The sequence below is a fragment of the Umezawaea sp. genome (assembly GCF_036375055.1).
GTDB lineage: Bacteria > Actinomycetota > Actinomycetes > Mycobacteriales > Pseudonocardiaceae > Umezawaea.
In genome coordinates this window covers 1-57,241 of record NZ_DASUSQ010000102.1, presented here as the reverse complement: position 1 = coordinate 57,241, position 57,241 = coordinate 1, and the positions used below count along the sequence as shown (strand labels likewise).

The following is a 57,241-nucleotide window of genomic DNA, read 5'->3' as shown; positions in this document are numbered from 1 at the left end:
GGCGGCGGGACGGAAGCGTTAGGCGATTTCCGCGTCCCGGCACGGCGGTGGAGCACCGTGCCGGGACGCGGCCTCACGCGTCGGCGCCCCGCAGCGCCGCGAGGGTCAGCACCCGGCCCCCGATGCCCCAGCCACCGTCGACGACGTCCTCGACGAGCACCATCGTGGTGGCGCGGGCCTGCTCCCCGAACATCTCGGCGTACAGGTCGGACACCTTCGTGACGAGCACTTCCCTCTGCTCCGCCGTGAGCGTTCCGGCGGGCACCTTCAGGTTGGCGAACGGCATGGTCTCTCCCTTTTCGACGTGACCCCACGACTGTGCCGCCCCCGCGGCCGACCAACCAGGCGCCGTCCACCCAGGGGTCGCCACCCCCTGGCTACCGGTGGCGGCCACCAGCACACTGGAGCCGTGAAACCGTCCGAACTCGCCGCCTTCCTGAGGTCCCGACGCGCGCGGATCACGCCCGCCGAGGTCGGCCTGCCGACCGGGCCGCGCCGCCGCGTCCCCGGCCTGCGCCGCGACGAGGTCGCCCAGCTCGCGGGCGCGTCGGTGGACTACTACACCGAGCTGGAACGCGGGCGCGGCACGCAGCCGTCGGCGCAGATGCTCGGCGCGCTGGCCAGGGCTCTGCGCCTGGACCACGACGAGCGCGACCACCTCTACCGCCTGGCGGACCGGCCGCCGCCCGCGGTGAGCGGCGCGTCCACCCACGTCCAGCCCGCGATGCTCGCGCTGCTGGACCGCCTGGACACGACACCGGCGCAGATCATCACCGACCTGCACGAGACGCTGGCGCAGAACCACCTCGCGCGGGCCCTGCTCGGCGAGCCACCGAGGCGGACCGGGCACGCGGCGAGCTTCGTGTACCGCTGGTTCACCGAGCCCGACACCCGCGCCGTCTACCCGCGGGCCGACCACCCGCACCACTCGAAGGTCCTGGTCCACGACCTGCGCGCGGCCGTGGCCCGGCGCGGTGGGGACCCGGCCACCGCCGACATGGTCGCCAGGCTGCTCCGCTCCGGCCCCGAGTTCGCCGACCTGTGGGCCACCGGTGACGTCGCGGTGCGGCGCGGCGACCGCAAGCGCGTCAACCACCCGACGCTGGGCACGCTCGACGTGCACTGCCAGAACCTCTTCAGCGAGGACGGCAGGCAGCGCCTCCAGTTCTTCACCGCGCCCGCGGGCAGCCCCGCCGTGGACCAGCTCCGGCTGCTGGGTGTGATCGGCGTCCAGGACCTGGCCGACAGGGCCCCTACGGCGTCCGACCGCTGAACGCGATCAGCCTGGTCCGCGCGTCGGCGTCGGCGGCCACCCCGACCTTCGGCCCGTAGTGCCCGCTGGACCGCAGCGCCCCGTCCGCCGCCTCCATGCCGCTCAGCAGCCGCTCGCACCGCTCCGGGTCGAGCCGCTCGTCCTGCCCGGTGGCGCGCGCCAGGTCCCACGTGTGCAGGAAGACGTCGCTCGTGTAGAACACGTCGACGGCGCGGTCGAGCGGGACCTCGCCGATGTGCGGGTTCCTCAGCACCCGGCCCGCCGTGGCCGGGTCGTCCAGCAGCGCCTGCACGCCGTCGCTGTGCACGGTCCACGCCGCCACCGGGTCGTCGTCGACGGAGGGTCCTCGGGGCAGGTCGACGTCCGCGCCGGACTTCAGGAACGCGGGGAACCACTCGACCAGGTGACGCACCACGTCCCGCGCGACCCAGCCCTCGCACGGGGCCGGGTCGTCCCACCGCCCCGGCGCGACGCCGCGCACCCGGTCGGTGAACACCCCGGCGACGGTCCGGTGCTCCTCAGCCGCGCCGCTCATGACAGCCTCCTCGGTCCCGGTGTCGGCCCTGGTCGACACCTGATCAGTCCACTTCGGACACGACGTGGTCGAGGAAGTCGAGCACCAGCGGGCTCGCGGTGGCGCGGAACTCCTCGAAGTACGCGTGCCGGGCCCCCGGCACCAGCACCAGCCGGGCGCCGGGGATCCGGTCCGCCAGCAGCGGCGCGTTCGCGGTGGGGTTGAAGACGTCGGCGTCCCCGTGCACCACGAGCGTCGGGGCGGTGATGTCGGGCAGCACGTCCCACGCGTCGTGCAGGTTGCTGGCCGACAGGTGGCCGCGACGGGCGCGCGGGGACATCCGGCGGTCGCCCAGCGTGCGGTACGGGCCGGGGTGGGTGGCCAGCCACCCCGGTGTGTACATCAGGTCGAGCAGGGCGAGCCGCACCTTCGCGGGGTCCGGCACGGCCAGCGACCGGCGCACCTCGTCGGTCCGCTCGAACCCGTGCCTCCCGCCGGGCGAGGTGCAGCCCAGCACGAGCCCCCGGACGCGGGCGGGGTGCAGCGCGGCCACCCACTGCGCCACCCGCCCGCCCATGGACGTGCCGTACACGTCGGCCCGCTCGACGCCGAGGTGGTCGAGCACGGTGACCACGTCCGCCGCGAACCGCCGGGTGCTGTAGGTCGACGACGACTCGCCGCTGTCGCCGGTCCCCCGGTAGTCGAGCGTGATCGTGGTCCGCGAGCCGTGGAAGTCCTCGCGGACGTCGTCCCACCACTCGTGGCTGTTGGCCTGGCCGGACAGCAGGACGAGCGGGTCGCCGCCCCCGCGGACCTGGTAGGCGATGGCGACCCCGTCCGGGGCGGTGGCGTGCGGCACGTCGGGTGTCCCTCCTGACCTCGTCGCCCCCATCCAACCCCACGCCCGCGACCGCAACCTCCCCTGCAACCGTTCCGCGTGCCCCGAAGAACCGGAAGGGTCTGCCGTGCGGGCCGGTTGCCCGACGACGGGGTCAGGTGAGCATGGGCGGGAGCACGACGACCGTGGTGCCGGCGGCGCCGCGGCGCGACACTCGACCTGTGACCCGTGACACAGCGTTCCCCGGACCGTTCGAGGCGGCCGTGCCCGCGGGCGAGGACCCCGGCCGCCACGCCCACCTGCTGCGGCGGATCCGCGACGCCGCGCCGGCCGGTGACCGCCCCGCCCGCTGCCCCGCGCGACCTGGTGGGCGACTCGTGGCGGCGCGCGGTCGGCTTCGGCGTCGACCCCGACCACGGCCGCGACCCCGCCCCGGCGCTGGGCCCGGTCGACGGCGGCCTGCTCGGCGTGGTGGACGTGAGCGGCGCGGCGGCGACCGTGCGCCCGAGCACGCAGGCCCTGGTGGACGCGGCGGCGAGGATGGCCGGGTCGTTACCGCGCGACGAGCACCGCGGGATGCGCGACGCGCTGCGCGCCACCGCGTCGCCGCTGCCGGCGGGCACCCGCGACCCGGTGCCGGCGACAGACCCGCACGGCTGGGTGGCCACCCGTACCGCTTCGCCGACCGGGTGGACGTCGAGGTCGTCCACCCGGCCTCACCCGACCAGCTCCTGCCCGCGTCCACGGCCCCGGCCGTGCGGCGCCTTCGGACCGCCCCCAGTCCCCCGAGCAGAACCGGAGTCGCCTCATGACAGAAACCCTGACCCCCGTCGACGCGACGGCGAAGGTCACCGCGTGGCTCGCCGACTTCGAGTCGGCGCTCGCCTCCGGTGAACCCGACGCGGTGGCCGCCCTGTTCGGCGAGGAGTCCTACTGGCGCGACCTGGTCGCGTTCACCTGGAACATCGTCACGGTGGAGGGGCGCGACGGCGTGCGGGACATGCTCGCCGCGACCCTGGAGCGGGTGCGGCCGCACGCGTTCCGGATCGCCGACGACCTGGGCGGGGCGTCCGAGGGCGACGGCGTGGTGGAGTCGTGGATCGCGTTCGAGACGTCCGTCGGCCGCTGCACCGGCCACGTCCGGCTCCGCGACGGTCTGGTGTGGACGCTGCTCACGACGATGAACGAGCTGATCGGCCACGAGGAACCGGTCGACGGCAGGCGTCCCAGGGGCGCCGAGCACGGCGCCGACCGGAACCGGAGGACGTGGCTGGAGAAGCGGGTCCAGGAGGCCGAGGAGCTCGGTCGCACCACGCAGCCGCACACCCTGGTGATCGGCGGCGGGCAGGGCGGCATCGCGCTGGGCGCCCGGCTGCGGCAGCTCGGCGTGCCCACGATCGTCGTGGAGCGCGGTGCCCGTGCCGGTGACGCGTGGCGGAGCCGCTACAAGTCCCTCTGCCTGCACGACCCGGTCTGGTACGACCACCTGCCGTACCTGGACTTCCCGAAGAACTGGCCGGTGTTCGCGCCGAAGGACAAGATCGGGGACTGGCTGGAGATGTACGCGCGGGTCATGGAGCTGAACTACTGGACCTCCACCGAGGCCCTGAACGCGTCCTACGACGCGGACGCTCGCGTGTGGACGGTCCTCGTGCGCCGCGACGGCGAGGAGATCACGTTGCGGCCCAGGGAACTCGTGCTCGCCACGGGCATGTCGGGCAAGGCGAACGTGCCGGAGTTCGAGGGAGCGGACACCTTCCGCGGCGACCAGCACCACTCGTCGAAGCACCCCGGTCCGGACGCCTACCGCGGCGAGCGGGCCGTCGTGATCGGGTCCAACAACTCCGCGCACGACATCTGCGCGGCCCTGTGGGAGAACGACGTCGACGTCACGATGGTGCAGCGGACGTCGACGCACGTCGTGCGGTCCGACTCGCTGATGAGGATCGCCCTGGGCGGCCTGTACTCCGAGGAGGCCGTCGCCGCGGGCATGACCACGCAGAAGGCCGACCTCACGTTCGCGTCGCTGCCGTACCGGATCATGCACGAGTTCCAGATCCCGGTGTACGACGAGATCCGCGAGGTCGACGCGGACTTCTACGCCCGGCTGGAGCAGGCCGGGTTCCTGCTGGACTACGGCGACGACGACTCCGGGCTGTTCATGAAGTACCTGCGGCGGGGCTCCGGCTACTACATCGACGTGGGCGCCTCGGACCTGGTGGCCAACGGCGACATCAAGCTCCGCTCCGGGGTGGACGTCGTCCGGCTCACCGAGGACGCCGTCGTCCTGTCGACCGGCGAGGAGCTGCCCGCCGACCTGGTCGTCTACGCCACCGGCTACGGCTCGATGAACGGCTGGGCGGCCGACCTGATCTCCCAGGAGGTCGCGGACGAGGTGGGCAAGGTGTGGGGACTCGGCTCGGCGACGACCAAGGACCCCGGCCCCTGGGAGGGTGAGCAGCGCAACATGTGGAAGCCCACCCGGCAGGAGGCGCTGTGGTTCCACGGCGGCAACCTGCACCAGTCGCGGCACTACTCCCTCTACCTCGCGCTCCAGCTCAAGGCCCGCTACGAGGGCATCCCGACGCCGGTGTACGGGCTGCCGGAGGTGCACCACCTGAGCTGATCCACAGCAGCGGCAAGGAAAAAAGTCGCCGCGGGTGCGTGTAACACCCGCGGCGGTGGCGGCGAGTGTCCTCGTGTCAGACGTCGCCGAACCGAAAGACGGCAGGGAATGAACGAGAAGATCCCGGTGGCTGCCGCCACCGAGAGCACGCCGAAGGCCGTGGTCGACGCGGGCGGGTCCGCGTCGACCACGCCCGTCACGAAGGAGGTCGAGGAGTTCCGCAGCGCGCTGCCCTCGCCGGAGCGGCTGGCCGAGGCGGTGCTGGCCGACCTGGAGCGGGACCTGCGGGACCTGCTCGCCACGGACCCGGACCTGGAGGGTGTCACGAGGACCGAGGTCGCGGCCTGGCTGGCCACCGACGTCGAGCGCGCCTTCACCGCGGTCGCCGAGCACGGTTGGAGGGAGTCGTGAGCGCCGCGCTGCGCCTGGCCGGGCGCGAATCCCTGAGCAGGGCCACGTACACCAGGATCGGCCGCACGGCCCGTGAGTTCCACACGACGGCCGCACTGCGCCCGCGCTTCCCGGTGCTGCCGCCCGAGCTGCACCAGGAGTGGGGTGGTCTGCTGGCGCTGACCGGGAACCTGGTCCAAGCGGGCATCACCGAGCTGCTGTCGAGCCTGTTCGGCACCGGCACCACGGTGCCCGCCCATCCCGCCGCGACGCCCGCGGGTGGGCCGAAGCGGGTCAACGCCAAGCAACTGCTGCCGTCCGACCTGAGGCGGCTGCTCGCCGAGAACACGCGGTACGTGTGCCACCGCACCAACGACGAGTCCGTCGGCACCTGCCAGGAGCCGCTGCGCGCCGAGACCGACCAGTCGCGGATGAAGAACCCCATGGCGCCCCACGGCGTCTACGCGACGATCGGCGTGCGGGGCATCGCGGACTACGGCAGGTACGGCGTCGTCTACGAGCGGTACGGCGACGTGTTCTGGGGTCCGCACGACGCGCCCGCGGTGCGGGCGGCCGTCGACTCGATCGACCCGGCCCGTGCCGTCGGCTGGTACGTCCAGGAGCACCTGGACGAGGCGCTGAGGACCTGATCCCCCTCGGCCTCGGGGCGCGGCGGCGCCCCGAGGCGGTGTCAGGAGGGCACCTTCGCCAGGTACACCGTGTTCGTCGCGTCGCGGTCCTGCAACGGGTTCGCGAAGCTCACGACCTCGGCGCGCACGTCCACGAACGCCCGCGCCAGCTCGGCGGTGAACTCCTCGTCCGGCGGGTCGTTCGACCACAGCGCGAACACCCCGCCCGGACGCAGCAGCGCCGCGATCCGGCGGAGCCCGGCGAGTTCGTAGAAGTCGGCGTTGCCGGGGTGCAGCAGGTGCCGCGGCGAGTGGTCGATGTCGACCACGATCGCGTGGAACCTGCGGCCGGGCTCCTGCGGGATCAGCCCTTCGGGTGACCGCGCGAGGGCGAAGAAGTCACCGTTCACCAGTGCGCAGCGGGGATCGGCGGCCAGCGTCGCGCCCGCCGGGATCAGGCCCCGCTCGTGCCACTCGATGACCTCGGCGAGCGCGTCGATCACCACGAGGGACCGCACGTCGGCGTTCTCCAGCACCGTGAGGGCGGTGTAGCCGAGCCCCAGCCCGCCCACGACCACGTCGAGCCCGGTACCGGTCAGCTCGGCGAGCGCGAGCCGGGACAGCTCCTCCTCGGCCACGGTGAACAGGCTCGACATCAGGAACTCACCGCCGAGCTTGATCTCGTAGATGTCCTTGCCGTCCAGCGGGTCGCGGCGGCGCCGCAGGACGAGTTCGCCCAGGGGCGTCGGTCGCCAGTCCAGTTCCTGGAACCGGGCGCTCACCGGGTGAGCCGTGCACGTGAGTCCATCGGCGGAGGGTACCCGCGGCCACCCGGCTCAGGCGGGCAGCCCGAACGCCTCGCCCAGCGCGCGCGCCGCCACGAGCCCGCGGGTCGGCCTCCCCATGACGAACAGCGGCCGTCCCGGACCGGGGACGACGTGCCCGCCACCGTGGACCGTGTACAGCGTGACCGTCGGACGGCCGTCCTGCCGGTGGTCCGTGCGCTCCACCGCGGTCCGATCGCCCGCGCTGGAGCCGAGGTCGTGCGACTCGGGCGCGGCGGTGATGCCGTTGCGCCCGGCGAAGTACGCGGCGGTCTCCCGCGCCGACAGCCCGAGGCCGCGCGGTCGGAAGCCCCACAGGCTGGTCACGCCGCCGTCGTACGGCACGAGCCGGTCCCTCGTGCCGTGGAAGAGGACCACCGGGAGCGGCACGACCGGCCCGTCGAACGGCAGCAGCTCCCCCGGCACCGGCAGCGTGGCCGCCACGAGCCCGATCCCGGCCAGCCGCGGGCCGATCTCGTGCGCCAGCCTGATCACCATCGAGCCGCCCGCCGAGTACCCGACGGCGTGCACGCGGGCGGGGTCGACCCGGTGCTCCGACACCAGCAGGTCGACCACCGCTCCCGCGAAGGCGACGTCGTCGAAACCCTCCCTCCTGGCCGCGAAGTCCGACCTCGCCCGTGCCTCGTTCCAGTTGCCGCGGTGCCCGTCGAGGTAGGCGACCACGGCCCCGCCCCGCTCGGCGAACGCGTCGAAGCCGTACCCGGCGAACCTCCGGACGATCCGACCGTCCTGGTTGGACCCGTGCAGCACCAGCACGACCGCCGCGCCCTCGGCGACCACCTCGGGGCGGACGACGGTCAGCGTCCGCCTCCTCCCGTCCACCTCGACGGCCTCTCCCTCGACCACGAGGGCACCTGCACCACGACGCACGCCGACCATGACCGCTCCTTCTCGAATGCTTGAGCAATTCATGCAAATGATTGACTCTCTCAAGCATGAGGTCAACGGCGCGCGACCTACCTCACACCATCCGGACCACGTGCTTCCCCCGCACGCCACCCTCCTCCAGCGCCCGGTGCGCCGCGGAGATGTCCGCCAGGTCGTGCACGGTGTCCACGACGGGGCGGAGGGCTCCGGCCTCCACGAGCCCGGTCAGCTCGGCGAACAGCGCGTGCGTCGGGTTCCCGCTGAAGAACCGCACCCGCCGCGAGCCGAAGACGGTCGACAGCAGCACGTACCCGACGGACGCGACCGAGTCGAAGGAGATCCCGACCATCCGCCCACCCCTGGCGAGCAGGCCGCGGTAGGCGGGCAGCGAGGAGCCCGCGGTGTCCAGCACGACGTCGAACTCCCCCAGGTCCCCCGGTTCGGTGGCACGGCGGTCGAACACCTCGTGCGCCCCCAGTTCCCGCACCAGGTCGAGGTTCTTCGCACCGGCGAGCCCCGTGACGTGCGCGCCGTAGTGCCGCCCCAACTGGACGGCGATGCTCCCGATCCCACCCGCGGCGCCGCGCACCAGCAGCCGCTCGCCCGGCTTGAGGCGGGCGTGGTCGCGCAGCGCCGTGATCGCCGTCGTCCCGGCGGGCAGCGCGGCGGCCTCGACCAGGTCCAGCCCGGCCGGGCTGGGCGACAGCTTGCGGGGCCGCACGGCCACGTACTCGGCGGCGGACCCGCCGACGAAGCGCGACATCATCCCCCAGACGTGGTCGCCCGCCCTCGGGCCGGGCACGCCCTCGGCCGCCGTGACGACGACCCCGGCGAAGTCGATCCCCGTGCGCTTGGGGAAGCGGCGGGGGGCGAACCACCTCAGCTTGCCGGAGCGCAGCATCAGCTCACCGCCGTTGACGCTCACCCCGTGGACCCGGACCAGCACCTCCCCCGGCTTCACCACGGGCATCGGCACCCTCGCCTCGTACAGCACCTCCGGCGGCCCGTAGGAGTCGAACTGGGCCACGCGCATCTCGTTCACGGCTCTCCTCGCCTGGACAAATGGAGGATGCCCTCCACTTGCCTCGACGCTAACACGACAACTGGAGGACACCCTCCACTTGAGCTAAAGTGAGAGGCATGACGACCGAGCCCTCTCGGATGGCCGCGGCGGAGGCGCTGCGCGTCGACGCCAGGAACAACCGGACCCGCATCGTCGAGGCCGCGCGCCTGCTCTTCGCCGAGGAGGGCCTGGACGTCACGATGACCGACATCGCCCGCCACTCGGGTGTGGGCGTGGCGACGCTCTACCGCCGCTTCCCCACCAAGGAGGCCCTGGTGGCGGAGGCGTTCGCCGAGCAGATCGAGCTGTGCGCGGCGGTGGTGGAGGACGCGCTGGCCGACCCGGACCCGTGGTGCGCGTTCCGCGCCGTCCTGGAGCAGGTGTGCGCCATGCAGGCCGTGGACAAGGGCTTCACCGGCGCGTTCGCCTGCCGCTTCCCCGACGCGACCGTGCTCGACGGGCTGCGCTCCCGCGCCGAGAGGGGCTTCGGCGAGCTGGCCAGGCGGGCCAAGGCGTCGGGTGAGCTGCGCGAGGACTTCACGTTCGACGACATCACGCTGCTGCTGATGGCCAACGGCGGCATCACGGCCGACTCGCCGGAGTCGGCGCTGGCCGCGTCCCGCAGGCTCGTCGGCCTGCTGCTGCACGCCTTCCGCGCCGACGGAGCCGAACCACTGCCTCCCGCACCCCGCCTCGAACTGCACCACGTGGTCCGGCCTCCGACGGCGCGCTGACTACCGGAGCCCGTGCCGCCGATCGCCCAGCACGATCTCGCACACGCGGGCCTCCATCTCGGCGGAGAACGGCTCGTCCACCCTCTGCTCCTGCTCCATGGTCATCACCTCCGCGACCATCGTGCGGCAGCCTTGCCGGAACCGCACCGATCCATGCCGTTTCGGCAAGAAGATGGGGTCCGCGGTGGCGCGTCAGGCCTCCAGGTGCGACCAGAGCGCCTGGTCGAGGGTGAACCGGATGAGCTGGCGCTCCAGCGCGCGAGCCTCGTCGTGCGGCACGGCGCCGCCCCACAGCGGTGCCGCGCTCGCCCCGTCGGCGGCGGCCACGACCAGCGCCAGCACGTGGGCGGGCAGGCCGTCGGCGCCCAGTTCGGCGCTCCAGCGGCGGGTGTCGGCGCGGACGAGGTCCGCGACCTCGGGCAGGGCGCCGAGCTGGACCACGAGCGCCGCGCTCTCGCGGAGCGCGACCTCGTCGTGCGAGGACGACAGGCAGGCCCTCACGTAGGCGCGCGTGAGCGCGCCGGGAGCGGAGTCCGCGGGGTCGACGGCGGCGACCACCTCGGCGCGGAACGCCTCCACCAGGTCCTGGGCGAGGGCCCGCACCAGGTCGTCCTTGGTGGCGAAGTGGTAGAGCAGCCCGCCCTTGGACACCTGCGCCTCGCGGGCGATCTCGTCCAGGCTGGCGGCGATGCCCCTGGTGCGGATCACGGAGGCGGCGGCGTCGAGCAGCGCCCGGCGCGTCACCGCGGGCGTGCGCCCTGCCTTGCGAGCCATGCTCACGCCCCTTCCGACGCACTCCTGGTGCCCGTGTTCCTACCGGAGGGGATGGTGCGCCAGGCGACCAGGGCCGCCACGGCGGTGATCACGGCGGCGATGGTCGACGTCGTCTGCATGGCGATCGTGAACGCCTCCTTCACCGGTGCCACCAGCGGCGAGGCGGGGTCCAGCGCGGCCAGCGCGGAGCCGACCGAGTCCTCGACGGCGGGACGGGCCGCGCCGGGCACGTCCAGGTTCGCCCGGTAGGCCAGGGTGACCACGGAGCCGAGCACCGCGATGCCCAGCACCACACCGAGTTCGTAGGCGGTCTCGGAGATCGCCGACGCCGCGCCCGCCCGGTGCGGCGGCACCGCCGACACGACCGCGTCCACCGTCAGCGTCATCGCCAACCCCACACCGAGCCCCACCGGCAGCAGCGCCAACCCCAGCCACAGGTAGCTCTCCGCCCCCTCGGCGACGGCGACCAGCAGCAGCCCGACCGCGGCGGTGGCCAGCCCCGCGGCCACGGCGCGCCCCGTGCCCCACCGCGCGGCGACCACGCCGACCACACCGATGACCACCACCGAGGCGACCATCGTCGGCATCTCGGCCAGCCCCGCCACCAGCGGGCTGAACCCGCGCACGAACTGGAGGTACTGGGAGAAGAAGAACAGCAGCCCGGTCAGCGCGAAGATCGCGATCACGTTGGCCAGCACCGCACCGGTGAACGCGGCGTTCCGGAACAGCCCGACGTCGATCAGGGGCGGGTCCGTCCGCCGCTGCCGCCGCACGAACAGCACCGCGGCCACCAGCCCGACCAGCGCGGACCCCACCGTCCACCCGTCCGGTCCGGAGCCGACGGCGTGCTTGACCGCGTACACCAGCGGCGTGATCGCCGCGAACGACAACCCGGCCGAGACCAGGTCGAACCGGCCGGGATCCGGGTTGCGCGACTCGGGCAGCAACAGCCCTCCCGCGACCAGGAAGACGACCACGACGGGCACGTTGACCAGGAACACCGAGCCCCACCAGAACCGCTCCAGCAGCGCACCACCGATCAACGGCCCCAACGCCAGCCCGCCACCCGAGCCCGCCGACCAGATCGCGATGGCCCTGGTCCGCTCCCGCGCGTCGGGGAACAGGTTGCGGATGATCGACAGCGTGGACGGCATGATCGTCGCACCGGCCACGCCCAACAGCAGTCGGGCCCCGATGAGCATCTCCGAACTGGTCGAGAACGCCGCCAGCAACGAGGCCGCCCCGAACGCGGCCGTACCCACGAGCAGCACCCTCTTGCGCCCGACACGGTCGGCGAGCGTGCCGGTGGTGACGAGCAGGCCCGCCAGGGCGAGCGAGTAGACGTCGCCGATCCAGAGGACCTCGGTCGCGGTGGGTGCCAGGTCGCGGGACAGCGACGGCACGGCCAGGTAGAGCACCGTGCCGTCGATCGCCAGCAACAACACGGAGCCGACCAGCACTCCCAGCGCGGCCCACCGCCGCCGGCCACCCACCACGACCACGTCGTTCATCGCCATCCTGAAACTGTACCGTCCGGACGGTTTAGTTTCTTGGACGCTGTGACCGACTCGACACCGTCGTGACACGGTGTTCTTCGCCAGCAGTTCGTCGCGGTGTTGGCGAGCAACGCCGTGGTCGCCTCGCGACCCCCGGCCCCCTGGCCACTCCCCCGCCAGACCGGCCACGCTGGACCCATGACCGACGAACCGACGGACCCGGACCGCATCGCCCGAATCCGCCTCTCCTCCCTCTACCTCCCCCTCCCCACCCCCATCAGCGACGCCAAGGTCCTCACCGGCCGCCAGCGCCCCATGACCGAGGTGGCCTTCCTGTTCACCGAGATCACCACGGCGCAGGGGTACGAGGGGATCGGGTTCAGCTACGCGAAGCGGGCGGGTGGGCCAGGGCTCTACGCGCACGCCGGGGAGGTCGCTCCCGTGCTCATCGGGGAGGATCCCAATGACACGGGCAGGTTGTGGACGAAGCTGGTGTGGGCCGGGGCTTCGGTGGGGCGCAGCGGGTTGGCCACCCAGGCGGTCGCGGCGTTCGACGTGGCGCTGTGGGACCTGAAGGCGAAACGGGCCGGGTTGTCGCTCGCCAAGCTGTTGGGCGCGCACCGCGAGTCGGTCCGCTGCTACAACACCTCGGGCGGGTTCCTGCACACCCCGACGGAGCAGGTGCTGGAGAACGCGGACGCCTCGTTGCGGAGGGGCATCGGCGGGATCAAGATCAAGGTGGGCGATCCCTCGCCGAACGCGGACCTGCGGCGGGTGGAGGCGGTTCGGGAGCACCTCGGCGACGGCGTTCCGATCATGGTCGACGCGAACCAGCAGTGGGACCGGCCGACGGCGCGGCGGATGGGGCGGGCGTTGGAGCGCTTCGACCTCACGTGGATCGAGGAACCGCTGGACGCCTACGACTCCGAGGGCCACGCGGCGCTGGCGGCGAGCCTGGACACGCCGATCGCGACCGGTGAGATGCTCGCGAGCGTGGCGGAGCACTGGACGCTCATCCGCGACCGGGCGGTGGACGTGATCCAGCCCGACGCGCCGCGGATCGGTGGCATCACCCAGTTCCTGAAGCTGGCCGCGCTCGCCGAGCACCACCACCTGCAACTGGCGCCGCACTTCGCCATGGAGATCCACCTCCACCTGGCCGCGGCCTACCCGCACGAGCCGTGGGTGGAGCACTTCGACTGGCTGGAGCCGCTGTTCACCGAGCGCCTGCACACCAGCGACGGCCGCATGCGCGTGCCGACCCGGCCCGGCCTCGGCCTGACGCTCACCGAGCAGGCCCGCGCCTGGACGCGGGCCTCGCACGAGGTGACCTGACCGGCGTGGCTACAGCCCGCCGTAGGCGGCCATCACGACGCCCAGACCGCGGTCGTCACCCAGCGGGCCCGACTCGACCATCTGGTTCATCACGTACGACACCACGAGCCGCTGGTCGGGGTCGACCAGGACGATCGACCCGCCCCACCCGCCCCAGGAACAGGTCCGGCCCCGCAGGGCGTAGCCCGTGCCGTACCGGATCGGAGCGCCGAGCACCCGGTCCTCGCCGACGAACTGCTCCTCGAACACCCGCTCGCACCCCGCGGCGGACAGCAGCCGCACGCCGCGGGCCTCGCCGCCGCACGCGAGCACCGACTGCACGGCGGCGACGGACCGGGCGTTGCCGAAACCGCTGGCGGACGGGATGTCGGCCCGCCGCCAGGCCTCGGTGTTCGCGGTCTCCGCCGGGATGGGCGGGTTTCCCGGGCCTCGGGCCTCCAGCTCGGGCGCCCTGGTCGTGGCCGGGATGATCGGGGCGACGCGGTGGTCGTGCTCGGGGGCGAGTCCGATGTGGAAGTCGGCGCCCAGCGGACCGGCCACGTCCTCGGCGAAGAACACACCGAGGGCGCGGCCGGTCACCCGGCGGACCACCTCACCGAGCAGGAACCCCTGCGTCACGGCGTGGTAAGCGCCTACCACCCCCGGCTCCGAGACGAGCGGCTGCTCCGCCAGCAGCGCCGTCGCGGCCGACCAGTCGTAGAGCACGTCGAGCGCCACCGGCTCGGTCCACGCGGGCAGGCCCGAGGTGTGCCCGAGGACGTGCCGCACCAGCACCTTCCCCTTGCCCTCGGCGGCGAACTCGGGCCAGTACTCCGCCACGGGGGCGTCCAGGTCGAGGTCGCCGCGGTCGGCGAGGACCAGCGCGCACAGCGCGGTCATCGTCTTCGTGGTCGACCAGACACCGGTGATCGTGTCGCGCTCCCACGGGCGCGCGCCCTCCTCGTCGGCGCACCCGCCCCAGAGGTCGACCACCGGCTCGCCGTCCAGGTACACCGCGGCGGACGCGCCGCCGCCCTGCTCCAGCGATGCCACCAGCGCGTCGCGCACCGCCCCGAACCGTTCGCCGCAGATGCCCCCGATGTGCGCCATGCGCGGTACCCAACCCGATTTCCCGTGCCCTGCCAACGGATTTAACGCGGGACCTCGTACTGGTAGGTCGGGTAGGTCAGGTACCCCGCGTCGCCGCCCTGGTAGAACGTGGCCTCGTCGACCGGGGCGATCGGGAGCGCGTTGCGGAGCCGCTCGACGAGGTCGGGGTTGGCGATGAACGCGCGGCCGAAGCCGATCAGGTCGGCACCCAGCCCGAGCCAGTGGTCGGCGTCGGCCCGGCTCGTCTGCTTCGGTCCCGTCGGCGGCACCGGGTTGACGATGAGCGTGCCCGGCCACGCGCGGCGCAGGCCGAGCAGCACGTCCTCGTCGGCGGTCGCCTCCAGGTGGACGTAGGCCACCTCCAGGCGGGCCAGTTCCGCCAGCAGGGCCGCGTACAGCTCGGGCACGTCGGCGTCCTGGACGCCCCAGATCGTCGCGGCGGGTGAGAGGCGGATGCCGGTCCTGGCCGCGCCGACGGCGTCGACGGTCGCCGACGCGGCCTCGACGGCGAACCGGATCCGGTTGCGCACCGGGCCGCCGTAGCCGTCCGTGCGCAGGTTGGCGTTCGAGGAGAGGAACTGCGAGATCAGGTAGCCGTTGGCGCCGTGCAGCTCCACGCCGTCGAAGCCCGCGTCGACGGCTCGCCTGGCCGCGTCGCCGTAGGACCGGGCGTGCTCGGGCACCTCGGCGGTGTCCAGGGCGCGCGGCACCGGCGCGGGCTTGGGGCCGGTCGGGGTGAAGACCTCGCCGACGGCGGGCACGGCGGAGGGCCCGACCGGCTGGACGCCGGTGGTGTCCGGGTGCGACACCCGGCCGCCGTGCATGATCTGGGCGAACACCCGGCCGCCGTTGGCGTGCACGGCCTCGGTCACCGGGCGCCACGAGGCGGTCTGCTCGTCGGTGTGCAGGCCCGGCGTGCCGGGGTTGGACTGCCCGACCAGGCTCGGCTGCACGCCCTCGGTCACGATCAGCCCGGCCGTGGCCCGCTGGGCGTAGTACGTCGCCATCGACGGGGTCGCCAGTCCGCCCGCGGCGGCCCGGACCCTGGTCATCGGGGCCATCACCACCCGGTTGGGCAGCGCCAGGTCGCCGAGCCGGTACCTGTCGAAGAGGGAAGTCACGTCGAAGCTCCTTCACGATCCGGATCGCCCGTCCAGGGCGTGCCCCAACGCTAGAAGCTCACATCAGTGTCAGGTGCAAAGAATTGTGCCGCAGGTCACGTGCACGAGAGCGAAACCCGTGGTCACAGCCCTGCCTCTGCTATGTACGCTCGTACACATGGAGGCCTCGACCCGCCGCCCGCGGCGGCACGACCCCGACCGGCGGGACCGCATCATCGACGCCGCGCTCGCGATCATCGCCGAGCGCGGCGTGGCGGGCGTCTCGCACCGGGCGGTCGCGCGGGCGGCGGACGTGCCGCTCGGGTCGACGACCTACCACTTCACGTCGCTGGACGACCTGCTGGCCGAGGCGTTCACCCGGCACGCCGACTCGATCGCGGGCGTCTTCGAGGAGCGCATGGCCGCCGCGCCCGACCGCTCGGCGGCCGTCGAGTCGGTCGCCGAGCACATCTCGGGCGACCTGCTCGACGCGAACCGCGACCTGGTGCTCAGCGTCGAGCTGTACGTGGCGGCGGCCCGCAAACCCGCGCTGCGCGCCGTGACCCAGGCCTGGATGCGCCGCAGCCGCCAAGCGCTGGAGCACCACTTCGACCCCGGCACCGCACGGGAGCTGGACGCCCTGATCGAGGGGCTCGTGCTGCACAGCGCGCTGTCCACCGACCCGATGACCCCGGCGCAGGTCCGCGCCGCGCTCCACCGGTTCCTCCCCTGACCACACCCTGCCCGACGGGATCACCATGACCACCGCACCACCCGCCGCGCCGACGCGCGCCGCCAGGGGCGCCCGCGCCGCCGTGGCAGCCCTGTTCCTCACCAACGGCGCCCTCTTCGCCAACGTGGTGCCCCGCTACCCCGAGATCAAGGCGAGCCTGGACCTCAGCAACACCGTCCTGGGGGCCGCGCTGGCCGGGTTCCCCCTCGGCGCGCTGGTGGCGGGCCTGCTGGCGAGCGCGGCGATCCGCCGGTTCCGGTCGTCGCGGGTGGCCGCGCTCGGGATCGTCCTGCTCGCCGCCACCACCCTGCTGATCCCGCTCGCGCCGAACTGGCTCGGCCTGGGCGCGGTGCTGTTCGTCGTGGGCGCGCTGGACGCCGTGGTCGACGTCGCGCAGAACGCCCACGGCCTGCGCGTGCAGCGCCTCTACGGGCGGTCCATCGTCAACTCCTTCCACGGCGTGTGGAGCATCGGCGCCGTGCTGGGCGGCCTGATGGGCGCGGCGGCCGCCGGTCTCGGCGTGCCGCTCGCGCTGCACCTCGGCTTCTCCGCCGCGCTGTTCGGCGTCGTCGCGCTGGTCGCCTACCGGTTCCTCCTGCCGGGTCACGAGGACGCCGAACGCGCCGAGCCCACCACCGCCGCGGCCCCGACGGCCCGCCGCGCGTTCGCGGGCACGGCCGTGAAGATGCTCGCCGCGCTGGGCGTCCTGGCCGCGTGCGGCGCGCTGGTCGAGGACGCGGGCGCGTCGTGGGGCGCGATCTACCTCAGCGGCGACCTGCGCACCAGCGCCGCCACCGCCGGTCTCGCGTTCGTCGCCCTCCAGGTCGCCATGACGATCGGCAGGCTCACCGGCGACCGGGCCGTGGACCGGTTCGGCCAGCGCGCCGTCGTCCGCGCGGGCGGGGCGTTCGCGGCCGTGGGCATGGGCCTCGCGCTGGCCGTGCCGACCGTCGGCACGGCCCTCGCGGGCTTCGCGCTGGCGGGCCTGGGCGTGGCCACCCTCGTCCCGGCCGCCATGCACACCGCCGACGAACTCCCCGGCCTCCCCAACGGGATGGGCCTCACCGTGGTCAGCTGGCTGCTCCGGGTGGGGTTCCTGCTGTCACCGCCGGTCGTCGGGTTCGTCGCCGACCTCACCAGCCTGCGGGTCGGGCTGCTCAGCGTCGTGTTCGCGGGCGTGGTGACGGTCGTGCTGAGCCGCGTGCTGGTGAACCGGACCGGCGAGACGTCCTAGTGGTGCCCGACGGGCGCCCCTCACGGCTGGGCGACTCGGCGCTCCCCCACCCGTTCGTGCTCCGTCCACAGCCCGTGGGGGTATCCCAGCCGCGGCGCGCTCACCTCGTCGAGCCGGTCGAGCTGGCGCGGTGGGATGTCCAGCTCGCCCGCCGCGAGGTTGGACGTGAGCTGGTCCACGGTCCTCGGTCCGACGACGGGGATCACGCCCTTCGACATCGACCACCTGATCGCCACCGCGTCCGGGGTCGCACCGAGGTCCTGGGCGACGGCCTCGACGGCGTCCAGGACCTTCGCCTTGGCGGGGTCGTCCTCCCGGTGGAGGAACCGGCTGATCGAACTCTGGGCACGACCCGTCTCGCCCCGCCGGTACTTGCCCGTCAGCAGACCGCCGCCGAGCGGCGAGAACCCGAGGACGCCCAAGCCGAAGGCTTCCGCCATCGGCACCAGCTCGCGGTCGGCGTCGCGCTCGACGAGGCTGTACTCGACCTGGATCGCCACGAGGGGCGCCCAGTCCCGCTGCCGCGCCAGGGTGACCCCGGTCGCCACGCGCCACGCGGGGAAGCTGGAGAGACCGGCGTACAGGATCTTGCCCGCGCGCGTCAGGTCGTCGAAGGCCCGCAGCACCTCCTCGATGGGCGTGGACACGTCGGCCACGTGGGCCCAGAGCACGTCAACCCGGTCGGTGCCCAGTCGACGCAGGCTCTGCTCCAGGGACTGGACCATCGCCTTGCGGCTGTTCCCGGTCAGGTGGAGGCCGCTGCTCGCCGACGTCCCCATCGTGTACTTCGTCGCCAGGACCACGTCCTCGCGATCCGAGGAGATGATGTCCGAGAGGTACTCCTCGGCCTCCCCCGACTGGTAGTTGGACGCGGTGTCGATGAAGTTCCCGCCCGCCTGCCGGTAGGTGTCGTACATCGCCCGTGCCTCGGGCGCGGTCGCCCCGTGCCCCCAGCCCGTGCCGAAGTTCCCCGTCCCCAGCGACAGTTCCGATACCCGCAGCCCCGATCGTCCGAGAAATCGGTATCGCATAAGACTTTTCGCTCCTCGCGTCGATCCGGCAGGCGGCTCCCGCCGCCAGGCACCCATCGTTTCGCTCGTCGGACCTATAGTCCATAACGTGGAGTCCGGCGAAGCTTACCGATCGTCCAGCGCTGAAGTCCTCCTCGGTGCGCACGACCCCGTCCGAGACGTCCTGGCGCTGGCGCGGCCCAGGGCCGTCGCGCCCGTTCCGCTCCGCGCGACGGCGCCGTGGGAGGCCCGGTTCTCCCCCTTCCCGCACATCAAGCTCGGCGTGGTGGTGGAGGGCCAGTGCTGGTTGCGCGTCGACGGACGGGCCCCTCTTCTGCTGAGCACGGGCGACTTCTACCTCCTCGGCGACCCACCGCCCTACAGCCTCGGGAGTTCGACCGAGGACACGTCCGCGAAGGGGCCCGAGATCCCTCCGGGCTCCGTCGCGTACACGTGCAGCGTCGACTTCACGTTCCAGGACTCCGACGCGTCGACCCTGTTCTCCTCACTCCCCCCGGCCATGCTCGTGAAAGCGGACGACGACGCCGGAAGGCTGCTCTGGAACATCGCGACCCTGCTCGTCCACGAGATCCGGACGTGCGAGGCGGGCCAGTCCCTCGTCCTCGAACACCTGGCCCAGATCCTGCTGGTGCACATGCTGAGGTCGCACGCCGGTTCGTCGCACGAGCCACTGGGGTGGCTCGCGTCGGTCGCCGACGACGGGATCGGGGCAGCGCTGCGAGCCGTCCACGCCGACCCGCGCCACCGCTGGACGCTCGACGAGCTCTCAGGCATCGCGACGATGTCGAGGTCGGCGTTCGCCGCGCACTTCCGGAACAGGGTGGGCCGTCCCCCGTTGGACTACCTCATCGAGTGGCGGATGCAGCTGGCGCGGGCCGCGCTGCGCACGGAGGACTCCCTCACGGCCATAGCGGAGGCCGTCGGGTACCAGTCCGAAAGTGCTTTCAGCACCGCTTTCCGGCGCGTTGTCGGGATGCCACCACGGGAGTTCCGCGCCTCGCTGCGCGCGCGGCCGAGGGACCGCGCCTGACGCGCGACGCCGTCACCACCAGACCTCGCCGGACACTGAGCCCTTGCGCTCAGCGTTCCGGCACGCAACACTTAGCCTCATGGCACAGTATTCGGCGGAACTGGACGGTGTGTTCACCGCTCTCGCCGACCCGACGCGGCGCGGTGTCATCCGCCGCCTCGGCCGCAGTCCGACGAGCGTGGGCGACCTCGCCCGCGAGTTCCCGATGACCCTCCCCTCCTTCATGAAGCACGTGCGGACGCTGGAGGCGACCGGCCTGATCCGCACGGTCAAGCTCGGCCGCGTGCGCACCTGCGTGCTCAACCGCGACCGCCTCGCCCTGGTCGACGGCTGGCTCGCGGAGCAGCGCCGGATCTGGGAGGACCGCACCGACCGACTGGAAAGCCTCGTCACCGACCCGGAGGAACACCCGTGAACCCCGATCTCGACCTGGTCCTGGAGCGGGTCATCCGCGCTCCCCGTGCGGCCGTGTGGTCCGCGTGGACCGATCCGGCCCGCTTCGCGAGGTGGTGGGTCCCCGCACCGACCGCGTGCCGGGTCGACCGCCTCGACGTCCGGCCCGGCGGCGGGCTCGTGACCCTGATGAGCGACGACGGGGTGGCCTTCGTCCCGCACCTCGACGCGACGTTCCTCGTCGTGGACGACCTGGAGCGGATCGTGTTCACGAACGCGGTCGACAGCGCGTGGCGCCCGGCGAACCCCGCGCCGGTGCCGATGACGGCGGAGGTCACGATGGGCGACCACCCGGACGGCACGGACTACCGGGTCGTCGTCCGGCACGGCGACCCGGCCGCCCGCGCCCGCCACGAGGAACTCGGCTTCCTCGACGGCTGGGGCTCGGTCACCGAGCAGCTCGCCGCGGTGGCGGCGGGCCGGTGAAGGTCGCGCTCACGCAGTTCGTCACCCTCGACGGGGTCAGCCAGGGCCCCGGCTCGCCGAGCGAGGACACGAGCGGCGGCTTCACGCGGGGCGGCTGGCTCGTGCCCCACCTGGACGGGCTCTTCGTCCAACGGGCGTCCGAGTGGCTGGACCTCGCCGACGGCCTGCTGCTCGGGCGGCGGACCTACGAGGCGTTCGCCCGCGACTGGCCGCGGACCACCGACCCGGAGGACCCCTTCAGCGAGCGGATGAACGCGCTGCCGAAGTACGTGGTGACCTCCACCCCCACCGAGGCGACCTGGCGGCCGGTGACCGTGCTCCGCGGCGACCCGGTCACGTCCGTCGGGGCGCTCAAGGCGAGGCCGGGCCGGGAACTCCAGGTCCACGGGAGCGCGCGGCTCGGCAACGCCCTGCTGGCGGCGGGCCTCGTCGACACGCTCCGGCTGGTGGTCGCCCCGGTCGTGACCGGGGAGGGGCGGCGGCTGTTCGACCACCCGAGCGGCCCCGTCGGCCTGCGGCTCGTCGACCACGAGGTGTCGGCGAACGGTCTGCTGCTGCTCCGGTACGAGACCGCGGGCGCCGCTCCGGCCGCGGCCTACGAGGGCGTCACGGCCTTCGTGGGGTAGCGCCGGTCCCCGCCGCGCCACGGCGGCGGGCGAGCAGCGTGGAGTCGTGGACGTCGACCACCACGCCCTCGCGGGTCATCGTCCTCGGCCGCTGCTCGACCACGAGGACCTCGAAGTCGTCCGGCAGGCCGGGCAGCAGGTCCTCCGCGAGGAACATCGCCCCGAGGTGGATCGCCGACACGCTGGTGAAGACGCCGGAGGGCGCGTGGCCGACGACGAGCAGGTGACCGCCGCGGGCGACGGCACCGGCCAGCCTGCGCACCACCTCCACCATCCCGCCGTCCGGCGGGTGCAGGAAGTGGCTGCTGACCAGGTCGTAGGTGCGGGCGCCCGCGGCGAAGCCCCTGGCGTCGACCTGCCACCAGTCGACGCGGTCGGCGACGCCCGCCTGCTGGGCGTGCCGGGCGGCTCGGGCCAGGCCCGCGGCGGAGAAGTCGGCGCCGGTGGCGGTCCAACCCCGCTGGGCCAGCCAGATCACGTCACCGCCCTCGCCGCAGCCGACGTCGAGGGCGGTGCCCGGCGTCAGCCCGGCCACCTCGGCGACGAGCTGCGGGTTGGGGTTCCCGCTGAAGACCTTCTCCTGCCCGGAGTACCGCTCGTCCCAGCCCGCGGGCTCGAACATGGCCGAGGCCTCGTCGTCGGCGAGCCGGTGGTCGTGTGCGCTCATCAGGTGGTTCCTCCGCAGGCGGTCAGGTCCCGGACGTGGTTCCGCCCGTGGGGACGAGCTTCCCGACCACCGTCCACCGCTGACAAACTTCCTTGCCGTTCCGGCAAGGAGAGCACTCAGTGGGCGCCGAACACCTCGGCGAGCGCGTGCGGGGCGCCTGCGCCGAAGAGGAGTTCCCGCGTCGACTCGCCGTCGGCCGCGGCCTCGGTGCCGCGCGGGACCGCGGCGCGCTCGTACTCGTCGAGGGCCGATTCGACGTCGTCGGCGTGGGCGGCGATCAGCCTGCCGAGGTCGGCGCCGTCGAGCATGGCCAGGTTGGCGCCCTCACCGTTGGGGATCGCGAGGTGGGCGGCGTCGCCGATCAGGGTCACCCCCCGCACCCGGTCCCACGAGTGCCCGACCGGCAGGGAGTGGATGGGGCGCAGGACCGGCGCGGTGGCGCTCTCGGTGATCAGCGCGGTGAGTTCCGGCGCCCAGCCGTCGAACTCGCGCGCGATCCGCGCGGCGGCCACCGCGGGATCGGTGAAGTCGACGGCGGCGAACCAGTCCCGCGACTCGGCGAGCGCCAGGTAGGCGTGCAGGGTGTCGCCGCGCTCCCGGTGGGCGAGGATCCCCCTGCCCGGCGCGGTCGCCAGCAGCGACCCGCCGCCGACCGCCTTCGCGGTGGCCGGGTGGCGGGTGTCGGCGTCGGTCAGGTAGGTCTCGACGTAGGACATGCCCGCGTACACGGGCGTGGCGTCGGAGAGCAGCGGCCGGACGCGCGACCACGCCCCGTCCGCGCCGACGAGCAGGCTCGTGACGACGGTGCCGCCGCCGGTGAAGGCCACCTCGTGCTCGCCGCCGCCGAGGGGGCGGACGCCCCCGACCCGGTGGTTCCACCGGACCGTGCCCTCCGGGAGCGAGTCGAGCAGCATCCGGCGCAGCTCGCCGCGCTGCACCTCGGGGTTTCCCCCGGTGCCGTCGTCGGGCTGGTCGACCAGGACGGTCCCGTCGCGGTCGAGGATCCGCATGGCCTGGCGGCCCTCCAGGACGAGACCGCGGAACTCCTCGGTCAAGCCCGCCTCCCGCAGCGCCACCTGACCGTTGTGGTCGCGGATGTCGAGCAGCCCGCCCTGCGTCCGCGCCGTCGGGGACGGCTCGGCCTCGTGGACGACGGCGGGGATCCCGTGGACGTGCAGGACCCTGGCCAGGGTGAGGCCCCCGAGTCCGGCTCCGATGATCGTGACGGGTCGGGTCACGGTGACTCCCCACTACTCTGGAACACTGTTCCAACACAGACTGGAACGTCGTTCCAGAGATGTCAAGCTGGAACGCCGTTCCAGCCGTGCCATGATGTGCGCGTGGTTGCCGCCGGAAAGCGACGGGGAGAGCCGCTCTCCCGCGACCGCATCGTCGAGGCCGCGATCGACCTGCTCGACGCGGAGGGCGAGGGCGGGCTCACGTTCCGCGCGCTGGCCCGCCGGCTGGCGACCGGGCCCGGCGCGATCTACTGGCACGTCACGGACAAGGACGAACTCCTCAGCGCCGCCACCGACGCCGTCGTCGCCACCACCATGACCGCCGACGCCGGGGGCACGACACCGCGGGAGGCCGTCCGGGCCGTCGCGCTCGGCGTGTTCGACGCGATCGACGCCCACCCGTGGGTCGGCTCGCACCTGGCCCGCGACCCGTGGAGGTCGCCGGTGCTGCGGGTGTTCGAGCACCTGGGGCGCCAGGTGCAGGCGCTCGGCGTGCCCGACGCCGCCCTGTTCACCGCCGCGTCCTCGCTGCTGAACTACATCCTCGGCGTGGGCGGGCAGAACGCGGCCAACAGCCGGGGGATCCGGCCGGACACGAACCGGGTCGAGTTCCTCACCACCGTCGCGACGGCGTGGGACACCCTCGACCCCGAGGAGTACGCGTTCACCCGGACCGTCGCGGGCCGGTTGCGCGAGCACGACGACCGGGAGGAGTTCCTCGCGGGCATCGACCTCATCCTCGCCGGGATCACGGCCCGGCTGGGCACCCCGCGCCTGCCGTAGGAGCGGAACCCGGCAGCGCCTCGACCGCGCCCGCCGCTGCGCGGCACCACCACACCCGAACGAGCGACACCACCACACCCGAACGATCGGTCCCGCCTGCCCCACGCTGCGGTAGTCGTCTTCTTACGGCAATCAGTCAAGTTATTGCGTTCAGTTCACGCCATGTTGCATCCTGGTCACCGTTCCGTGAACGAGGAGGCCCACGATGGCGTGACCCTCGGCTGCTCCCCCGACGACTCCTCGCCGCTCGCGCGACGCCCTGTCCGCGCACCCACCGCCACGTCCCCCCGAGTGGCGCCCCCCTGCCGTTTCGACAGAAACGAAAACGCCATGAACCAGTTCAGCAGGCGGCTGACCAGCGGATTGCTCGCGGTCGGCCTCATCGCCCTCGGCATGTCGCCACCGGTCGCGTCAGCGGCGGGTGGTCCCGACCTGGCCGCCGGCAAGACCGTCACGGCCAGCGCGTCGAACGGGAACCAGCCGGCGTCCAACGTCAACGACGGCAACCAGTCCTCGTACTGGGAGGGCCCGAGCAACGCCTTCCCGCAGTGGGTGCAGATCGACCTCGGCGGCAGCGTCGACGTCGACCAGGTGGTCCTGAAGCTGCCCGCGGGCTGGGAGGCGCGCACGCAGACGCTGAGCGTGCAGGGCAGTTCCAACGGCACGGCGTTCAGCGCGCTGTCGGCGTCGGCCGGTCGGGTGTTCGACCCGGCCGCGTCGAACACGGTCACGGTGAACTTCACCGCGGCGAGCGTCCGGTACGTGCGGGTGGACGTCACCGCGAACACCGGCTGGCCCGCGGCCCAGCTCGCGGAGTTCCAGGTGCACGGGGCCAACGGGTCGTCGGCGAACCTGGCGCGGGGCAAGACGATGTCGGCCAGCACCTCCCAGGGCGAGTACCCGGCGGGCAACGGCAACGACGGCAACCAGGACTCCTACTGGGAGAGCGACAACAACGCGTTCCCGCAGTGGATCCAGGTGGACCTCGGCGCGGCGGCGAGCGTCAACCGGGTCGTGCTGAAGCTGCCCGCGAACTGGGGGTCGCGCACGCAGACCCTCGCCGTGCAGGGCAGCGCGAACGGCAGCGCGTTCACCGACCTGGCGGGCTCGGCGCAGCACGCCTTCACGCCCGCCAACGGGAACGCGGTGACGGTCTCCTTCACCGCGACCAGCACCCGGTACGTGCGGGTGGCGATCACGGCCAACACCGGGCAACCGGGCGGGCAGCTCTCGGAGTTCGAGGTCCACGGACCGACGTCCGGTGGTGACTCGGTGGCCCCGACGGCGCCCGGCTCGCTGGCGTTCACCGAGCCGACGAGCGGGCAGGTCCGCCTGACCTGGACCGCGTCCACCGACAACGTCGGCGTCACCGGCTACGAGGTGTACGCCAACGGCCAGGTGCGCGGCACCGTGGCGGGCACCGTCCTGACCTACACCGACACGCAGCCGCTGAGCACGACCGTCGAGTACCACGTGCGGGCGCGCGACGCGGCGGGCAACCAGTCGCCGAACAGCAACCGCGTCACCCGCACCGGCCAGGGCGCGGGCGACACGACCCCGCCGACGGCGCCGGGCACCCTCGCGTTCACCGAGCCCGGCGCGGGCCAGATCCGCCTCACCTGGACGGCGTCGACGGACAACGTCGGCGTGACGGGTTACGACGTGTACGTCAACGGCAGGCCCACGAGCGTGGCGGGCAACGCCCTGACGTTCACCGACACCCAGCCCGCCACCGCGACGGTCGAGTACTTCGTCCGGGCGCGCGACGCCGCGGGCAACCAGTCCGGCGACAGCAACCACGTCACCAGGACCGGCCAGGGCACCGGCGGCGCGAACCTGGCGCGGGGCAGGGCGATCGAGGCGTCCTCCACGGCGTTCTCGTTCGTCGCGGCCAACGCCAACGACGACAGCACCAGCACCTACTGGGAGTCCGCCGGGTTCGAGTCGACCCTGACGGTGAAGCTCGGCTCCAACGCCGACGTCTCCTCGGTCGTGCTGAAGCTCAACCCCGACCAGGCGTGGGGCACGCGCAGCCAGACCCTGGAGGTCCTCGGCCGCGAGCAGTCGGGCACGTCGTTCAGCTCCCTCAAGGCGCTGTCGACGTACGTGTTCAACCCCTCGGCCGCGAACACGGTGACGATCCCGGTCACCGGCCGGGTGGCCGACGTGAGGCTGCGCTTCACCGCCAACACCGGCGCTCCCGGCGCGCAGGTGGCCGAGTTCCAGGTCGTCGGCGTCCCGGCGCCGAACCCGGACCTCGTGGTCACCGGCACGACGTGGACCCCGGCGTCGCCGAACGAGACCAGCGCGATCTCCCTGTCCGCCACGGTGAAGAACACCGGCACGGCGCCCGCCGCCGCGTCCACGGTGGACTTCAGCCTCGCGGGCGCGGTCGTGGGCAGCACGCCGGTCGGCGCTCTCGCCGCGGGCGCCACGGCCACCGTGTCGGTTGCCGTGGGACCTCGTCCGATGGGCGGCTACACCGTCTCCTCGCTGGTCGACCCGGCCAACCGGATCGTCGAGCAGGACGACGCCAACAACCGGTTCACCGCGTCGTCCCCGCTCGTGGTCGCGCAGGCTCCCGGACCGGACCTCCAGGTCACCGGCATCACCACCAACCCGCCGAACCCGGCCGTCGGCGCGGCCGTCTCCTTCACCGTGGCGGTGAACAACCGCGGCACCACGGCGGTCGCCGCGGGCACGGTCACCCGCGTCACGGTCGGCGGGACCACGTTGAACGCCAACGCGGGCGCCGTCGCGGCCGGGGCGACGGTGAACGTCGCCACCAGCGGCACGTGGACCGCCACCAACGGCGGGGCGACGATCACCGCCACGGCCGACGCGACGAACACCGTCGCGGAGACCAGCGAGACCAACAACACCTTCACGCAGTCCATCGTGGTCGGACGTGGGGCGGCGGTCCCCTACACCGAGTACGAGGCGGAAGCAGGGCGCTACCAGGGCACGCTGCTCACGGCGGACCCGCTGCGGACGTTCGGGCACACCAACTTCGCCACGGAGTCGTCCGGGCGGCAGTCGGTGCGGCTCACCGGCACCGGCCAGTTCGTCGAGATCACCTCGACCAACCAGGCCAACTCGATCGTCGTGCGCAACTCCATCCCGGACGCGCCCGGCGGTGGCGGCATCGACGCCACGATCAGCCTGTACGTCAACGACGTGTTCGCTCGGAAGCTGACGCTGTCGTCGAAGCACAGCTGGCTCTACGGCAACGTGGACGGTCCCGAGGCGCTGACCAACACCCCGCAGGCCGACGCGCGCAGGCTGTTCGACGAGTCGCACGCGCTGCTGCCCACGAGCTACCCGCCCGGCACGAGGTTCAAGCTGCAACGCGACTCCGGTGACACGGCGTCGTTCTACATCCTCGACCTGATCGACCTGGAGCAGGTCGCACCCGCGGCGAGCCAGCCGACCGGGTGCACGTCGATCACGTCCTACGGCGCGGTCGCGAACGACGGCGTGGACGACACGGACGCGATCCAGCGGGCCGTGACGGACGACCAGAACGGCGTGATCGGCTGCGTGTGGATCCCGGCCGGGCAGTGGCGGCAGGAGAAGAAGATCCTCACCGACGACCCGCTGAACCGCGGCCAGTTCAACCAGGTGGGCATCAGCGACGTCACGATCCGCGGTGCGGGCATGTGGCACTCGCACCTGTACACGCTGACCGAGCCGCAGAACGCGGTCGGGAGCATCAACCACCCGCACGAGGGCAACTTCGGGTTCGACATCGACAAGAACACGCAGATCTCCGACATCGCCATCTTCGGCTCCGGCCGGATCCGCGGCGGTGACGGCAACGCCGAGGGCGGCGTCGGCCTCAACGGCCGGTTCGGCACCGGCACGAAGATCAGCAACGTGTGGATCGAGCACGCGAACGTCGGCGTCTGGGTCGGCCGCGACTACGACAACATCCCCGACCTGTGGGGACCGGCGGACGGCCTGGAGTTCAGCGGGATGCGCATCCGCGACACCTACGCTGACGGCATCAACTTCTCCAACGGCACCAGGAACTCGAAGGTGTTCAACTCGTCGTTCCGCACCACGGGTGACGACGCGCTGGCGGTGTGGGCCAACAAGTACGTGAAGGACCAGAACACCGACGTCGGCCACGACAACCACTTCGTCAACAACACGATCCAGCTGCCGTGGCGCGCCACCGGTATCGCGGTCTACGGCGGGTACGGCAACTCGATCGAGAACAACCTGGTGTTCGACACGATGAACTACCCCGGCATCATGCTGGCGACCGACCACGACCCGCTGCCGTTCTCGGGCACGACGGTGATCGCCAACAACGCCCTGCACCGCTGCGGCGGCGTGTTCTGGGGCGAGGACCAGGAGTTCGGCGCGCTGACGCTGTTCGCGGCGAACAAGGACATCACCGGTGTGACCATCCGGGACACCGACATCGTCGACTCGACCTACGACGGCATCCAGTTCAAGACCGGCGGCGGAACCATGCCGGGTGTCGTGATCAGCAACGTGAAGATCGACAGGTCGAACAACGGCTCGGGCGTCCTCGCGATGAGCGGGGCCCGCGGCAGCGCCACGCTGACGAACGTGACCATCACCAACTCGGCCCAGGGCGACGTCCTGGTCGAGCCGGGCTCGGGTTTCACGATCACCGGCGGTTCGACGGCCGCCGCCCGGCCCGCGAGGGCGGGTGGTCCCCGGTAGGTGAGGCGCCGGGCGTCCGCGCGGACGCCCGGCGCTCGGGGTCGGGCTCCAGCTCGACCAGCTCACGCGCGGTGGTCTCGACCTCGGGGTCCGGCACGTCGTGCGCCAGGGGCACGGGGCCGGTGGTCGCGTCCACGAAGGACTCGCAGGCCGCGTTCCACCGCCCCCGGTCGGTGCCCCGGGGGCAGGCGAGCCCCACCGGTGGCGCGGTCGCCATCGGCGAGCCGTACCGCCGCGCCGGTAAACGACTGGCGACCGGCCCCTCCGGACACGAGAATCACCGCCCGTGACCACTTCCGCACGACGACTGCTGCGCACGCTCGACCGGCTGCCCTTCGGCGCCCGGCAGAAGCTCCTGTCCGAGACGGCGAGGCGGCTGGCGGGCACGGCCGAGCTGGACGCGCTGCTGCGCGACCTCGGCTCCGACGGGTCCGCCGAGCGGACGGCGTTGCGGATGGCGTACGTGGCCGGGCACCGCGAGCACGTGCGGCGCGGCCTGGCCGCGCGGGAGACGGCCGTGGTGGGGCACGCGCTGGGCGCGGCGATCCGGCTCGGGCTGCCGGCCGAGGTGTTCCTGGAGCGGCTGCCGCACCTGCCGACGGCGCTGCGCCGCACCCTCTACACCGGTGTGCGGCGGCGCGGGGCGACCGGGCTGGCGGACGCGCTGCTGCCCGCCGTGCGGGAGTCGTTCGGCGACCGGGAGGCCGCCGCGCTGGTGGCGGCCTGCTCGCCGCCGGTGGTCGCCGCCGAGCTGCCCGGCCTCGCGCACGCCGTGGCGAACTGGACCACGATCGGCCGCAACCACCCCGACGAGTTCCTGGACCTGGTCGACGCCGAGCTGGCGGCGATGTCGCCCGCGTGGTGGCCGAGGGTGTGGGACCGGCTGGGCGCGGGGGTGGCCGCCGCGGTCCAGCCGAGGCCGGGTCGGGTGCTGGACCTGGTCGAGCGGACGCTGCCGCACGCCCCGCTGTCCTGGGCGCTGGTCAACCGCATGGGCGTGCTGGCCCGCCACTCCCCCGACCGCGTGGTGCGGGTGCTGCTGGACCCGCGGCGCACGGGCGGCACCCCGGACCGGCGGTCGCTGTGGCGCGCGCTGGCCGGGGTCGACCAGGCCGACCTCGTCGGTCTGGCGCGGCTGCTCGACGGCGCCGCGCTGGTGCGGTTCCTGCACGCCCTGCCGCCGTCGCGCCGGGCCGCCGTCTTCGCGGACGCCGTCGGCGGCCGGGCGGACGTGCCGCTGGACGCCCTCGACGAGCTGCCCGCCGCCGCCCGCGACACCGAGGCGCGCAGGCTGCTGGCGCTGCGCGCCACCGCCGACGACCCGTCGCGGCGGCTCGCGGTGACCGCGCGGACCGCTTGGGCCGACGCGGCGCCGGTGCTGCGCGAGGCCACGAAGCGGGCCACGGCGGACGAGCGCCGCGAGGCGTACCCGCTCTACATCGCGGCGGGCGCGGCGAGCCGCGACCCGGAGGCGTTCGCGGCGGTGCTCGCGTCCCTCACCAGGCTGCCCAACGAGCAGGACCCGGTGCGGGCGGCGGCGCTCGGCGCGCTCGCGGCCGTGCCCGCGTGGCTGTTCCGGCCCGCCGAGGCCGACCTGCTGGTGAAGCTGATGGTCGACGCCGCGCAGGCGCGGGACTGCTCGTGGGCCACCCAGCACGCGGTGAGCGCGCTGGCGACCACCCTGGTCCGCGAGGGCGCGGTGTCGCGCCGCCCAGCGCTGGTCGACGCGGGGCTGGCCGGGCTGGAGAGCATGGGCAGGCACCTGTCGTGGCTCACCCTGCACGAGCTGGACCACGCCCTGCCGCGCGGCGCGGAGCACCAGGTGTTCGACGCGCTGCGCGAGCGGCTCGCGGTGGACGCGGCGCGCGGCCGGTACTCGGTGCTGCTGGCGCTGGCGTCCGGGCTCGGGCGCCGGGCGTGGGGCATGGCGCCGCTGGAGGACCTGCTGGACCAGGCCCGGTCGGCGAAGGACGACTCCGTGGTGCGCCAGGCGGTCGACCTGTGGCTCCGGCCGCCCGCGACCCGTGACGAGCGGGTGGAACGGGTGTTCCGCGGCGACCGGTCGACCATCACGCTGCCGTCGGTGCGCGACGCCATCGGGTTCCGGCGCACCGACCTGCTCGACGACGTGATCGGCAAGCCGCTGCACGGCAGGTTCCTCAAGCGGGGCGTGCGGTACGTGCCGTCGTTCCACGGCTGCTTCGCCCGGTGGCTGCCGCGCCACACCGCGGCGTACGCGGCCGAGCTGACCGCGCTCGCCTCGACCGGGCGCGCGACCGTCCACGAGCGGGCGGGTGCGGTGCGCTCGCTCGGGCGGGTGCCGGGCACCGCGGCCGTGCTGCGCCGGTTCGTCGCCGACCGCGAGGTCCAGGTGGCCGAGGCGGCGCTGTCCGCGCTGGCGTGGACCGACGAGCCCGGTGCCGTGCTGCCCGACCTGCTCGCCCACGTCGACACCGACCGGGCGCGGGTGGCCGTGCACGCGGTGAGCAGGTGCGCCCGGTTCGTCGCGCCCGACCGGCTCGGCGAGCACCTCGGGCGGCTGCTGGGCAGCCCCAAGGTCACCGCGCGCAAGGAGGCGGTCCGGCTCCTGGCCGAGCACCACGTGCCGGGGGCCGCCGCGCTGTTCACCGCCGCGTGGGACGGCCCGAACGCCCACCGGGACGTGCGGCGGGCGCTGGTGTGGGCGACCGAGTGGTTCCTGGACGACGAGGCGGCGTGGACCCTGCTGGCCGAGGCGGCGGCCTCGGAACCGGCGGTCGCGGTGACGGTCCTCGACCGGTCGCCGTTCACCGTGGCCCCGCGCCACCGAGCCCGCTACGCGGCGCTGGTCCGGGCGGTCGTGCAGGTGCCGGGCCAGGAGCCCGCCGTGCTCCGGCACGCGACGCTGCCGCTGTGGGCCACGTGGGACGCGGACTTCACGCCGCTGCTGGTGGCCATGGCCTCCGACGTCGACAACACCGCGACCTGGTCGTCCGCGCTGACGGCGCTGCTCGACGTGTCCGGTGTCGCGGGCGACGTCGAGCCGCTGCGGGCGGTCGTGGCGCGGCTGCTGGCGGCGGGCGACCGGTTCGACGCGGACGCCGACCGCGACCTGCCCGCCCGGCAGCGGATCGGCGTGCTGACCCGGCTGGTGGTGGACCGCAGGCGGTCGGCCGTGCTGCGGGACGCGGCGACGGCGCTGTCGCGGGACCTGGCGGGCACACCGGAGCACCGGGGGTCGGCCGTGGCGCTCGCCGTGGCGGCGGTGCCGTGGGACGACGACCCGCTGCCGGGGCTGCGCGAGGTCGCCGGGCTCGCCGACCGGCCGGTGCTCGCCGAGCGGGCGCGGGTCGAGCTGTCCGGGCAGGTGGACGCCGCGGTGCGCCGCCTGCCGCGCGCCCGCGTCCGGGAGGTCGCCGAGGCGTTGGCGGTCGGGGGGCCTGCGGCGGCCGGGCTCGCGCTGGCGATCACGTCGGTCGCCGGGCCCGACACCGGCTGGCCGGAGCACTGGCGGGCGCTGCTGCGCGCGCTGCGCCGCCACGAGGACCCGGACGTGCGCCTGGCCGCGCTGGACACGGTCACGGCGGCTGAGTGACCCGCCACCCCGGTGGCCGTCCACCGCGGATGGCCACCGGGGTGGCCGCTCAGGCCGTGCTCACCAGCAGGTGCCCCTTCGACGTCAGCACGTGCCGCACCGTGTTCCCCCGACGCGTGCTGGCGACCAGACCCGCGTTGCGCAGCACCGTCGTGTGCTCACTCGCACTGGCGCCCGACAGGTCCAGGAGCCGACCGATCTCACCGGTCGACCGGGACGTCGTGAGCACCTGCATCACCCGCGCCCGCGTCCGCCCCACCAACGCCACCAGACCGGGCGACGGCTCACGACGGGTGACGAGGGTCGGGTAGACCAGCACCGGGTCCAGTTCCGGGTCCGCCAGCGTCACCGGCGTGCGGCGGCAGAAGTGCGACGGCACCAGGAGCAGGCCTCGTCCCCGCAGGTACAGGTCCTGGTCGCACGGGTAGGGCGCCTGGAGCACAGGTGCCCGCCACTGCACGCCGGGTGCCAGGCCGTCCAGCGCGTCGTCCGCCTCGTGCCGCGGCACGGCCCTGGCGTCCGCGACGACCGGGGGCCCGAGGTCCGCGAGGTGCGGTCCGACCACGAGGTCGTGGTACCGGCGCAGGGCCGCGACCACGGCCGCGAGCTGCCGGGACCCGCCCTCGGCCAGGTCCCGCACCCACACCGGCAGCCGGACGCCTTCCGCCAGCGCGGTCAGGTCGCCCCGCACGCGGCGCCTCGGTGTGCGCAGCACCGCGTCCAGGCCCTGCTCCAGGGTCGAGCAGCCGGTCGGCGTCAGGAAGTCCGGTGTGTAGCCGTGCGGCGGCACGAGCGCGAGCAGCTTCGTGATCACGACCATCTGGCCGGACGACCGCACGGCCCGGCGGGCGCGGCGCTGCCACCCCACCAGGTCCGGATCGGGTCCGCGGTGCTGCCACTGGTGCAGGCTCAGCACCGCTTCCCAGAGCGGGTCGGGCGCCCCGGCCAGCCTGACCCTGCCCAGGTCGTCGGCGGAGAAGTGGATTCGGAGCACGGTTCCCCCCGGAGGCGTGATCGTGCCCGCGCCGCGCTCGACGAGGGCGCGCGACGAGTACACAGGACGGGGCCCGGAAAAACTCCTCACCACGCCGGGGCGTTCCGGGAAACCTCCTCACCACGCTCGTTCGGCCTAGCCCGAAAGTGCGTGAGGGGACCGCCCCGGCTGATTACCGTGAAGGGCGCATCGGGCCGCGGGCGCGGTCCGCGCGGTGTCGGACGTCATCGCGGCGCTCAAGGGGGGTGATGTCGCCCGCGTGCCCACCGACCGGGTGCGCAGGCGACGTCCCGAGCAGCGGCGTCACCCTGCACGGCACGCACCGGGCGGCGCGGCGCGGCACGAGCCGCCGGGTGGCCGTCCACAGTGGACCGCCACCCGGCGCACCGCTCGTGCGCTGTCCTGAACAGGACATTTCCTTGACGCTTAACGCAAACGAGCCCTAGCCTCAAGATGAGAGCGCTCTCACTTTTTCCCACGGCCACCCACCCCCTGCTCCGGGAGGTCCTGTGCTGAAAGCTGCCGTTCTCACCTCGCTCGTCCTGTCCCTCGTGGTCGTCGTGCCGCCCGAACGGACCACCGCCGCGCCCGCCGACTGCGGCGCCTACTGCGACACCCGCGACCCCGCGCTGCCGTCGAGCGCCCAGCGGTCGGCCACCCGTCCCGACGCCCCCACCCGGCCGACCGGCGGCCCGCCGTCGACCTCACCCGCGGCCCCCGCGGCCTCGGCCGTCGTCTGCAACAGGTTCTGCGACGCCCGCGACCCCGCGCTCGCGCCCACCGACCGGCTGACGCAGACCCTCACCGTCGGCACGCGGCAGATCTCCCTGCACTTCAACGACACCGACGCGATGGGCTGGGCGCGGATCACCCCCGCCGTCCAGGGTGACGCGCTGTGGCTGGACCGGTCGTTCGACGCGGGCGTCAGCTGGGGCTCGGGCTCGCGGCTCGGCGACACGCGCGTCCCCGCCGGGGTCGGCGACTGGCGCACGACGATGTTCAACGTCGACGACTGGGCCAACCTCGGCGTGGGCCTGCTGCGCGCCTGCACCCAGCCGTCGGGGTCGACCGCCGTCGCGTGCACGAGCTGGTACCGGACGACGTGGAACGCGGGCAACCGCCGCACGGCCGCCGCGACCGCGCTGATGGAGCGCTACAACCTCGCCAACGGCCTGTTCGACACGACCGGCTGGTGGAACTCGGCGAACGCCCTCACGGCGATCATCGACAACGCCCGGCTGACCGGGATGGGCAGCTACCGCTACGCCATCGCGCGCACCTACGACCTGAACATCACCGCGTGGGACGGGAACTTCATCAACGCCTACCAGGACGACATCGCGTGGTGGGGCCTGGCGTGGGTCGCCGCCTACGACCTGACCGGCGAGAGCCGCTACCTCAGCACCGCGCGCGTCGGCGCCGACCACATGGCCAAGTTCTGGGACTCGGTGTGCGGCGGCGGGGTGTGGTGGAGCTCCAGCAAGACCTACAAGAACGCCATCGCCAACTCGCTCTACGTCCAGCTCAACGCCGCGCTGCACAACCGGATCCCCGGCGACACCGCGTACCTGTCCCGCGCCAGGGCCGGGTGGACGTGGTTCCAGAACAGCGGGATGATCAACAGCGCCAACCTGGTCAACGACGGCCTCACCCTCGGCACGTGCGCCAACAACGGGCAGACGCCGTGGAGCTACAACCAGGGCGTGCCGCTGGCCGCTCTGGTCGAGCTGCACCGCGCCACCGGGGACGCGAGCCTGCTCACCAGGGCCCGCGCGCTCGCGAACGCGTCCACCACCAACGCCGCGCTCAACCCCGGCGGCATCCTGTTCGACAACGGCGGCGGCGGGGACGTCCCGTCGTTCAAGGGCGTCTACGCGCGCGGGCTGGCGGCGTTGAACCGGGTGCTGGCCGACCGGCCGTACACCGCGTACCTGCAACGGCAGGCCGACTCGGCGTACGCGCGGGACCGGTCCAGCAGCGACTCCTACGACCAGCCCTGGGCGGGCCCGTTCCAGCGCAGCGACGCCGCACGGCAGCACAGCGCCGTCGACCTGATGAACGCGGCCGGGTAGCGCGGGTACGGTGGTTCGATGACGATCTACGAACTCGGTGCGGTCATCGCCGAGCGCGACCTGGAGAGCACCGCCGAGAACGGCGCGCGCGGCACCGTGACGATCAGGGTGGGCACGCCGCACCCCGATCCGCTGAGCAGCAACGGTGACTGGTGCTGCCCGCACCAGATCCTCGGTCTCGGCGACGACGCGGTCGGGGCGTCCTTCGGCGTCGACTCCCTCCAGGCGCTGCTGCTGAGCGTCTTCGGCCTGCGGGTGGAGCTGGCCGCGCGGGCGGAACGGGCGGGGGTGTCGCTGGACTGGTTCGGGATGACCGAGTTCGGTCTGACGGTCGCCCCGGACGTCGCCGGGCTCACCAGGTCCTGATCAGGACGGCCGCCGCGGCCCCGACCGGGTCGCGGCGGCCGGACCGCGTCAGCCGTGGACCGGTCGCGGTCGGTCCCGGTGCGACACCGCCGCGCCGTCCACGATGTCCCGGAGCTGGGACCTGGCGGTGATGCCCAGCTTCGGGAAGCTCCGGTACAGGTGCGAGCCGACGGTGCGCGGCGACAGGAACAGGCGTTCGCCGATCTCCCTGTTGGTCAGCCCGCGCGCCGCGAGCCGGATGATCTGCTGCTGCTGGGGCGTGAGGGACGTGAGCGCGTCCGGCGCGGCGGGCGCGGAGTCGACGCCCGCGGCCCGCAGCTCCCCCTGGGCGCGGTCGAGCCACGGGCGGGCGCCCAGGCGGCGGAACACCTCGTTGGCGGCGGTCAGCACCGGACGGGCCTCGGCGATCCGACGGCGGCGGCGCAGCCACTCGCCGTGGTCGAGGAGCACCTGGGCGCGCTCGAACGGCCACTGCTCCCCCAGCGGATCGGCCAGCGCCGTCCGGAAGCGGTCCTCGGCGGCGTCGGGTTCCAGCAGCGCCCGGCCGCGGTGCAGCAGGAGGCGCGTCCGCGCGGACGCGTCGTCCGCCACGCCCTTCTCCGCCCGGTCGAGGATCTCGGCGGCCTCGGCCTCGTGCCCGGTGCGGACCGCCGCCGCGGCGAGTTCGGCCAGCGCGACGTGGGAGAAGTGGTGGTGGACGGGATCGCCGTCGGCGGTGAAGAGCTGCCGGAACCGCTCGTACGCCGTGACGTGGTCGCCGTCGGCGACCGCCGCCATGCCGAGCACCCACCGGGCCCGTGCGCCGACCGCCCTGCTCGTGGCCGGGTCGATCGTGGCCAGCGCGCGGTCCGCCAGGTCGCGTGCCGTGGCGGTGTCCCCGGAGAGCACGACGGCGGAGGCTTCGAGGACCAGGTGCGCCGCGGTGAGGTGCGGGAGGTCGGCACCGGCCGACAACGCTGCCGCGCTCGCGGCCGCCAGCCGCGCCTGGGCCCAGTCGCCGTGGTCGAGGTAGGCCCAGCCCGCGGAGCAGCCCAGCCCGGTCGGCAGCCGACCCGCGGCACGGCAGCGGTGCAGCGCGTCGTCGTAGATCCGCACGGCGAGCGCGGTCTCGTCGAGCAGCCACGCCATCGCGCCGAGCGAGGTGAGCACGGCCGGGTCGTCGCCCGCGCGGGCGACCAGGTCGGGGATGCGCGCGGCCAGCTCGGCCCGGTTCTCGCGGGGGTCGACGACCGCCGCCGTCCACGGGTCGCCGCCGGACCGACCGCGCACCAGGTCGCGGTCGTGCTCGGCACCGGAGTAGAAGCTGGTCACGGCCGCCGCCGCGAGTGCCTGCACGGTCAGCGACGGCTGGTCGGCCGCGCGCATCAGCAGCTCCATCGCCCTGGCGTGGCGGGAGGTCAGCGTGAGGACCTGGCCGACCCTCAGCTCGGCCGTGGCGACCAGGAAGGGGTCGTCGGTGAGGTGGGTCGCCGCCGTCGCGAGCTGCTCGACCCACCGCGCCTGGCCGGTGCCGACGGCGGCGCCCGCGGCGAGCACCAGCCGCCGGGCCCGGTCGTCGGGGTCGGGGCTCAGCTCGGCCGCCCGTTCGAGCGCGCCCGCGGCGGCGGCGTGACCGCCCCGGCACCGGGCGCGGCTCGCGGTCGCCTCCAGCTCGGCGGCCACGGCCTCGTCGGGTCCGGTGGCGGCGGCGGCCAGGTGCCAGGCCCGCCGGTCCGGTTCGGCGGCGAGCAGGGCGGCGAGCGCGCGGTGGGCCTCCGACCGCGCCGCGAGCGGTGCCGAGTGGTAGATCGCCGACCGCAGGAGCGGGTGCCGGAAGCGGACCCGGCCGCCGCCCAGCCGCACCAGCCCCGCCGCCTCGGCCGGTGCCAGCTCGGTGGCGAGGGTGTGCGCGACGAGGTCGGCCGTGTCCGCCGCGACCAGCAGCAACGCGCTCCGCGTCGCCTCGGGCAGCCGGTCGAGGTCGGCGGTGTAGATCCGTTCGAGCCGCTCGGTCAGCGGCAGGATGTCGTCGTCGGCGCACCCGGCCCTGGCGAGTTCGACGAGCGCGAGCGGGTTGCCCGCGGCCTGCGCCAGCACCCGTGGGCGGAGCGCGCCGGTCGGCGGCGACGGCTGGGCGTCGAGCAGGGCCGCCGCCGCGAGCGGGTCGAGCGGACCGAGCGCCAGGAGCGGGAAGCCGGGGAACTCGGCCTCGTCCCGCGCGCCGACGAGCACGGCCAGCGGCTCGTCGCCGATGCGCCGGGCGACGAACGCCAGCACGTCGCGCGACCCCTCGTCGACCCACCGCACGTCGTCCACCACGACGAGCACCGGGACGCGGTCGCTCAGCTCCGACAGCAGCGCGAGGACGGCGACACCGATGATCAGCCGGTCCGGCGGGCCGGCGTCCCCGCCGAGGCCGATCGCGCCGAGCAGCGCCGACCGCTGGCGCTCGGGCAGCTCGTCGGCCTCGCGGAGCACCGGGCGCAGGAGCTGGTGCAGCCCGGAGAACGGCAGGGTCGCCTCGCCGCGCGCCCCGGTCAGCCGCAGCACCGCGCGGTCGGCCGACGCGGCGTCCGCGGCGGCGTCGAGCAGCGTGCTCACGCCCGTCCCCGGCTCACCCGCGACGACCAGGACCCCGCTGGTCAACCCCGTGACGGAGGCGATCTCGGCCTCCCGGCCCGCTGTCCTCACCGGGTCGACTGTATCGGCGACCGCAGTCACGTGACCGATACCCCGCGGCACGTCCTGGCGGCCAGGCTCGACGGCATGGACACCATCACCCTCGGCGACGTCGAGATCACCCGCGTCGTCGAACAACCCCCTGCCGGACTGCCGCGCGAGTTCGTGTTCCCGGACGTGCCGCGGCGGGACTGGGAGGCCAACGCGACCTGGCTCGCGCCCGACCACTGGCGGCCGGAGCAGGACGAGGTGCTGGCCGTCATGCAGACCTGGCTGGTGCGCAGCGGGGGCAGGACGATCCTCGTCGACACCGGCGTCGGCAACGGCAAGGAACGGCCGTACATGCCGTTCTTCGCGCACCTGGACACGGACTTCCTGCACAACCTCGCCCGCGCGGGCGTCCAGCCGGAGGACGTGGACGTCGTGGTGAACACGCACCTGCACGGCGACCACGTCGGCTGGAACACCCGCCTCGACGGGTCGGCGTGGGTGCCGACGTTCCCCAACGCCCGCTACCTGCTGGCCCGCGCCGACTTCGACTACTGGAACCCCCTGAACGAGCACCGGACCCGATCGGGGCGCAAGATGCAGAACGTGTTCGAGGACAGCGTCGCACCGGTGCACGAGGCGGGGCTGGTCACGCTCTGGGAGGACTCGTACGTCCTCGACGACGCGCTGCGGATCGACCCGGCGCCGGGGCACACCCCCGGCTCCTCGGTGCTCACCCTGACCTCGGGCACGGACCGCGCCGTGTTCGTCGGCGACCTGCTGCACAGCCCGCTCCAGTTCGTCTCGCCCGACCGCTGCCCGTCCTTCGACGAGGACGAGGCGGCGGCCACGGCCACCCGCAGGCGGGTGCTCGGCTGGGCGGCCGACCACAACGCGCTCGTGCTGCCCGCGCACCTGGCCGGGTCGGGCGCGGCGGAGATCCGCAGGGACGGCGACAGGTTCGCGGTCGAGGAATGGGCGGCGTTCGCGTGAAGGTCTCCACCACCTCCGGTGTCGTGTCCAGCGGCACCACCGTGTTCCACGGCATCCCCTACGCCGCGCCGCCGGTCGGCGCGGGCCGGTTCGCCGCGCCCGCTCCACCCCGGCCGTGGACGGGGGTGCGGGACGCGAGCGCGCCGGGCCCGTCCGCGCCCGCGCCCGACCGCCGCTGGTTCGGCAGGACCGACATGGGCCCGTTCATGGGGGTCGACCGGGTGACCGGCGACGACCACCTCACGGTCACCGTGTCCACGCCGTCCACGACCGGGTCGGCGCCGGTCGTGGTGTTCGTGCACGGCGGCGGGTTCCTGTCCGGCACGGGCAGCGCCCCGGCCTACGACGGGTCCGCGTTCACCCGCGACGGCGTCGTCCTGGTGACCCTGAACTACCGCCTCGGTGCTCCGGGGTGGCTCAGCCTGCCCGGAGCACCGGACAACCGCGGCGCGCTCGACGTGCTCGCCGCGCTGGGCTGGGTCCGCGACAACGTCGCGGCCTTCGGCGGCGACCCCGGTCGGGTCACGCTGGTCGGGCAGTCCGCCGGGGCCATGATCGTCGGCTCGCTGGTCGTGGACCCGGCCGCGCGCGGCCTGTTCCACCGCGCGATCAGCCAGAGCGGCGGACTCGTCGAGCTTCCCCCCGAGACCGCGGCGAGGACCGCGGCCGACCTCGCCGACGCCCTCGGGATCGCCCCGACGCGCGCGGCCTTCGCCGACGTGCCGGACGCCGTCCTGGTCGACGCCGTGAGCGGGCTCCGCCCCGCGGGCGCGGCCGGGGTGACGCCGTTCGGGACCGTGCGCACCGCGAACCGGGTGGCGGGCGCCGTGGACCTGCTGGTGGGCACCAACACCGAGGAGTCGAGGCTGTACCAGGACCCGTCCCGGTCCGCGGCGATCGACGGGGTGCTCGACGCGGGCAGGCGCGCGCTCGTGGAGGCCCACGGGGCCGCGCTCACCTACGACTTCGACTGGCGGGGCGGGCCCTACGGCGCCTGCCACGGCGTTGAGGTGCCGTTCGTGTTCGAGACCACCCACCTGCCCGCGCTGCGCGGACCGGACGGCCTGCTCGGGCCGGACGTGCCGCCGTCGCTGGCGGCGGAGGTGCACGGCGCGTGGGTCCGGTTCGCCGCCACCGGCGATCCGGGGTGGACCGGCCACCACCGCTTCACCGCGTAGCGGGTGCCGCGCCGGTGGTCGACCAGCGACCGCCGGCGTCCCGTGCCGCCGGGTGCTACGCCCCGGCTCCTCCCCCGAGCGACTCCTGCCAGAGGTCCGAGCAGGTGCGCGAGTCCTCCACCAGCTCGTCGCAGAAGGCCGCGACGTCGGCGCCGACGAGGTCGAGGACTGCCCTGCCCGTCGCCGCGCCCTCCTCGAAGAAGTCGACGATCCCCGACAGCAGGTCGCCCTCGGTCAGCGCGACCGGCCCGACCTTGAAGCAGTAGCGCTGGATCTCCTGGTAGACGATCTGGTGGTCCCTCGGGAGCGCCTTGGCCCTGGCCACGTGCGCCCGCCACTGCTTCTTGCCCTCGATGATGTCCCGGATACCCACGTCACCCTCCTGCCCGGCGCAGTTTCCGCGCGACGTTCCCGTTCAACTGCTCGCGCCACCGGTCCCGGTGGCTCCTGGCGCCCGCCAGCGCCGCGCAGAAGCCCTCGACGTCCGCGCCCAGCACGTCGTGGACGTCCTGGCCCTCGGCCGCGGTCTCCTCGAACAGCCCCAGGACGCCGTCGAGGATCGGCACCAGGTTGCGGCCGCTGAGGTTCCCGCAGGGGTACAGGGTGACCTTGATCTGCTCCACACCTCCCGGTGCTCGCCGGGCAGAGCGCCCGCCCTGGCCTCGAACTCCGTGAACTCCCTGGTGAGATCGCCGCCCGTGATGGTCTCCCAGAAGGTCATTCCCCGCCCTCCTTGAGCTTGTCGATCCGTGCCGACACGTACTCCCACTTCGCCCAGAACCTCGCGAGTTCGGCGCGCCCCGCGTCGTTGAGCGCGTAGAACTTGCGCGGCGGGCCCACACCGGACGGCCTCTTGGTGACCTGGACGAGCCCGTTCCTCTCCAGTCGCAGCAGGATGGTGTAGACCGTTCCCTCCACGACGTCGACGAAGCCGAGTTCGTTCAGCCGACGCGTGATGGCGTACCCGTAGGTCTCCTCGCCGCCGACGATCTCCAGCACGCACCCCTCCAGCGTGCCCTTCAACATCTCCGTCAGGTCCTCCATGGCCCTCCTCCGCGACCTCACTACTGCGTGACACCGAGTACCAGTACACGGTATCACGTAGTAGTGGACGTGCCCAGCGGTCGCCACCTCGGTTGACCGCGCTCTCGACCGTCTTGCACAGTGGGCGCGTGCGGAGGGCGCTGGGCATCCTGACGGTCGTCGCGTGGGCGACGCTGCCGCTGGGCTCCGCGGCGTACGCCCAGCGGCTCCTGCCGACGCTGCTGGTGGGGCTGGTCTTCGCCGTCCTGGCCGTCGTCGGGTTCCGGTTCGTCGAGGGCCGCGGCCGGGCGCTCGCCCTGGGGTACACCGCGGTCCAGCTCGGCCTGGGCTTCGAGCTGTTCTCCCTGTCCGGCGCGGCGGTCGGGTCGGTCCTGCTGCTGGTCGTCCTGGTCGCGCAGAGCGCGCTGCTGCTGCCGCTGCCGGTCGCGGCGGTGGTGGCCGCGGTGATCCCGCTGGTGCACCTGGGGATGGAGTGGGGCGCCGGGCTGCGGGAGGGGCTCGGCACGCTGGCCGTCACGACGTTCACGCTCGTGGTGACCGAGCTGCTGGTGCGGGAGCAGCGCGCCAGGGCCGAACTCGCCGAGGCCAACGAACGGCTGCGCGGGTACGCGGCCCAGGCCGAGCAGCTCGCCACCACGCAGGAGCGCAACCGGGTCGCCCGCGACATCCACGACGGGCTGGGCCACCACCTGACCGTCGTGCAGATGCTGCTCCAAGCCGCGCGCGCGGTGATCCGCACCGCGGACGTCGAGCGGCTCGACGGGATGCTCGCCAAGGCGCAGGACCAGTCGCGGGAAGCGCTGGCCGAGGTGCGCCGCTCGGTCTCCGCGCTGCGCGAGCCCCGGCCCGCGCCGCTGGTGGACGCCCTGCGCGCGTTGACCCGCGAGGCGGGGGTGCCCACCGGGCTGGAGGTGCGCGGCGAGGCGAGGGTGATGCGGGCCGAGGTCGAGGAGTCGCTGTTCCGGGCGGCCCAGGAGGGGCTGACCAACGTCCGCAAGCACGCGGAGGCGTCGGCGGCGAGCGTCGTGCTCGACTTCGGCCGCGACGACCTCGTCCGGCTGGAGGTCCGCGACGACGGCCGGGGGCTGCCCGAGCACCCCGGCACCGGGTTCGGGCTGCTCGGGTTGCGCGAGCGGCTGGCCGACCTCGGCGGGCGGGTGTCGGTCGACCCCGGCCCCGGATCGGGCGTGGCGCTGACCGTGGAGGTGCCGGGGTGAGCGCGCCGGGGTCCGCCGTCCGGGTCCTGATCGTCGACGACCAGGCCCTGTTCCGGGAGGCGCTGGCGACGCTGCTGGAGGTGCAGCCGGAGATCGAGGTGGTCGGCGAGGCGGGCGACGGCGAGCAGGCCGTCCGGTTGGCCGCCGACCTGCGGCCCGATGTCGTCCTGATGGACCTGCGGATGCCCGTGCTGGACGGGATCGCGGCCACCACCCGGCTGCGCGCCGAGCAGCCGGGCGTGCGGGTGCTGGCGCTGACGACGTTCGACGACGACGCGGACGTGTTCGCGGCGCTGCGGGCGGGCGCGGTCGGCTACCTGCTCAAGGACGTGTCCTCCGCGCGGCTGGTGGAGGCGCTGGTCGCCGCCCGGCGCGGCGAGTCGGTGCTCCAGCCGTCGGTGGCGGCCAAGCTCGTGGCCAGGGTGGCGCGGATGCCGCACGAGGACGCCCCGCCCGCCCGGCAGCCGCTGGTGGTCCCGCTGTCGGAGCGCGAGCTCGACGTGGTGCGGCTGCTGTCGGAGGGCAACAGCAACCGCGAGATCGCCGGACGGCTGTTCCTGGCCGAGGGCACGGTGAAGAACCTCGTCACGAGCGTGCTGGCCAAGCTCCAGGTGCGCGACCGCACCCAGGCGGCGCTGCGGGCCAGGGACCTCGGCCTGCTCTGACCGACGGGTCACATGACCCCGGACATGACCTCCGGCACCTGACCGCGCCCGCCGCGCGGCAGAGGATCCGTTGCACGGCAACGATCCGAAGGAGTCCCGATGAGTACCGAACGCACCCCCGGAACCCGGCGGGCCCGCCCCGCGGCGCGCTTCGCCCTGCACTACCTGGAGATGGTGGTCGCCATGGTCGTGGGCATGGTGGTCCTGGAGCCGGTCTGGTCGTTCGTCTGGCCCGGCCTGCCCGGTGTCGTCACCGCGCACGTGCTGGTGATGGCGACCGACATGGCCGCGGGGATGGCGCTGTGGATGAGGATCCGCCGCCACTCCTGGCCGGGCATCGCCGAGATGGCGGCCGCGATGTACGTGCCGTTCCTGGTCCTGCTGCCGTTCTTCTGGGCCGGGCTGCTGTCGGCGTCCGCCCTGTCGACGGCGGGGCACGTGCTGATGCTGCCCGCGATGCTCGTGGCGATGCTGCGGCGCGGGCACGAGTACGGGTGCTGACCGTGGCCCGCCTGCCGGCCCTCGCGCTGGTCCTGCCCGTGGCGCTCGGGGCCGTCACCGCCTCCTCGGCGTTCGGCGCCCTCAACGCCCCTCGGGCGGACGGCGCGACGGCCGCGCCCCCGCCGCGACCGCACGACCCCGCCAAGCCGACCGCGGTGGTCGTGCTGGGCGACCGGGGCGCCGTCGTGTCCGACGTGCTGGCCCCGTACGAGGTGCTGGCCTCGACCGGCGCGGTCAACCTCTGCGCGGTCGCGCCGCCCGCTCCCGCTGACCGGCGGGCTCGGCCTCGTGCCGGACCTCACCTCCGACGAGCTGGACCGGCCGCTCGGCGACCGGGCGCCGGACGTGGTCGTCGTGCCCGCCCTTCCCGACGTCGACGCGAGCACGGTCGAGCCGGTCACCGACTGGCCGCGCCGCGCCCCCGCGCGGTGGTCGGCGAAGGTCCTGGAGCACCCGGTCGACCACCTGGACCTCACCGGCCCGGCGTGGCCCTGGACGCCCTCGCTCCGGCCGCTGGGGCTGGCCGTCCTCGGTGTGCTCGTCGCGCTCGGGCTGCTCCGGTGGCGCACCACATCGGTCACGAAACGCGCGAGGTCCGGTCGCAGCGGACCGCCCACCCCCGCCGCTAGCGTCGGTGCGTGACCTGGAACCGCAGGTCAGGGACGTGAGGGTGGAGAAACGATGAGCACCGAGCAGCTCGAACGACAGCGGGTCGCACCGGGGCGGGACCCCGCTCCCGACCGGCGGCGGTGGGTCTGGCTGGGGGTCGGCGCCGTGCTGTGGCTCTTCGCCGTGCACGGCCGGTTCGACGTCCCCGTGGCGGCGTGGCTGTTCCCGGTGTTCCTCCTGCGGTTCACCCGCGCGGGCCGCCCCGCGGCGGCTCTGCCCGCGGTGTGGCTGGCGTCGGTCGCGGCGGGGGTGTTCTGGGCGGTGGAGACGGCGGTGCCGATGACGGCGACCACCCTCGTGGGGCTGGTCGCGCTCAGCACCGTGACGGCCCTGCCGTACGCGCTGGACCGGCTCGTCGCGCCGAGGGCCCGCCGGGTGACCGCGCTGCTGCTGTTCCCGGCGGCGGTCGCCGCGACCGAGTTCCTGATGACGGCGATCAGCCCGTTCGGCGCGGCGTACGGCGTGCTCGCCCCGACCCAGCACGGGTCGCTCGCGCTGCTCCAGCTCACCGGGGTGACGGGCCTGTACGGCGTCGCGTTCCTCGTCGGCTGGGGCGCGACCGTCGCCAACGACGTGTGGGAGCGCTCGGTGGACCGGCGGGTCGTCGGCGCCTACGGGCTCGTGCTCGCGCTCGTGCTGATCGGCGGCGGAGCGGTGCTCGCGACCCCCGCTCCGGGCGGGACGGTCCGGGTGGCGGGGATCAGCCCGGACACCGCGGTCACCGAGGAGCTGCGGGACCTGATCGGCGAGGAGTTCACCCCGCGGGGCGTCGTCGACCGGGACCCGGCGCAGGTGCGGCCCGCGTTCGAGGAGGTCACCGCGAACCTGTTCGCCAGGACGCGGGAGGCGGCACGGGCGGGCGCGGAGATCGTGCTCTGGTCGGAGCAGGCGGCGAACGTGCTGGCGGCCGACGAGGAGGCGTTCCTGGCCGAGGCCTCCAGGACCGCGCGGGAGGAGCGCGTCTACCTCCAGGTCGCGGTGTACCTGTACCTGCCGCAGGCCCCGCACGCGGCGAACCGGACGCACCTGTTCGACCCGACCGGCACGCGGGTGTGGACCTACGACAAGGCGCGCCCCATCCCCGGCCTGGAGGGCTACCCCGGTGGCGACGGCGTGGTGCCGGTGGTCGACACGCCCCACGGGCGGCTGGCCACGCTCACCTGCTTCGACGCCGACTTCCCGGCCCTGGCCCGCGTGGACGCCGACATCCTGCTCGTGCCCGCGCGGGACTGGGCCGAGGTCGGCGCGGTGCACAGCCAGAAGGCCGCTCTGCGGGCCGTGGAGAACGGCTACTCGGTGGTCCGCCAGGCGGAGTTCGGCACGTCCGGCGCGGTCGACCAGCGCGGCCGGGTGCTCACCGCCCACGACCACGCGCGTTCCGACACCCACGTCGTGCACTCCGACGTGCCGACGCGGCGGGTCACGACCGTCCACGGCGTCGTCGGCGACCTGTTCGCCTGGCTCTGCACGGCCGCCACCGTGCTCATGGCCGGTCTCGCGCGGCGCCGCTCGCGGACCTGACCGCGTACCGCGCCCGGTACTCGCCCGGCGGGCTCCCCACCCACCGGGCGAACGCGCGGCGGAACGCGCTCGGCTCGGAGAACCCCAGCCGCCGGGACAGGTCCTCGACGGACTCGCGACCGCGTCGCAGGCCCGCGACGGCGAGGCCGCGCAGGACGTCCTCCCGGATGCCCTGGAACGACGTGCCCTCCCGCCGCAGGAGGCGGCGCAGGTGCTGGCCGCTGATCGCGAGCCGGGCGGCAGCGGCGTCGACCCGGACGCCGGGGTCCTGCTCGACGATCCGGCGGACGCGGTCGGCGGTCGTGCTCCCGTGGTCGCGGAGCATGATCAGGTCCTCGGGCGACTCGCGCAGGAACGCCTCCAGCGCCGCCTCGTCGCGCACGACCGGCGCGCCGAGGTGGGCGGCGTCGAAGCTCAGCGACGCCGCGGGAGCGCCGAACGCCGCCGCCACCCCGAAGACGTGGTCGTACTCGGCGCTGTGCGCGGGTTCGGCGAACGGGAACGCGAGTCCGGTCAGGACGATCCGCCGCCCGACCAGCCACCCCGCGAACCGGTGCGCGAACGCGAGCACCGCCTCCAGCGCCACCGGTTCGTCCACCACGTCCTGCTCGGACGCGAACTCGACCCGGCACACCCCGCCGTCCACCACCAGCCTGCCGCGCGTGTACCCCGTGGTGAGCGCGGCGAACTCGACCACGCGGCCCAGCGCCGCGCGCAGGTCCGGTGCGTGCACCACCGCCAGCGCGATCAGGCGGACGGTGCCGAGCGGGACCGGTCGCGGACCAAGACCGAGCAGTTCGTCGCCGGTGAGCCGCCACAGCGACCGCACCAGCGCGACCACCCGGTCGCAGTCCACCCGCGACGCCGCGGCGTCGACGCCGACCTCGCGCAGCACCCGGCGGACGTCGACCCCACCCGTCGCGAGCGCGGGGCGGACGAACTCGATCGAGACACCGGAGACGGCCACCCCCTCAGCGTGCCATCCCCCCGACCGGCGACACGGGGCGCCTGCTGCGGCACGATGTGATCAGCACCGCCCGCGCCGCCGCGCTGTCGTGGAAGGGACGTTCCGCATGCGCACCGCACACCGGTTGCTGTCGATGGCGTTGACCCTGCTCATCGCGCTCACCCTGGTGCCGTCACCGGCGTCGGCGGTCCCGGCCGTCAAGAAGAAAGGGGTGAGCGCCGCCAACTTCGCGGGTGTCACGACCGCGCTCAGCGACGTCGGCGCGGGCTGGTTCTACACCTGGGCGTCGGACAAGCAGGGCATCGCCAACCCGGCGGGCACGGAGTTCGTGCCGATGATCTGGGGCGCGGGCGCGGTGAACCCGACCCAGCTCAACCAGGCGAAGTCCCTGGGCACCACGCTGCTCGCGTTCAACGAGCCCGACCTGGGCGGCCAGGCGAACATGACCGTCGACCACGCCCTCCAGCTGTGGCCGCAGCTCCAGGGCACCGGCATGAGGCTCGGAGCGCCCGCCGTGGCCTACGGCGGCGACACGCCGGGCGGCTGGCTCGACCGGTTCCTCGGCGGTGCGTCCGCCCGCGGCTACCGCGTCGACTTCATCCCGCTGCACTGGTACGGCAGCGACTTCTCGGCGGCGGCCGTCGACCACCTGCGGAGCTACCTCCAGAACGTGCACAACCGCTACCGCAAGCCGATCTGGCTCACGGAGTACGCGCTGATCGACTTCACCACCGGCACGCCGCGCTACCCCTCGTCCGACCAGCAGGCGGCGTTCGCGAAGAACTCCGCGGCGATGATGCAGGGACTGTCGTTCGTGGAGCGCTACTCGTGGTTCACGCTGTCCACCACGACGCACCGCACGGGCCTGTACACCGGCACCACGCCCAACGCGACGGGCGTCGCCTACCGCTCGGTGGGCTGACCGGAACCCCTGTTCCCGCACGGGGTGCGGGAACAGGGGTTCCACCGCCGGTCAGCGGGTGGCGCGCAGCATCGGCCGGAACGAGTCGCGGTACGCCCACGCGAGCCCGACCTCCAGCGCCGCCACCACCGCGGCGGTGGTCAGACCCGTGGGCGCGAGGAAGACGTGGAACGCGACGATGTTGACCACCACGGGCGCGAGCAGCGCCAACGCGAGCGGGACGAACCTGTTGGCCAGCAGCAGGATCCCGCTCACGAGCTGGACGCCCATCGCCAGCGGCATCAGGTACCCGGTCTGCGCCAGCGCCACGCTGAAGGCCACGGCCCCGTCGGTCATTCCCGACGTGTCCTGCGGCAGGAAACCCACGAAACCGTTGAGGCCCGTGACGGAGAACAGCAGACCCAGCACCACGCGGCCCGCGGCGGGCAGGTGGCGGAGAGCGGTGGTGCGCCGAGCGGTCGTGGTGGTCGTGGCGGTCATGGTGGTTCCTCCCCGGTTCCGCCAGGCTCGTGGTGCCTGGCCCTACCCCCGCGTCGAACGGGAGGGGGCCGGATCGACACGCCACCGGAACTTTCTCCCGACATTTTCCCACCGCGTTCCCGCCGAGCCTCCCGTCCCGTCCCGCCCGCGGGCTCCACTACCATCGCCGCACCGTCAGTCAGCCGGACCGGGAGTGGCACGTGGGGGAGCAGGGCAGGCTGATCGCCGGGCGCTACGAGCTGCGGGAGCAGCTCGGCGCCGGAGCCATGGGCGTGGTGTGGCTCGCGGGTGACCTGAAGCTCGAACGCGTCGTGGCCGTGAAGGAACTCCTGCTGCCCCCGCACCTCGACGCCGAGGCCGTCCAGCAGGCCCGGCGGCGCGCCCAGCGCGAGGGGCGCATCGCCGCGCGGCTGCACCACCCCAACGCCGTCACCGTCCACGACGTGGTCGAGCACGACGGCCAGCCCTGGCTGATCATGGAGTACCTGCCGTCCCAGAGCCTCGCGGCGGTGCTCGCGGAACGCGGGTCGCTGCCGGTCGGCGACGTGGTGCGGATCGGCAAGCAGGTGGCCGACGCGCTGGCCGCGGCGCACCGGGTGTCCGTGGTGCACCGCGACGTCAAGCCGGGCAACGTCCTGCTCGGCGCCGAGGGCGCGGTGAAGATCACCGACTTCGGCGTCTCCCGCGCGCTGGACGACACCACCGCGACCGCCACCGGGCAGTACGCGGGCACCCCGGCGTTCTTCGCCCCCGAGGTCGCCAGGGGCCAGGAGGCCGGATACCCGTCGGACGTGTTCTCGCTCGGCGCCACGCTCTACAACGCCGTCGAGGGCGTGCCGCCGTTCGGGATCTCCGACAACTCGATCGCCCAGCTCTACCGAGCGGCCGCGGGCACGATCCGGCCGCCGGAACGCGCCGGGGCGCTGGCCCCGCTGCTGGCCGGGCTGCTCGCCCTGGACCCCCGCGCCAGGCCGACGATGGCCGAGACCGCCGAGGCCCTCGACGCCGTGGCCAGGACGACGGCGCCCACGCCGACGCTGGTGGTGGACCTGCGCGACCGGTCCACCTCGACCTTCACCCTGCCGCCGAGGTCCGCCGCGGACGAGCGCCGGAGCCGCCGCCGGGCCGCCGCCGGTCTCGTGACCGCGCTGCTGGTCCTGGTCGGGGTCGTCGGCGGCGCGTTCCTCCACGCCAACCGGGACGGGCGGTCCGAGGCGTCCACTCCCCCGCCCGGCACGTCGTCCAGCCGGTCGGCGCCGACGTCCAGCTCGGCGCCGCGGCCCGCGACGGCCACCGCGGCACCGCTGGTCGTGGACGCGTCGGGCAAGTGCCTCGACGTGCCGGGGAACGCGACGGACAACGGCACCGCGGTCACCGTCTTCGACTGCAACGGCGGCGACAACCAGCGGTGGGCGCCGACGGTGGCGGGCGAGCTGCGGGTGTACGGCGGCACCAAGTGCCTGGACGCCCGTCTGGCGGGCACCGAGCCGGGCACGAGCGTCGACGTCCACGACTGCAACGGCGGGCCCAACCAGAGGTGGACCCTCAACGAGGACCGGACCATCACCGGTGCGCAGTCGGGCCTGTGCCTGGACGTCCTCGGCTCGGGCACCGAGTTCGGCACCCCCGTCGTGCTGTGGAACTGCTCCGGGGGCGCCAACCAGAGGTGGCAGCGGGGCTGAACCCGAACGGGTTCGCCCGACAACCGATCCGAAGTGCCCGCCACCGCGAACGTCCGGTGATGGAGCACTCCGAGCCCGGTCGCGCACCGAAGCCGTCCGGCGGGCCACCGCTGGTGAGCGGCCCGCTGCCCCAGGCCGTGTCCCGGCTGATCAGCGAGGTCCAGGACGTGCTGGCGCTGGTCCTCCTGCCCTGGGAACGCGACCTGAGCACCCACCCCAGCCCGTGGTCGGTCCGCACGGGGGTGCGCCGGCACCTGGCCGCCGCCGTGCACCCCGACGTGCTGACCGACGTGCTGCTGGTGGTGGAGGAACTGGTCGAGAACGCCTACCAGCACACCGGGAGCGCGCGCAGGCTCCGCGTCGACCGCGAGGGGTGCGCCGTGCGGGTCGAGGTCACCGACGGCGATCCCGCCGAACCGGTGCTGCACCTCGCGCACCCCGTCGGCCCGCACCACCACGGCGTCCTGCTCGTCCACGAGCTGTGCCACGAGTGGGGTGTGCGCCCCGCCACCGACGGCGGACCGGGCAAGACCGTGTGGGGCGTGCTCCGCGAGCACCCCGAGTGCTGACGCGTCACCCGTGCAGGGTCAGGCGCACCGTCGGGCTGTCGCCCTCCTCCAGCCCCTCGGCCCGGCGCACCGCCGCCTTCACCGGCACGACGTAGCGACCGTCCTTGGGGAACAGCGACGTCGTCCACCGGGTCTCCCCGATCCGGGCGGCGACGGGGATCATGCCCCAGCCGTAGCTCACGGCCGACGACTCGGCCTGGATGAGGACGCAGTCCTCCTCCGGCACGGTGATGAAGTACCACGGCGCGGGACCGCGCCAGAACCACAGCTCACCGTCGAACTCGAACTCCACCGACCACTCTCCTCAGCAGACCGCGCGGGACGACGGTACCGACCCGCTCACCCGAGCTGGACGCCCACGATGCAGGCGTCGTCGTCGGTGTCGGACTCGCTGCGGACGAGCAGGTCGTCCAACCGCTGCTCCAGCGACCCGGTGAACGCCGCGGACGTGGTGAGCAGCCACCGGACGCACTCGTCCAGGTCCTGGTCCCGGCGCTCGATCAACCCGTCGGTGTAGAGCAGGAGGGTGTCCTCCGGCCGCAGTTCCACCCGCCGCTCCTCGTAGTCGGCCTCCGCGAGCGCGCCGAGCATGACCCCGTGCGGCACGGGCAGGGCGGTCGCCTCCCCGTCGCGGACCAGCACCGGCGGCGGGTGGCCCGCGCGGGCCCACCTCAGCACCCCGGCGGCCGGGTCGTACAGCCCGCAGACGGCCGTGGCGAAGATGTGGTCGGTCAGGTGGTGGGCGACGAGGTTGAGCCACGTCAGGAGCTGGGCGGGACCGGCGCCGGTCGCGGCGAGGCCGCGCAGCGCGTTGCGCAGCACGACCATCCCGGTCGCGCTCTTGATGCCGTGGCCGGTGATGTCGCCGACGGACACGAGGATCTGCTTGGACGGCAGGACGGCGGCGTCGTACCAGTCGCCGCCGACGAGGTGCTCGATCTCGGCGGGCCGGTAGCGGGCGGCGATGCGCAGGTCGAAGGCGTCGATCGTCGGCTGGGCGGGCGGCATGATCGCCCGCTGGAGCCGCAGCGCCAACCGGTTCTGCTCGGCGGCCTGCTGCTCGGAGTGGGCGAGCTGGTCGCGGGTGGCCGACAGCGCCACCTCCGTCCAGTGCTGGGCGGAGGCGTCCTGGTACGCGCCGCGCACGACCGCCACGCGGCCCGCCCGGTCGAGCACGGGTTCGGCGATGACCCTGATGTGGCGGGTGATCCGGTCGGGGCGGCGCAGCCGGAACGCGGTCGACGCGGGCTTGCCGTGGTGCAGCACGGTGCGCAGGAACCCGTGGAGCGCGGCGGCGTCGTCGGGGTGGGCGTGCGCGGGCAGGTCGGCCAGCGGGACCGGTCCGGCCGCGGTGGGCAGCCCGAAGAGCCCGAACAGCTCGCCGTTCCAGGTGATCCGGCCGGAGGCCGTGTCCTGCTCGAAGCCGCCGATGCGGCCGAGGCGCTGGGCGTGGCGCAGCAGGTCGACCAGCAGCGCGGTCTCGTCCCGCACCCGCCACACCAGCAGCACGGAGTCGCCGTGCCTGCTGATGCCGATGTCCGCGGTCACGGTGAGCGGGACCTCCTCGAACCGCGCCGTGAGGACCATCCGCTCGGCCCGGAACGGCTCGCCGGTCGCGTAGACGTGCTCGACGGCGGTGAACAGGCCTTCCCCGGCCTCGGCGAACGGGTACGCCTCCAGCAGCCCGGCCCCGGTGAGGGACTCGCGCGACCGGCCTGCCAGGTCCTGGAAGCGGGGGTTGAGGTGGTGCAGCCGGAAGTCGGCGAGGGCCCCGCCGGTCAGCTCCGGCCGCAGGACCAGCGCCGGGTCCAGGAGCCCGTCGGCCAGGGCCACCAGCTCCGCGAGCCGCGCCGCGTCGTCCTGGCCACCGGCCGTGCCCGCCTCGGCGTCGCTCTCCAGCGCGTGGGCGCACAGCTCCCCCAGCGCCTCCACCTGGCGCCGGACCCGCGGTGGCTGCGGCGGCAGCGGACGTGGCCAGCAGACCTCCAGCACACCGAGGACCCGGCCGCCCACCACGGCGGGCAGGACGACCCGGCCGCCGGCCAGGTGCCGGTGGCCGATCGACGGCAGTCCCGACGCGGCCAGGTCCTCGATCCACACGGCGTCCCGCTCGGCGAGCGCGCGCCGGGCCGCCGTGGCCACGTCGGGCGGCACGGAGCGCCACCCCCCGGTCTCCTCGGCGGTGAAGCCCGCCGCCCCGGCCAGCGCCAGTGAGGAGTCCGCGCCCACCGACCAGATCGCCACCGCGGTGGCGCCCAGCGGGGCGAGCGCGTGGTCCAGCAGCGACCCGGCCACGCTCCAGCCGTCACCCGCGGCGAGGGCTCCGCTCTCGGCGGTGCGCAGCCGCAGGGAGACCGACCCGGACGGCTCCGGCCCGGTGAGCGCGTGGTCGAGGGGTTCCGCCGTGGTGGAGGAGGGCCAGTCCCGCGCCACCTCATCCACGACATCCGCCGCCTGCCCCACCTCCGACCCGGCCAACACCCGGTCGACAAGCTCCGCCGCAGCCGGGGAAAACCGACCCCGCGCCGCCTGGTCGACGACGTCCGCCGCCAGTTCGAGCTGCGACACGCCTGCCCGCGCGGAGAGGTCGGCGAGCTGCCGGGCGGCCTGCGCGGGGCCGCACCCCAGCCGTTCGACCAGGACGCCCCTGGCCAGCTCGACCACCGCCCGCCGGTCGGCCTCGGCCCGCGCCCGGCGGACCTCGGCCGAGAGCCGCTCGACCGCGGCGGCCATCCTGCGCAGCGCCGTCCCCTCGCCCGCGGGCACCTGCCCGTCCACCGGACTCCCTCCGCGCCCGCGGCTCAGGTGTCCAGCCAGCGCTGGATGCACGCCAGCAGGTCGTCCGCGTCCACCGGCTTCGTGACGTAGTCGTTGGCGCCGGACGCCAGGCTCTTCTCGCGGTCACCCGGCATGGCCTTCGCCGTCACGGCGATGATCGGCAGGCTCGCCAGCTCGGGCATGGCCCGGATCGCGGACGTGGCGGCGTAGCCGTCCATCTCCGGCATCATCACGTCCATCAGGATCAGGTCGACGGGCACGGGCCCCGACAGCGCCTCGACGGCCTCCCGGCCGTTCTCGGCGTGCACGACGTCCACGCCGTGCAGCTCCAGGATGCTGCTGAGCGCGAACAGGTTCCGCGCGTCGTCGTCGACGATCAGCACGGTCCGGCCCGCGAGCTTCCCGTCGCGGCGCCGGGGGACGGGGTCGGGCCGTTCCTCGGTGCGCACGAGGGGGAGCACGTCGCCGGGTTCCTCCGCGGTGAGGTGCAGGGCGATGCGCTCGCGGAGTTCGTCCAGGCTGGACAGCAGCTCCAACGGCCTCGTCGCGGTGCGCGACCGGAGCCGTCGCTCCTGGTCCGGGTCGAGGCGGCGGTTGTTGTGCGCCAGCACCGGGACGCCGTGCAGACCGGCGTCGCCGTCCATCGCCTCCAGCAGGTCGAGCGCGACGCCGTCGGACATGTCCAGCTCCAGCACGACGCAGTGGCACGCCCGCGCGGCCAGCGCGGCGGCGGCGTCCCGCGCCCCGACGGCGGTGACGACCTCCACGGGCCCGCGCGGGTCGTGGCTGTCGGCGAGGTCGCCCACGGCGCTCTCGGCGACCAGCGAGAGCAGGCCGCGCGCCCGTTCCTCCACCACCAGCAGCCTGCGCTGGTGGTGCGCGGCCACCTGCCTGCCCGCGAAGCCCGCGGCAGGCCGGGGTTCCGCGGCGCGCGGGTGCGGCGGCGCCTGGAAGTCCGGGCGCGCCACGGGCAGGTACAGGGTGAAGGTGCTCCCCCGGCCCGGTGTGCTCTCGGCCGCGATGGCCCCGCCGAGCAGGTAGGCGATCTCCCGGCTGATCGAGAGCCCCAGGCCGGTCCCGCCGTACTTGCGGCTGGTGGTGCCGTCGGCCTGCTGGAAGGCACCGAAGATCGACTCCAGCTGCTGCTCGGCGATGCCGATGCCGGTGTCGACCACGCGGAACGCGATGGCCGACCCGTGGTGGCGCACCGACGCGGGCAGGTCGGCGGAGTCGACCGGTTCGATGCGCAGCTCGACGCTGCCGGTCTCGGTGAACTTCACCGCGTTCGACAGCAGGTTGCGCAGCACCTGCCGCAGCCGCGAGTCGTCGGTCAGCAGCTCGCCGGGGACGCCGGGGGCGGTGGTCACCTGGAACCCCAGGCTCTTCTGCGTGGTCAACGGCCGGAACGTCACCTCGACGTAGTCGAGCAGCCTGCGCAGCGGCACCTGCTCCGGCGTGATGTCCATCTTGCCCGCCTCGACCTTCGACAGGTCGAGGATGTCGTTGATCAGCTGGAGCAGGTCCGACCCGGCGGAGTGGATGATCTCCGCGTACTCGACCTGCTTGGGGGTGAGGTTGCGGCCGGGGTTCTGGGCGAGCAGCTGGGCCAGGATCAGCAGGCTGTTGAGCGGGGTGCGCAGCTCGTGGCTCATGTTGGCCAGGAACTCCGACTTGTACTTCGACGCCAGCGCGAGCTGCTGGGCGCGGGCCTCCAGCTCCTGGCGGGCCTGCTCGATCTCCAGGTTCTTGGCCTCGATGTCGCGGTTCTGGGTGGCCAGCAGCGCCGCCTTCTCCTCCAGCTCCGCGTTGGAGCGCTGGAGCTCCTCCTGGCGCACCTGGAGTTCCCCCGACCTGGCCTGGAGTTCCGCCGCCAGCCGCTGCGACTCGCCGAGCAGCTCGTCGGTGCGCGCGTTGGCCACGATGGTGTTCACGTTGACGCCGACGGTCTCCATGAGCTGGTCGAGGAAGTCCCGGTGGATGGCGGTGAACCGGTGCACCGACGCCAGCTCGATGACGCCGAGCACCTGGTCCTCCACGACGATGGGCAGCACGACCAGGTTCGCGGGCGCGGCGCGGCCGAGCCCGGAGGACACGGTGACGTACTCCGCGGGCACGTCGTCCACCGCGATCGTGCGGCGGCTGCGCGCGGCCTGGCCGACCAGGGACTGCCCGAAGCGGAACCGGGTGCGGCTGTGGTCGTCCGGGCGGTCGGGGTGGCCGTAGGAGCTGATCAGCCGCAGCTCGGGGTCGTCGGGGCTGTCGTCGGCGAGGTAGAAGCCGCCGTACTGCGCGGACACCAGCGGCGTCAGCTCGTCCATGATCAGCTCGGCGACGACCGCGAGGTCCCGGCGCCCCTGCATCAGCCCGGAGATGCGCGCCAGGTTGGACTTGAGCCAGTCCTGGTCCTGGTTGGCCTTGGTGGTCTCGCGCAGCGACCCCACCATCGAGTTGATGTTGTCCTTCAGCTCGGCGACCTCCCCCGAGGCCTCGACCGTGATGGAGCGGGTCAGGTCGCCCTCGGCGACCGCGCTCGTCACCTCGGCGATGGCCCTGACCTGCCGGGTCAGGTTGCCCGCGAGCCCGTTCACGTTCTCCGTCAGGCGCTTCCACGTGCCCGACACGCCCTCGACCTCGGCCTGACCGCCCAGCCGCCCCTCGCTGCCGACCTCGCGCGCCACGCGGGTGACCTCCGCGGCGAACGCCGAGAGCTGGTCGACCATCGTGTTGATGGTCGTCTTCAGCTCCAGGATCTCGCCGCGCGCGTCGACGTCGATCTTGCGGGTCAGGTCGCCCTGCGCGACGGCGGTCGTCACCTGGGCGATGTTGCGGACCTGGTTGGTCAGGTTGCCCGCCATGAAGTTGACGTTGTCGGTCAGGTCCTTCCACGTGCCCGCCACGTTCGGCACGCGCGCCTGGCCGCCGAGGATGCCCTCGGTGCCGACCTCGCGGGCCACCCGCGTGACCTCGTCGGCGAACGCGGACAGCGTGTCCACCATCGTGTTGATCACGCCCGCGAGCGCGGCGACCTCGCCCTTGGCCTCGACGGTGATCTTCTGCGACAGGTCGCCCCGCGCCACCGCCGTGGCGACCTGGGCGATCGACCGCACCTGGCCGGTCAGGTTGGAGGCCATCACGTTGACGTTGTCCGTCAGGTCCTTCCACGTCCCCGAGACGCCGCGCACGGTGGCCTGCCCACCCAGGTTGCCCTCGGTGCCCACCTCCCGCGACACGCGCGTCACCTCGTCGGCGAACGCCGAGAGCTGGTCCACCATCGTGTTGATGGTCTCCTTCAGCTCCAGGATCTCCCCGCGCGCGTCGACCCGGATCTTCTGCGACAGGTCGCCCCGCGCCACCGCCGTCGTGACCTGGGCGATCGACCGCACCTGCGCGGTCAGGTTGTCGCCCATGACGTTCACCGACTCGGTGAGGTCCTTCCACGTGCCCGACACGCCCTCGACGTCGGCCTGACCGCCCAGCCGGCCCTCGGTGCCGACCTCGCGGGCCACCCGCGTCACCTCGTCGGCGAACGCGGAGAGCTGGTCCACCATGGTGTTGATGGTGTTCTTCAGCTCCAGGATCTCCCCCCGCGCCGTCACGGTGATCTTCTGGCTCAGGTCGCCCCGCGCCACCGCCGTGGCGACCTGGGCGATCGACCGCACCTGCGCGGTCAGGTTGCCCGCCATGAAGTTCACCGAGTCCGTGAGGTCCCGCCAGGTGCCCGAGACGCCCTTCACGTCCGCCTGCCCGCCGAGGATGCCCTCGGTGCCGACCTCGCGGGCCATGCGCGTGACCTCGTCGGCGAAGCTGGAGAGCTGGTCGACCATCGTGTTGATGGTGTTCTTCAGCTCCAGGATCTCCCCCCGCGCCGTCACGGTGATCTTCTGGCTCAGGTCGCCCCGCGCCACCGCCGT

The 57,241-nt window shown here is 73.8% G+C and carries 52 protein-coding genes; 27 read left to right on the top strand and 25 right to left on the bottom strand.

Annotation, left to right across the window (positions count from 1 at the left end; genetic code table 11):
- Positions 1–73: 73 nt before the first annotated feature.
- On the bottom strand, positions 74–286 hold the full coding sequence (locus VFZ92_RS26970) for a tautomerase family protein (protein ID WP_330878838.1): 213 nt from the start codon (positions 284–286) through the stop codon (positions 74–76).
- A gap of 123 nt (positions 287–409) precedes the next feature.
- On the opposite strand from VFZ92_RS26970, the gene VFZ92_RS26965 reads away from it, so the two are divergent.
- On the top strand, positions 410–1,273 hold the full coding sequence (locus tag VFZ92_RS26965) for a helix-turn-helix transcriptional regulator (protein WP_330878837.1): 864 nt from the start codon (positions 410–412) through the stop codon (positions 1,271–1,273).
- Here the strand turns inward: VFZ92_RS26965 and VFZ92_RS26960 are convergent.
- Together VFZ92_RS26960 and VFZ92_RS26955 are read right to left on the bottom strand one after the other, a co-directional pair.
- On the bottom strand, positions 1,254–1,808 hold the full coding sequence (locus tag VFZ92_RS26960) for a TIGR03086 family metal-binding protein (protein WP_330878836.1): 555 nt from the start codon (positions 1,806–1,808) through the stop codon (positions 1,254–1,256). The two genes, VFZ92_RS26965 and VFZ92_RS26960, sit on opposite strands and share 20 nt — an antisense overlap.
- Positions 1,809–1,851: 43 nt before the next feature.
- Positions 1,852–2,679: an alpha/beta fold hydrolase gene (locus tag VFZ92_RS26955; protein WP_414720025.1), complete on the bottom strand. Its 828-nt coding sequence runs from the start codon at positions 2,677–2,679 to the stop codon at positions 1,852–1,854.
- Positions 2,680–3,433: 754 nt separating this feature from the next.
- Between VFZ92_RS26955 and VFZ92_RS26950 the strand changes: the two genes are divergently transcribed.
- The 3 genes from VFZ92_RS26950 to VFZ92_RS26940 all read left to right on the top strand — a co-directional run bounded on the left by VFZ92_RS26950 (position 3,434) and on the right by VFZ92_RS26940 (position 6,291).
- On the top strand, positions 3,434–5,251 hold the full coding sequence (locus tag VFZ92_RS26950; RefSeq protein ID WP_330878834.1) for an NAD(P)/FAD-dependent oxidoreductase: 1,818 nt from the start codon (positions 3,434–3,436) through the stop codon (positions 5,249–5,251).
- Between the two features lie 108 nt (positions 5,252–5,359).
- A complete protein-coding gene (locus tag VFZ92_RS26945) occupies positions 5,360–5,662 on the top strand; it encodes a hypothetical protein (RefSeq protein WP_330878833.1) in 303 nt (100 codons plus the stop codon).
- Positions 5,659–6,291 carry a hypothetical protein gene (locus tag VFZ92_RS26940; protein ID WP_330878832.1) on the top strand — a complete coding sequence of 211 codons (633 nt, stop codon included), beginning with the start codon at positions 5,659–5,661 and terminating at the stop codon, positions 6,289–6,291. Before VFZ92_RS26945 ends, VFZ92_RS26940 begins: the two co-directional genes overlap by 4 nt.
- A gap of 41 nt (positions 6,292–6,332) precedes the next feature.
- Here VFZ92_RS26940 and VFZ92_RS26935 read toward each other — a convergent pair whose 3' ends face one another.
- The 3 genes from VFZ92_RS26935 to VFZ92_RS26925 all read right to left on the bottom strand — a co-directional run bounded on the left by VFZ92_RS26935 (position 6,333) and on the right by VFZ92_RS26925 (position 9,015).
- Entirely contained in the window at positions 6,333–7,052 is a 720-nt protein-coding gene (locus VFZ92_RS26935) for a spermidine synthase (RefSeq protein ID WP_330878831.1), read from the bottom strand.
- 54 nt (positions 7,053–7,106) lie between these two features.
- Positions 7,107–7,961, bottom strand: a complete 855-nt coding sequence (locus VFZ92_RS26930) for a PHB depolymerase family esterase (RefSeq protein WP_330878830.1) — start codon at positions 7,959–7,961, stop codon at positions 7,107–7,109.
- A 115-nt stretch (positions 7,962–8,076) separates the two neighbouring features.
- A complete protein-coding gene (locus VFZ92_RS26925) occupies positions 8,077–9,015 on the bottom strand; it encodes an NAD(P)-dependent alcohol dehydrogenase (RefSeq protein ID WP_330878845.1) in 939 nt (312 codons plus the stop codon).
- 107 nt (positions 9,016–9,122) lie between these two features.
- Between VFZ92_RS26925 and VFZ92_RS26920 the strand changes: the two genes are divergently transcribed.
- Positions 9,123–9,779, top strand: a complete 657-nt coding sequence (locus VFZ92_RS26920) for a helix-turn-helix domain-containing protein (protein ID WP_330878829.1) — start codon at positions 9,123–9,125, stop codon at positions 9,777–9,779.
- Here the strand turns inward: VFZ92_RS26920 and VFZ92_RS26915 are convergent, their stop codons facing one another.
- From VFZ92_RS26915 to VFZ92_RS26905, 3 genes are read right to left on the bottom strand one after another with little or no spacing between them, the layout of a single operon-like run.
- Complete coding sequence (locus VFZ92_RS26915; protein ID WP_330878828.1) at positions 9,780–9,926, bottom strand: hypothetical protein; 147 nt, start codon at positions 9,924–9,926, stop codon at positions 9,780–9,782.
- Between the two features lie 45 nt (positions 9,927–9,971).
- Positions 9,972–10,553 carry a TetR/AcrR family transcriptional regulator gene (locus VFZ92_RS26910; RefSeq protein ID WP_330878827.1) on the bottom strand — a complete coding sequence of 194 codons (582 nt, stop codon included), beginning with the start codon at positions 10,551–10,553 and terminating at the stop codon, positions 9,972–9,974.
- Between the two features lie 2 nt (positions 10,554–10,555).
- Entirely contained in the window at positions 10,556–12,070 is a 1,515-nt protein-coding gene (locus VFZ92_RS26905; protein WP_330878826.1) for an MFS transporter, read from the bottom strand.
- A gap of 177 nt (positions 12,071–12,247) precedes the next feature.
- Here VFZ92_RS26905 and VFZ92_RS26900 point away from each other — a divergent pair, with 177 nt between their 5' ends.
- Positions 12,248–13,384 carry an L-talarate/galactarate dehydratase gene (locus tag VFZ92_RS26900; protein ID WP_330878825.1) on the top strand — a complete coding sequence of 379 codons (1,137 nt, stop codon included), beginning with the start codon at positions 12,248–12,250 and terminating at the stop codon, positions 13,382–13,384.
- Positions 13,385–13,393: 9 nt separating this feature from the next.
- Here the strand turns inward: VFZ92_RS26900 and VFZ92_RS26895 are convergent, their stop codons facing one another.
- The gene (locus VFZ92_RS26895) at positions 13,394–14,473 is read right to left on the bottom strand and encodes a serine hydrolase domain-containing protein (protein WP_330878824.1); all 1,080 of its coding nucleotides are present in this window, start codon (positions 14,471–14,473) and stop codon (positions 13,394–13,396) included.
- A gap of 41 nt (positions 14,474–14,514) precedes the next feature.
- Entirely contained in the window at positions 14,515–15,594 is a 1,080-nt protein-coding gene (locus tag VFZ92_RS26890; RefSeq protein WP_330878823.1) for an alkene reductase, read from the bottom strand.
- Between the two features lie 157 nt (positions 15,595–15,751).
- On the opposite strand from VFZ92_RS26890, the gene VFZ92_RS26885 reads away from it, so the two are divergent.
- Positions 15,752–16,306 (top strand): TetR/AcrR family transcriptional regulator, encoded by a 555-nt coding sequence (locus tag VFZ92_RS26885; protein ID WP_330878822.1) that lies wholly within the window; start codon positions 15,752–15,754, stop codon positions 16,304–16,306.
- 25 nt (positions 16,307–16,331) lie between these two features.
- Positions 16,332–17,540, top strand: coding sequence for an MFS transporter (locus tag VFZ92_RS26880; protein ID WP_330878821.1), 1,209 nt, complete (start codon positions 16,332–16,334; stop codon positions 17,538–17,540).
- Positions 17,541–17,560: 20 nt separating this feature from the next.
- Here VFZ92_RS26880 and VFZ92_RS26875 read toward each other — a convergent pair whose 3' ends face one another.
- Positions 17,561–18,571 (bottom strand): aldo/keto reductase, encoded by a 1,011-nt coding sequence (locus VFZ92_RS26875; RefSeq protein ID WP_330878820.1) that lies wholly within the window; start codon positions 18,569–18,571, stop codon positions 17,561–17,563.
- 88 nt (positions 18,572–18,659) lie between these two features.
- Between VFZ92_RS26875 and VFZ92_RS26870 the strand changes: the two genes are divergently transcribed.
- The 4 genes from VFZ92_RS26870 to VFZ92_RS26855 all read left to right on the top strand — a co-directional run bounded on the left by VFZ92_RS26870 (position 18,660) and on the right by VFZ92_RS26855 (position 21,106).
- Positions 18,660–19,601 carry an AraC family transcriptional regulator gene (locus VFZ92_RS26870; protein WP_330878819.1) on the top strand — a complete coding sequence of 314 codons (942 nt, stop codon included), beginning with the start codon at positions 18,660–18,662 and terminating at the stop codon, positions 19,599–19,601.
- 79 nt (positions 19,602–19,680) lie between these two features.
- The gene (locus tag VFZ92_RS26865; RefSeq protein ID WP_330878818.1) at positions 19,681–20,016 is read left to right on the top strand and encodes a metalloregulator ArsR/SmtB family transcription factor; all 336 of its coding nucleotides are present in this window, start codon (positions 19,681–19,683) and stop codon (positions 20,014–20,016) included.
- Positions 20,013–20,480: an SRPBCC domain-containing protein gene (locus tag VFZ92_RS26860; RefSeq protein WP_330878817.1), complete on the top strand. Its 468-nt coding sequence runs from the start codon at positions 20,013–20,015 to the stop codon at positions 20,478–20,480. The genes VFZ92_RS26865 and VFZ92_RS26860 overlap by 4 nt, the downstream gene beginning before the upstream one ends.
- Entirely contained in the window at positions 20,477–21,106 is a 630-nt protein-coding gene (locus VFZ92_RS26855; RefSeq protein ID WP_330878816.1) for a dihydrofolate reductase family protein, read from the top strand. The genes VFZ92_RS26860 and VFZ92_RS26855 overlap by 4 nt, the downstream gene beginning before the upstream one ends.
- Here the strand turns inward: VFZ92_RS26855 and VFZ92_RS26850 are convergent.
- Both VFZ92_RS26850 and VFZ92_RS26845 read right to left on the bottom strand, forming a co-directional pair.
- Entirely contained in the window at positions 21,087–21,773 is a 687-nt protein-coding gene (locus VFZ92_RS26850; RefSeq protein ID WP_330878815.1) for a class I SAM-dependent methyltransferase, read from the bottom strand. The genes VFZ92_RS26855 and VFZ92_RS26850 overlap by 20 nt on opposite strands.
- Positions 21,774–21,889: 116 nt before the next feature.
- Entirely contained in the window at positions 21,890–23,011 is a 1,122-nt protein-coding gene (locus VFZ92_RS26845; protein ID WP_330878814.1) for an NAD(P)/FAD-dependent oxidoreductase, read from the bottom strand.
- Between the two features lie 102 nt (positions 23,012–23,113).
- Between VFZ92_RS26845 and VFZ92_RS26840 the strand changes: the two genes are divergently transcribed.
- Both VFZ92_RS26840 and VFZ92_RS26835 read left to right on the top strand, forming a co-directional pair.
- Positions 23,114–23,794 carry a TetR/AcrR family transcriptional regulator gene (locus VFZ92_RS26840; RefSeq protein ID WP_330878813.1) on the top strand — a complete coding sequence of 227 codons (681 nt, stop codon included), beginning with the start codon at positions 23,114–23,116 and terminating at the stop codon, positions 23,792–23,794.
- Between the two features lie 330 nt (positions 23,795–24,124).
- Positions 24,125–28,492: a discoidin domain-containing protein gene (locus VFZ92_RS26835; protein ID WP_330878812.1), complete on the top strand. Its 4,368-nt coding sequence runs from the start codon at positions 24,125–24,127 to the stop codon at positions 28,490–28,492.
- Here VFZ92_RS26835 and VFZ92_RS26830 read toward each other — a convergent pair.
- Complete coding sequence (locus VFZ92_RS26830) at positions 28,437–28,709, bottom strand: hypothetical protein (RefSeq protein WP_330878811.1); 273 nt, start codon at positions 28,707–28,709, stop codon at positions 28,437–28,439. The genes VFZ92_RS26835 and VFZ92_RS26830 overlap by 56 nt on opposite strands.
- A 69-nt stretch (positions 28,710–28,778) precedes the next feature.
- Between VFZ92_RS26830 and VFZ92_RS26825 the strand changes: the two genes are divergently transcribed.
- Positions 28,779–32,066 carry a hypothetical protein gene (locus VFZ92_RS26825; RefSeq protein WP_330878810.1) on the top strand — a complete coding sequence of 1,096 codons (3,288 nt, stop codon included), beginning with the start codon at positions 28,779–28,781 and terminating at the stop codon, positions 32,064–32,066.
- Between the two features lie 49 nt (positions 32,067–32,115).
- Here the strand turns inward: VFZ92_RS26825 and VFZ92_RS26820 are convergent, their stop codons facing one another.
- Positions 32,116–33,060 (bottom strand): winged helix-turn-helix domain-containing protein, encoded by a 945-nt coding sequence (locus tag VFZ92_RS26820; protein ID WP_330878809.1) that lies wholly within the window; start codon positions 33,058–33,060, stop codon positions 32,116–32,118.
- Positions 33,061–33,569: 509 nt separating this feature from the next.
- Between VFZ92_RS26820 and VFZ92_RS26815 the strand changes: the two genes are divergently transcribed.
- A complete protein-coding gene (locus tag VFZ92_RS26815) occupies positions 33,570–35,132 on the top strand; it encodes a glycoside hydrolase family 76 protein (RefSeq protein WP_330878808.1) in 1,563 nt (520 codons plus the stop codon).
- Positions 35,133–35,150: 18 nt separating this feature from the next.
- A complete protein-coding gene (locus VFZ92_RS26810) occupies positions 35,151–35,498 on the top strand; it encodes a DUF6968 family protein (protein WP_330878807.1) in 348 nt (115 codons plus the stop codon).
- Positions 35,499–35,546: 48 nt separating this feature from the next.
- On the opposite strand, the gene VFZ92_RS26805 is transcribed toward VFZ92_RS26810, so the two are convergent.
- On the bottom strand, positions 35,547–38,168 hold the full coding sequence (locus tag VFZ92_RS26805; protein ID WP_330878806.1) for an AAA family ATPase: 2,622 nt from the start codon (positions 38,166–38,168) through the stop codon (positions 35,547–35,549).
- Between the two features lie 75 nt (positions 38,169–38,243).
- Between VFZ92_RS26805 and VFZ92_RS26800 the strand changes: the two genes are divergently transcribed.
- Together VFZ92_RS26800 and VFZ92_RS26795 are read left to right on the top strand one after the other, a co-directional pair.
- On the top strand, positions 38,244–39,137 hold the full coding sequence (locus tag VFZ92_RS26800; RefSeq protein WP_330878844.1) for an MBL fold metallo-hydrolase: 894 nt from the start codon (positions 38,244–38,246) through the stop codon (positions 39,135–39,137).
- On the top strand, positions 39,134–40,315 hold the full coding sequence (locus VFZ92_RS26795; RefSeq protein WP_330878805.1) for a carboxylesterase family protein: 1,182 nt from the start codon (positions 39,134–39,136) through the stop codon (positions 40,313–40,315). Before VFZ92_RS26800 ends, VFZ92_RS26795 begins: the two co-directional genes overlap by 4 nt.
- A gap of 55 nt (positions 40,316–40,370) precedes the next feature.
- Here VFZ92_RS26795 and VFZ92_RS26790 read toward each other — a convergent pair whose 3' ends face one another.
- From VFZ92_RS26790 to VFZ92_RS26780, 3 genes are all read right to left on the bottom strand, one after another.
- A complete protein-coding gene (locus VFZ92_RS26790; protein ID WP_330878804.1) occupies positions 40,371–40,688 on the bottom strand; it encodes a DUF1048 domain-containing protein in 318 nt (105 codons plus the stop codon).
- Between the two features lies 1 nt (position 40,689).
- Positions 40,690–40,938 carry a DUF1048 domain-containing protein gene (locus tag VFZ92_RS26785; protein ID WP_330878803.1) on the bottom strand — a complete coding sequence of 83 codons (249 nt, stop codon included), beginning with the start codon at positions 40,936–40,938 and terminating at the stop codon, positions 40,690–40,692.
- Positions 40,939–41,032: 94 nt separating this feature from the next.
- Entirely contained in the window at positions 41,033–41,359 is a 327-nt protein-coding gene (locus VFZ92_RS26780; protein ID WP_330878802.1) for a PadR family transcriptional regulator, read from the bottom strand.
- 128 nt (positions 41,360–41,487) lie between these two features.
- Between VFZ92_RS26780 and VFZ92_RS26775 the strand changes: the two genes are divergently transcribed.
- The 5 genes from VFZ92_RS26775 to VFZ92_RS26755 all read left to right on the top strand — a co-directional run bounded on the left by VFZ92_RS26775 (position 41,488) and on the right by VFZ92_RS26755 (position 45,932).
- Positions 41,488–42,576, top strand: coding sequence for a sensor histidine kinase (locus VFZ92_RS26775; protein WP_330878801.1), 1,089 nt, complete (start codon positions 41,488–41,490; stop codon positions 42,574–42,576).
- Positions 42,573–43,241, top strand: a complete 669-nt coding sequence (locus VFZ92_RS26770; RefSeq protein ID WP_330878800.1) for a response regulator transcription factor — start codon at positions 42,573–42,575, stop codon at positions 43,239–43,241. Before VFZ92_RS26775 ends, VFZ92_RS26770 begins: the two co-directional genes overlap by 4 nt.
- A gap of 99 nt (positions 43,242–43,340) precedes the next feature.
- Positions 43,341–43,742 (top strand): hypothetical protein, encoded by a 402-nt coding sequence (locus VFZ92_RS26765; RefSeq protein WP_330878799.1) that lies wholly within the window; start codon positions 43,341–43,343, stop codon positions 43,740–43,742.
- Positions 43,743–44,030: 288 nt separating this feature from the next.
- On the top strand, positions 44,031–44,384 hold the full coding sequence (locus VFZ92_RS26760) for a hypothetical protein (protein ID WP_330878798.1): 354 nt from the start codon (positions 44,031–44,033) through the stop codon (positions 44,382–44,384).
- A gap of 39 nt (positions 44,385–44,423) precedes the next feature.
- Positions 44,424–45,932, top strand: a complete 1,509-nt coding sequence (locus tag VFZ92_RS26755) for a nitrilase-related carbon-nitrogen hydrolase (RefSeq protein WP_330878797.1) — start codon at positions 44,424–44,426, stop codon at positions 45,930–45,932.
- Here the strand turns inward: VFZ92_RS26755 and VFZ92_RS26750 are convergent.
- Entirely contained in the window at positions 45,895–46,899 is a 1,005-nt protein-coding gene (locus tag VFZ92_RS26750; protein ID WP_330878796.1) for an AraC family transcriptional regulator, read from the bottom strand. The genes VFZ92_RS26755 and VFZ92_RS26750 overlap by 38 nt on opposite strands.
- 106 nt (positions 46,900–47,005) lie before the next feature.
- On the opposite strand from VFZ92_RS26750, the gene VFZ92_RS26745 reads away from it, so the two are divergent.
- Positions 47,006–47,821, top strand: a complete 816-nt coding sequence (locus tag VFZ92_RS26745; protein ID WP_330878795.1) for a glycoside hydrolase family protein — start codon at positions 47,006–47,008, stop codon at positions 47,819–47,821.
- Between the two features lie 51 nt (positions 47,822–47,872).
- On the opposite strand, the gene VFZ92_RS26740 is transcribed toward VFZ92_RS26745, so the two are convergent.
- Complete coding sequence (locus tag VFZ92_RS26740) at positions 47,873–48,301, bottom strand: DoxX family membrane protein (protein ID WP_330878794.1); 429 nt, start codon at positions 48,299–48,301, stop codon at positions 47,873–47,875.
- A gap of 200 nt (positions 48,302–48,501) precedes the next feature.
- Between VFZ92_RS26740 and VFZ92_RS26735 the strand changes: the two genes are divergently transcribed.
- On the top strand, positions 48,502–49,983 hold the full coding sequence (locus tag VFZ92_RS26735; protein ID WP_330878793.1) for a serine/threonine protein kinase: 1,482 nt from the start codon (positions 48,502–48,504) through the stop codon (positions 49,981–49,983).
- Positions 49,984–50,042: 59 nt separating this feature from the next.
- Positions 50,043–50,552, top strand: a complete 510-nt coding sequence (locus tag VFZ92_RS26730; RefSeq protein WP_330878792.1) for an ATP-binding protein — start codon at positions 50,043–50,045, stop codon at positions 50,550–50,552.
- A gap of 4 nt (positions 50,553–50,556) precedes the next feature.
- On the opposite strand, the gene VFZ92_RS26725 is transcribed toward VFZ92_RS26730, so the two are convergent.
- From VFZ92_RS26725 to VFZ92_RS26715, 3 genes are all read right to left on the bottom strand, one after another.
- Positions 50,557–50,844, bottom strand: coding sequence for a DUF1905 domain-containing protein (locus VFZ92_RS26725; RefSeq protein ID WP_330878791.1), 288 nt, complete (start codon positions 50,842–50,844; stop codon positions 50,557–50,559).
- 47 nt (positions 50,845–50,891) lie between these two features.
- On the bottom strand, positions 50,892–53,330 hold the full coding sequence (locus VFZ92_RS26720) for a SpoIIE family protein phosphatase (protein WP_330878790.1): 2,439 nt from the start codon (positions 53,328–53,330) through the stop codon (positions 50,892–50,894).
- Positions 53,331–53,353: 23 nt separating this feature from the next.
- On the bottom strand, positions 53,354–57,241 hold a 3,888-nt coding region (locus tag VFZ92_RS26715; protein ID WP_330878789.1), incomplete at its 5' end, for a HAMP domain-containing protein.

What these genes read in the sequence shown, in the direction of transcription:
- VFZ92_RS26780 (WP_330878802.1), bottom strand. Translation starts at nt 41,359, where the DNA reads ATGGAGGACCTGACGGAGATGTTGAAGGGCACGCTGGAGGGGTGCGTG.
- VFZ92_RS26910 (WP_330878827.1), bottom strand. Translation starts at nt 10,553, where the DNA reads ATGGCTCGCAAGGCAGGGCGCACGCCCGCGGTGACGCGCCGGGCGCTG.
- VFZ92_RS26865 (WP_330878818.1), top strand. Translation starts at nt 19,681, where the DNA reads ATGGCACAGTATTCGGCGGAACTGGACGGTGTGTTCACCGCTCTCGCC.
- VFZ92_RS26945 (WP_330878833.1), top strand. Translation starts at nt 5,360, where the DNA reads ATGAACGAGAAGATCCCGGTGGCTGCCGCCACCGAGAGCACGCCGAAG.
- VFZ92_RS26835 (WP_330878812.1), top strand. Translation starts at nt 24,125, where the DNA reads ATGAACCAGTTCAGCAGGCGGCTGACCAGCGGATTGCTCGCGGTCGGC.
- VFZ92_RS26885 (WP_330878822.1), top strand. Translation starts at nt 15,752, where the DNA reads ATGGAGGCCTCGACCCGCCGCCCGCGGCGGCACGACCCCGACCGGCGG.
- VFZ92_RS26740 (WP_330878794.1), bottom strand. Translation starts at nt 48,301, where the DNA reads ATGACCGCCACGACCACCACGACCGCTCGGCGCACCACCGCTCTCCGC.
- VFZ92_RS26960 (WP_330878836.1), bottom strand. Translation starts at nt 1,808, where the DNA reads ATGAGCGGCGCGGCTGAGGAGCACCGGACCGTCGCCGGGGTGTTCACC.
- VFZ92_RS26895 (WP_330878824.1), bottom strand. Translation starts at nt 14,473, where the DNA reads ATGGCGCACATCGGGGGCATCTGCGGCGAACGGTTCGGGGCGGTGCGC.
- VFZ92_RS26765 (WP_330878799.1), top strand. Translation starts at nt 43,341, where the DNA reads ATGAGTACCGAACGCACCCCCGGAACCCGGCGGGCCCGCCCCGCGGCG.
- VFZ92_RS26955 (WP_414720025.1), bottom strand. Translation starts at nt 2,679, where the DNA reads ATGGGGGCGACGAGGTCAGGAGGGACACCCGACGTGCCGCACGCCACC.
- VFZ92_RS26950 (WP_330878834.1), top strand. Translation starts at nt 3,434, where the DNA reads ATGACAGAAACCCTGACCCCCGTCGACGCGACGGCGAAGGTCACCGCG.
- VFZ92_RS26800 (WP_330878844.1), top strand. Translation starts at nt 38,244, where the DNA reads ATGGACACCATCACCCTCGGCGACGTCGAGATCACCCGCGTCGTCGAA.
- VFZ92_RS26755 (WP_330878797.1), top strand. Translation starts at nt 44,424, where the DNA reads ATGAGCACCGAGCAGCTCGAACGACAGCGGGTCGCACCGGGGCGGGAC.
- VFZ92_RS26875 (WP_330878820.1), bottom strand. Translation starts at nt 18,571, where the DNA reads ATGCGATACCGATTTCTCGGACGATCGGGGCTGCGGGTATCGGAACTG.
- VFZ92_RS26900 (WP_330878825.1), top strand. Translation starts at nt 12,248, where the DNA reads ATGACCGACGAACCGACGGACCCGGACCGCATCGCCCGAATCCGCCTC.
- VFZ92_RS26925 (WP_330878845.1), bottom strand. Translation starts at nt 9,015, where the DNA reads ATGCGCGTGGCCCAGTTCGACTCCTACGGGCCGCCGGAGGTGCTGTAC.
- VFZ92_RS26850 (WP_330878815.1), bottom strand. Translation starts at nt 21,773, where the DNA reads ATGAGCGCACACGACCACCGGCTCGCCGACGACGAGGCCTCGGCCATG.
- VFZ92_RS26920 (WP_330878829.1), top strand. Translation starts at nt 9,123, where the DNA reads ATGACGACCGAGCCCTCTCGGATGGCCGCGGCGGAGGCGCTGCGCGTC.
- VFZ92_RS26905 (WP_330878826.1), bottom strand. Translation starts at nt 12,070, where the DNA reads ATGGCGATGAACGACGTGGTCGTGGTGGGTGGCCGGCGGCGGTGGGCC.
- VFZ92_RS26880 (WP_330878821.1), top strand. Translation starts at nt 16,332, where the DNA reads ATGACCACCGCACCACCCGCCGCGCCGACGCGCGCCGCCAGGGGCGCC.
- VFZ92_RS26970 (WP_330878838.1), bottom strand. Translation starts at nt 286, where the DNA reads ATGCCGTTCGCCAACCTGAAGGTGCCCGCCGGAACGCTCACGGCGGAG.
- VFZ92_RS26830 (WP_330878811.1), bottom strand. Translation starts at nt 28,709, where the DNA reads ATGGCGACCGCGCCACCGGTGGGGCTCGCCTGCCCCCGGGGCACCGAC.
- VFZ92_RS26730 (WP_330878792.1), top strand. Translation starts at nt 50,043, where the DNA reads ATGGAGCACTCCGAGCCCGGTCGCGCACCGAAGCCGTCCGGCGGGCCA.
- VFZ92_RS26810 (WP_330878807.1), top strand. Translation starts at nt 35,151, where the DNA reads ATGACGATCTACGAACTCGGTGCGGTCATCGCCGAGCGCGACCTGGAG.
- VFZ92_RS26745 (WP_330878795.1), top strand. Translation starts at nt 47,006, where the DNA reads ATGCGCACCGCACACCGGTTGCTGTCGATGGCGTTGACCCTGCTCATC.